Origin of the sequence: Hassallia byssoidea VB512170 (assembly GCF_000817785.2) — a bacterium.
In the GTDB taxonomy this organism is placed as follows: Bacteria; Cyanobacteriota; Cyanobacteriia; order Cyanobacteriales; family Nostocaceae; genus Hassallia; species Hassallia carrinoi.
Genome location: NZ_JTCM02000053.1, coordinates 1 through 44341 on the forward strand (window position 1 = coordinate 1; position 44341 = coordinate 44341).

The 44341-nt window shown below is 42.7% G+C and carries 43 protein-coding genes and 1 pseudogene; 22 read left to right on the forward strand and 22 right to left on the reverse strand.

The window, feature by feature from the left end:
- Nucleotides 1–217, reverse strand: a pseudogene (locus PI95_RS20650) (hypothetical protein); the annotation flags it as partial.
- A 44-nt stretch (nucleotides 218–261) separates the two neighbouring features.
- Here PI95_RS20650 and PI95_RS20655 point away from each other — a divergent pair.
- From PI95_RS20655 to PI95_RS20675, 5 genes are all read left to right on the forward strand, one after another.
- Nucleotides 262–1167, forward strand: a complete 906-nt coding sequence (locus tag PI95_RS20655; RefSeq protein WP_039737268.1) for a S1C family serine protease — start codon at nucleotides 262–264, stop codon at nucleotides 1165–1167.
- Between the two features lie 34 nt (nucleotides 1168–1201).
- Nucleotides 1202–2026, forward strand: a complete 825-nt coding sequence (locus PI95_RS20660) for a S1C family serine protease (protein ID WP_039737269.1) — start codon at nucleotides 1202–1204, stop codon at nucleotides 2024–2026.
- Nucleotides 2023–2661: a response regulator transcription factor gene (locus PI95_RS20665; RefSeq protein WP_039737270.1), complete on the forward strand. Its 639-nt coding sequence runs from the start codon at nucleotides 2023–2025 to the stop codon at nucleotides 2659–2661. Before PI95_RS20660 ends, PI95_RS20665 begins: the two co-directional genes overlap by 4 nt.
- Nucleotides 2662–2984: 323 nt before the next feature.
- Complete coding sequence (locus PI95_RS20670) at nucleotides 2985–3752, forward strand: PEP-CTERM sorting domain-containing protein (RefSeq protein WP_039737271.1); 768 nt, start codon at nucleotides 2985–2987, stop codon at nucleotides 3750–3752.
- A gap of 723 nt (nucleotides 3753–4475) precedes the next feature.
- Complete coding sequence (locus tag PI95_RS20675; protein WP_039737273.1) at nucleotides 4476–5264, forward strand: PEP-CTERM sorting domain-containing protein; 789 nt, start codon at nucleotides 4476–4478, stop codon at nucleotides 5262–5264.
- Nucleotides 5265–5409: 145 nt separating this feature from the next.
- Here PI95_RS20675 and fusA read toward each other — a convergent pair whose 3' ends face one another.
- Complete coding sequence (gene fusA / locus PI95_RS20680) at nucleotides 5410–7425, reverse strand: elongation factor G (protein WP_039737274.1); 2016 nt, start codon at nucleotides 7423–7425, stop codon at nucleotides 5410–5412.
- A 155-nt stretch (nucleotides 7426–7580) separates the two neighbouring features.
- On the opposite strand from fusA, the gene PI95_RS20685 reads away from it, so the two are divergent.
- On the forward strand, nucleotides 7581–8354 hold the full coding sequence (locus tag PI95_RS20685; protein WP_039737275.1) for a nucleoside phosphorylase: 774 nt from the start codon (nucleotides 7581–7583) through the stop codon (nucleotides 8352–8354).
- A gap of 267 nt (nucleotides 8355–8621) precedes the next feature.
- Here the strand turns inward: PI95_RS20685 and PI95_RS20690 are convergent, their stop codons facing one another.
- Both PI95_RS20690 and PI95_RS20695 read right to left on the reverse strand, forming a co-directional pair.
- The gene (locus tag PI95_RS20690; RefSeq protein ID WP_039737277.1) at nucleotides 8622–9491 is read right to left on the reverse strand and encodes a trypsin-like peptidase domain-containing protein; all 870 of its coding nucleotides are present in this window, start codon (nucleotides 9489–9491) and stop codon (nucleotides 8622–8624) included.
- 159 nt (nucleotides 9492–9650) lie between these two features.
- Entirely contained in the window at nucleotides 9651–10901 is a 1251-nt protein-coding gene (locus PI95_RS20695) for a M28 family peptidase (RefSeq protein WP_336507408.1), read from the reverse strand.
- Nucleotides 10902–11183: 282 nt separating this feature from the next.
- Between PI95_RS20695 and PI95_RS20700 the strand changes: the two genes are divergently transcribed.
- Nucleotides 11184–11381 carry a hypothetical protein gene (locus PI95_RS20700; protein WP_039737279.1) on the forward strand — a complete coding sequence of 66 codons (198 nt, stop codon included), beginning with the start codon at nucleotides 11184–11186 and terminating at the stop codon, nucleotides 11379–11381.
- Between the two features lie 71 nt (nucleotides 11382–11452).
- Here PI95_RS20700 and PI95_RS20705 read toward each other — a convergent pair whose 3' ends face one another.
- Together PI95_RS20705 and rppA are read right to left on the reverse strand one after the other, a co-directional pair.
- Nucleotides 11453–12706, reverse strand: coding sequence for a sensor histidine kinase (locus PI95_RS20705; RefSeq protein ID WP_039737280.1), 1254 nt, complete (start codon nucleotides 12704–12706; stop codon nucleotides 11453–11455).
- A 143-nt stretch (nucleotides 12707–12849) separates the two neighbouring features.
- The gene (gene rppA / locus PI95_RS20710) at nucleotides 12850–13539 is read right to left on the reverse strand and encodes a two-component system response regulator RppA (RefSeq protein WP_039737281.1); all 690 of its coding nucleotides are present in this window, start codon (nucleotides 13537–13539) and stop codon (nucleotides 12850–12852) included.
- 81 nt (nucleotides 13540–13620) lie between these two features.
- Between rppA and PI95_RS20715 the strand changes: the two genes are divergently transcribed.
- Nucleotides 13621–14019, forward strand: a complete 399-nt coding sequence (locus tag PI95_RS20715; RefSeq protein WP_039738209.1) for a hypothetical protein — start codon at nucleotides 13621–13623, stop codon at nucleotides 14017–14019.
- Between the two features lie 56 nt (nucleotides 14020–14075).
- Here the strand turns inward: PI95_RS20715 and PI95_RS20720 are convergent, their stop codons facing one another.
- From PI95_RS20720 to PI95_RS20760, 9 genes are all read right to left on the reverse strand, one after another.
- Nucleotides 14076–15191, reverse strand: a complete 1116-nt coding sequence (locus PI95_RS20720; RefSeq protein WP_039737282.1) for an XdhC family protein — start codon at nucleotides 15189–15191, stop codon at nucleotides 14076–14078.
- A 194-nt stretch (nucleotides 15192–15385) separates the two neighbouring features.
- Nucleotides 15386–15775: a hypothetical protein gene (locus PI95_RS20725; RefSeq protein ID WP_336507411.1), complete on the reverse strand. Its 390-nt coding sequence runs from the start codon at nucleotides 15773–15775 to the stop codon at nucleotides 15386–15388.
- A gap of 240 nt (nucleotides 15776–16015) precedes the next feature.
- Nucleotides 16016–16756 carry an alpha/beta fold hydrolase gene (locus PI95_RS20730; protein WP_039737284.1) on the reverse strand — a complete coding sequence of 247 codons (741 nt, stop codon included), beginning with the start codon at nucleotides 16754–16756 and terminating at the stop codon, nucleotides 16016–16018.
- Nucleotides 16757–16846: 90 nt separating this feature from the next.
- Nucleotides 16847–18625, reverse strand: coding sequence for an ABC transporter substrate-binding protein (locus tag PI95_RS20735; RefSeq protein WP_039737285.1), 1779 nt, complete (start codon nucleotides 18623–18625; stop codon nucleotides 16847–16849).
- A complete protein-coding gene (locus PI95_RS20740) occupies nucleotides 18622–19653 on the reverse strand; it encodes an NAD-dependent epimerase/dehydratase family protein (RefSeq protein WP_039737286.1) in 1032 nt (343 codons plus the stop codon). Before PI95_RS20740 ends, PI95_RS20735 begins: the two co-directional genes overlap by 4 nt.
- Before the next feature lie 130 nt (nucleotides 19654–19783).
- Nucleotides 19784–20377, reverse strand: coding sequence for an ATP-dependent Clp protease proteolytic subunit (locus tag PI95_RS20745; RefSeq protein WP_039737287.1), 594 nt, complete (start codon nucleotides 20375–20377; stop codon nucleotides 19784–19786).
- A gap of 27 nt (nucleotides 20378–20404) precedes the next feature.
- The gene (locus PI95_RS20750) at nucleotides 20405–20743 is read right to left on the reverse strand and encodes a cupin domain-containing protein (RefSeq protein ID WP_039737288.1); all 339 of its coding nucleotides are present in this window, start codon (nucleotides 20741–20743) and stop codon (nucleotides 20405–20407) included.
- 70 nt (nucleotides 20744–20813) lie between these two features.
- Nucleotides 20814–21374: an SRPBCC family protein gene (locus PI95_RS20755; RefSeq protein ID WP_163519052.1), complete on the reverse strand. Its 561-nt coding sequence runs from the start codon at nucleotides 21372–21374 to the stop codon at nucleotides 20814–20816.
- The gene (locus PI95_RS20760; RefSeq protein ID WP_039737291.1) at nucleotides 21371–21694 is read right to left on the reverse strand and encodes an ArsR/SmtB family transcription factor; all 324 of its coding nucleotides are present in this window, start codon (nucleotides 21692–21694) and stop codon (nucleotides 21371–21373) included. The genes PI95_RS20755 and PI95_RS20760 overlap by 4 nt, the downstream gene beginning before the upstream one ends.
- Before the next feature lie 294 nt (nucleotides 21695–21988).
- On the opposite strand from PI95_RS20760, the gene PI95_RS20765 reads away from it, so the two are divergent.
- The 3 genes from PI95_RS20765 (at nucleotide 21989) to PI95_RS20775 (ending at nucleotide 24239) form a co-directional block, all read left to right on the forward strand.
- Nucleotides 21989–22576: a nucleotidyltransferase family protein gene (locus PI95_RS20765; RefSeq protein WP_039737293.1), complete on the forward strand. Its 588-nt coding sequence runs from the start codon at nucleotides 21989–21991 to the stop codon at nucleotides 22574–22576.
- A 207-nt stretch (nucleotides 22577–22783) separates the two neighbouring features.
- Nucleotides 22784–23596 carry a class I SAM-dependent methyltransferase gene (locus PI95_RS20770; RefSeq protein ID WP_039737295.1) on the forward strand — a complete coding sequence of 271 codons (813 nt, stop codon included), beginning with the start codon at nucleotides 22784–22786 and terminating at the stop codon, nucleotides 23594–23596.
- A gap of 10 nt (nucleotides 23597–23606) precedes the next feature.
- On the forward strand, nucleotides 23607–24239 hold the full coding sequence (locus tag PI95_RS20775) for a nitroreductase family protein (RefSeq protein WP_039737296.1): 633 nt from the start codon (nucleotides 23607–23609) through the stop codon (nucleotides 24237–24239).
- A gap of 611 nt (nucleotides 24240–24850) precedes the next feature.
- Here the strand turns inward: PI95_RS20775 and PI95_RS20780 are convergent.
- Nucleotides 24851–26467, reverse strand: coding sequence for a serine hydrolase domain-containing protein (locus tag PI95_RS20780; protein ID WP_039737297.1), 1617 nt, complete (start codon nucleotides 26465–26467; stop codon nucleotides 24851–24853).
- A gap of 567 nt (nucleotides 26468–27034) precedes the next feature.
- Nucleotides 27035–28054: a M28 family peptidase gene (locus tag PI95_RS20785; RefSeq protein WP_039737298.1), complete on the reverse strand. Its 1020-nt coding sequence runs from the start codon at nucleotides 28052–28054 to the stop codon at nucleotides 27035–27037.
- Between the two features lie 348 nt (nucleotides 28055–28402).
- Here PI95_RS20785 and PI95_RS20790 point away from each other — a divergent pair, with 348 nt between their 5' ends.
- From PI95_RS20790 to PI95_RS20800, 3 genes are all read left to right on the forward strand, one after another.
- Nucleotides 28403–29623, forward strand: coding sequence for an urease accessory protein UreH domain-containing protein (locus tag PI95_RS20790; protein WP_052324630.1), 1221 nt, complete (start codon nucleotides 28403–28405; stop codon nucleotides 29621–29623).
- Nucleotides 29624–29772: 149 nt separating this feature from the next.
- Nucleotides 29773–30405: a hypothetical protein gene (locus PI95_RS20795; protein ID WP_336507418.1), complete on the forward strand. Its 633-nt coding sequence runs from the start codon at nucleotides 29773–29775 to the stop codon at nucleotides 30403–30405.
- Between the two features lie 10 nt (nucleotides 30406–30415).
- Nucleotides 30416–30580 (forward strand): hypothetical protein, encoded by a 165-nt coding sequence (locus tag PI95_RS20800; RefSeq protein ID WP_163519053.1) that lies wholly within the window; start codon nucleotides 30416–30418, stop codon nucleotides 30578–30580.
- Here PI95_RS20800 and galE read toward each other — a convergent pair.
- Nucleotides 30562–31560, reverse strand: a complete 999-nt coding sequence (galE, locus tag PI95_RS20805; RefSeq protein ID WP_039737299.1) for a UDP-glucose 4-epimerase GalE — start codon at nucleotides 31558–31560, stop codon at nucleotides 30562–30564. The two genes, PI95_RS20800 and galE, sit on opposite strands and share 19 nt — an antisense overlap.
- Before the next feature lie 531 nt (nucleotides 31561–32091).
- Here galE and fraI point away from each other — a divergent pair.
- The 5 genes from fraI to PI95_RS20830 all read left to right on the forward strand — a co-directional run bounded on the left by fraI (nucleotide 32092) and on the right by PI95_RS20830 (nucleotide 37811).
- Nucleotides 32092–32793, forward strand: coding sequence for a septal nanopore formation protein FraI (fraI, locus tag PI95_RS20810; RefSeq protein ID WP_039737300.1), 702 nt, complete (start codon nucleotides 32092–32094; stop codon nucleotides 32791–32793).
- 290 nt (nucleotides 32794–33083) lie between these two features.
- On the forward strand, nucleotides 33084–34835 hold the full coding sequence (locus PI95_RS20815; RefSeq protein WP_039737302.1) for an ABC transporter ATP-binding protein: 1752 nt from the start codon (nucleotides 33084–33086) through the stop codon (nucleotides 34833–34835).
- Nucleotides 34836–34947: 112 nt separating this feature from the next.
- On the forward strand, nucleotides 34948–36264 hold the full coding sequence (locus tag PI95_RS20820) for a sensor histidine kinase (RefSeq protein ID WP_039737305.1): 1317 nt from the start codon (nucleotides 34948–34950) through the stop codon (nucleotides 36262–36264).
- 69 nt (nucleotides 36265–36333) lie between these two features.
- Entirely contained in the window at nucleotides 36334–37020 is a 687-nt protein-coding gene (locus tag PI95_RS20825) for a Uma2 family endonuclease (protein WP_039737306.1), read from the forward strand.
- A gap of 137 nt (nucleotides 37021–37157) precedes the next feature.
- Nucleotides 37158–37811 carry a HupE/UreJ family protein gene (locus PI95_RS20830; protein WP_039737307.1) on the forward strand — a complete coding sequence of 218 codons (654 nt, stop codon included), beginning with the start codon at nucleotides 37158–37160 and terminating at the stop codon, nucleotides 37809–37811.
- A 90-nt stretch (nucleotides 37812–37901) separates the two neighbouring features.
- On the opposite strand, the gene PI95_RS20835 is transcribed toward PI95_RS20830, so the two are convergent.
- Nucleotides 37902–38579, reverse strand: a complete 678-nt coding sequence (locus tag PI95_RS20835; protein WP_039737308.1) for a sugar transferase — start codon at nucleotides 38577–38579, stop codon at nucleotides 37902–37904.
- A gap of 598 nt (nucleotides 38580–39177) precedes the next feature.
- Here PI95_RS20835 and PI95_RS20840 point away from each other — a divergent pair.
- On the forward strand, nucleotides 39178–39480 hold the full coding sequence (locus tag PI95_RS20840) for a hypothetical protein (RefSeq protein ID WP_039738213.1): 303 nt from the start codon (nucleotides 39178–39180) through the stop codon (nucleotides 39478–39480).
- Nucleotides 39481–39624: 144 nt separating this feature from the next.
- Here PI95_RS20840 and surE read toward each other — a convergent pair whose 3' ends face one another.
- On the reverse strand, nucleotides 39625–40305 hold the full coding sequence (gene surE / locus PI95_RS20845; RefSeq protein WP_039737309.1) for a 5'/3'-nucleotidase SurE: 681 nt from the start codon (nucleotides 40303–40305) through the stop codon (nucleotides 39625–39627).
- A 620-nt stretch (nucleotides 40306–40925) separates the two neighbouring features.
- Between surE and psb32 the strand changes: the two genes are divergently transcribed.
- Entirely contained in the window at nucleotides 40926–41669 is a 744-nt protein-coding gene (gene psb32 / locus PI95_RS20850; RefSeq protein ID WP_039737310.1) for a photosystem II repair protein Psb32, read from the forward strand.
- Nucleotides 41670–41836: 167 nt separating this feature from the next.
- Here psb32 and PI95_RS20855 read toward each other — a convergent pair whose 3' ends face one another.
- Nucleotides 41837–42220 (reverse strand): DUF4346 domain-containing protein, encoded by a 384-nt coding sequence (locus tag PI95_RS20855; RefSeq protein ID WP_039737311.1) that lies wholly within the window; start codon nucleotides 42218–42220, stop codon nucleotides 41837–41839.
- Nucleotides 42221–42323: 103 nt separating this feature from the next.
- On the opposite strand from PI95_RS20855, the gene PI95_RS20860 reads away from it, so the two are divergent.
- Nucleotides 42324–42806: a tetratricopeptide repeat protein gene (locus PI95_RS20860; protein ID WP_163519054.1), complete on the forward strand. Its 483-nt coding sequence runs from the start codon at nucleotides 42324–42326 to the stop codon at nucleotides 42804–42806.
- Nucleotides 42807–42939: 133 nt separating this feature from the next.
- Here PI95_RS20860 and PI95_RS20865 read toward each other — a convergent pair whose 3' ends face one another.
- Nucleotides 42940–44121 (reverse strand): GNAT family N-acetyltransferase, encoded by a 1182-nt coding sequence (locus tag PI95_RS20865; RefSeq protein ID WP_039737312.1) that lies wholly within the window; start codon nucleotides 44119–44121, stop codon nucleotides 42940–42942.
- Nucleotides 44122–44341: the final 220 nt, after the last annotated feature.

Sequence of the window (44341 nt, forward strand, 5' to 3'; positions counted from 1 at the left end):
CGCCAGATGCTTCAACGCGGGAAACCCGACGGCAGTCGCTCATGGGGGTAACGAACATGACCGCGCTGCCTCCGCAACGCACTGGCTCCCCTTGTCCCCTTGTCCCCTTGTCCCCTTGTCCCCTTGTCCCCTTGTCTCCCTGCCCCCCTGCCCCATTCCCTAGCCATTTTTCTAGGATGCATTCTCCCCATTTTTCCGATGTAACCTGTGAAAGCAAAACGGCAAGATATGAACATCACGAACGTTTAAAGGAGAAACTTTATGTCTTCATTACTGGCTCTGTCCAACAATTTAGCCGATATTGTAGAGCAGGTTGGGAGTGCTGTTGTTGCTGTCAACGCTGGCGGACGCATTTCTCCTAGCGGTATTCACTGGCGAGATGGTATCATCGTTACCTCTGACGAGTCGCTGCAACGCTATGAAGAAATTACTGTCACGACTACAGATAATCGCACAGTTGCAGCTAAAGTCTTAGGTCATGACTCCAGCACCGATGTAGCTGTCTTGCAGCTACAAAACAAAGAAATCCCAGTGGCGAAAATTGGCGACGCTACCACGCTCAAAGTTGGTCATTTAGTACTTGGGTTAGCAAGAAGCAGTGAGGGTGACTTAAAAGCGGCTATGGGTGCAGTGAGTGTTGTTAGTGGTGCTTGGCGAAGCATGAGCGGTGGTAATATTGACTCGTTCATCCGTCCAGACATCACTTTTTATCCTGGCTTTGCAGGTGGACCACTCGTAGATGCTGCTGGTTTCGTGGTAGGAATGAATACTTCCGGGCGACGCGGTACTGCTTTGACTATCCCCGCTTCTACAGTAAATCGTGTGGTTGACCAATTAATTGCCAAAGGACGCATTCCACGGGGCTATTTGGGTTTGGGGATGCAACCTGTACGTTTGCCTGCAAATCTGAAAAGCGCCTTAAATTTAACTTCTGCTGGTGGGGTGATTGTCGTCAATGTTGAGACAAACGGACCTGCTGACAAAGCTGGTGTGTTGCTTGGGGATGTGTTGGTAGCCTTTGATGGTAATTCTGTTAGCGATACCGGTGATGTGCTGGCATTGCTTAATAATAGCGATCGCGTTGGTAAAACGGTTTCTCTGCAAATTCTACGCGGTGGAGTTTTGCTAGAGAAAGCGATCGCGATCGGCGAAAAACCAATTCAGTAACAATTCCCACTTCAAAAATCACAACTTCCCCAATATGACTATCACAGCAATAACTGATGAATTAGCACTCCTAGCTGCTAAACTACGTAATATTACCGTCAAAGTGCGTAGCGGTTCTTTAGGAAGCGGTTCCGGTGTAATCTGGCAAAAAGACGGTTTAATCATCACTAACGCCCATGTCGCTACCAGCAACAAAACAACTGTCGAATTGTCAGATGGACGCACATTTGATGCCGTCCGGACACACTTCGATCCACAGCAAGATTTAGCAGCTTTGAAAATTGCCGCTACTGACTTAAATACCGCAACCATCGGCGATGCAGATGCGCTGCGTGTGGGTGAATTAGTCTTAGCAGTGGGTAATCCATTTGGTGACAGTGGTGCAGTCACAACCGGCATTATCCACACAAACGATCGGCGTTTGGTAATGGCAGATATTCAACTGTATCCTGGCAATTCTGGCGGTCCGCTTGCCGATTGTCTCGGTCGCGTTGTCGGAATTAATACCATGATTGCCAATGGGTTGGCTGTGGCAATATCAAGCTCAACTGTAAAGCGTTTTCTGAATGGAAATCGGCTTCATCTGGGGGTGACTTTACAACCTGTACTGGTAAAACGCAGCTTGGGCTTATTAATTTTGTCAGTGCATTCTCAAAGTGTTGCTGAAGCTGCTGGTTTGCAAGTTGGTGATGTGCTGATTGGGGTGTCGGGGCGATCGCTCTCTCAACCGAATGATTTAAGCAACTATCTCAATCAAAGCGATAGCAAATCACTACCATTACAAGTTCTGCGTGGTGGACAACAATACATTTTTTATGCTGTGTTCCAAGATGGGAAAACTGCTGTGGAGGTGACATGATTCGGGTGATGGTAGTTGCAGCTTCCCCCGTAGTGAGGGCAGGTTTGTCAGCTGTGCTGACAAGCAATCCTCAACTGACGGTAGTAGGTAGTGTATCTGACTTAGATGCACTTTTGGGGGAAGTGCAATTACAACCACAGGTGGTGCTGTTAGATTTGAGCGGTAATTTTCAACAATCAGTATGGGAAAAATTGCTTTCGATGCAAGAAAAGCAATACTCATCACCAATTATGATTATTGCTGACGTTGACAGCATCAACTTAGAAGTAGCGCTGCGTTCTGGTGTACGGGGCATTTTACCAGATACCAGCACCGAGTCAGAGATTATCGCGGCTGTCGAGGCGATCGCTTTTGGTTTAATTGTCTTACACCCGGATGCGGTTGAGTTGCTTCCTCTCAAAGAGTCGATGCGAGAAAAAGTGACGCTTACACCCATGCAAACATTGACACCAAGAGAGATAGAGGTTTTAGAAATGCTTGGTTCTGGGTTAGGAAATAAAGCGATCGCCAAGCGTTTGCATATCTCCGATCACACCGTTAAGTTTCATGTCTCATCCATATTTGGCAAGCTAGGGGTTTCGTCTCGCACTGAGGCTGTAACTGTTGGTGTCCGACTGGGTTTGATTATGCTTTAGTCTCTGGCAGATTTGCCCTTCCTGCCGGGAGTTGCACGCAAACAAATTCCCCTAGCTTCACCACTTCTTAAAAACGACGAAGGACAGACACACAACTTCTTTATCAATAATTCGTTTCTTCACAAATATTAGTTTGTTTACCTTGTTTATCTTTATGTATTTGCAAGTAAAACTACTGTTTTGGATTTTTTAACTGGTTAAAGTAATTACAAAATTTATCCTTGAATGGATAAATCTAAATTCAGTGAATGCATCCTGTTAGTTTGTAGTTAGTAAATCACATAATTGGCTCAAGACACGGAAAACGACAGGAGCCAAACATCATGTTTATCAAAAAATTTGCTTCAATTGCTGCTTTATCTCTAACTGCGATCGCTTCCATCTCTTATGCCGGCTCGGCTCACGCTCTCGGATTTAGCTACAGTGCTGGTGCTTACCGTGATAGTGCAGTTACAACTGAAGGTGCTTTTGCTAAGGATGTAAACGACAAAGATTATACAACATATGATTTCAACGATGGTAAAGTACCTGGCAGCAATAATGTAAAATACTCTTTTTCTAACGGTAGTTACTCTACTACGGCTTATTCTGGGCAAACTGGTATTTACTCAGATATGTGGGCACCTTCTGGTGCCAAGGCAGAAGTAAACACATCAAATTATTTAGCAGTTTTCCAGGGTAACAGTGTCATCATCGAAAACGCGAAAAATCAGGTTTTCAACTACTTTGCTTTTGATGCCGGAGCTTTGAGCGTAGGTAATACTTTACAATTCTTCAAAGGGACAAACCTCGTTAAAGGATTGACTTATGATATGATGAACGCGCTCGCACCTGTTTCAGCCTCGCAGCATGGTGGTCAAATGAATGGTGTCTTCGAGTTTTTCTCCGAAGGTATGAATGATAACTTTGATAAAATTGTGATTTCTCAGACCGCTGGCGGTGGCTTTGAATCTGACAACCACACATTCCGTACTGGTTCAGGCAAGTACTCTGCTAAAGTACCTGAGCCTGGTGTAGCTTTAGGATTGCTAGCTGTTTCTGGTGTCTTCCTTCGCAAGCGCAAAAATCAGAAGTCTCTCAACTTGGGATAAACTCGGTTAATCACAACTTTGTAGAGGTGCGTTTGTCCCCTCTACCGTATTTTTACATACAACAAATAATCAAATAGTAACATCAAAGGCAGACATATGAGTCTGCCTATTTTTATTTGTTGATTACTAATACAACGTGAATTCGACGGATCGTATGTCCATAATGTTCGCCTAATTAGCACAAATCAAACATACCTCTCCCTAGTTTTACGTAGTAAAACCGTCCCTCTCCGAATCGGAGAGGGACAGACTTGAACTTTAGTTCAAGGCAGGGAGAGGTTCGTCGAACTCACGTTAATACAATATGCCATCAGCGGGAAATCATCGAACTGTTATTTACGGCTCGTGTCATTGTAAAAAAGCGATGCCAAGTACGGCAGGTGCGGGAGCGATCGCCTTATTCACCCTCGTTACATTTTTTAGAGACACCCTATACAGAGAAAACATTCTCTCTACTTCATCGCTCCTTAAAAATAACACTCTTTCAAGTACACAACTTCTTTATTAATATCTGTTTCTTCACAAATATTAGTACCTTTAACTTGTTTATCTTCACGACTTTCTAAATATAATTACTACTTTTTGTTGAAATGTTAGTTAAATAAATTACAAATTATGTCTGCTCAAGGAAAAATATTATTTCAGTAAATCCATCCTGTTAATTTGTAACGAATCAGTCACATAATTGGCTCAAGACACGGAAAACGACACGAGCTTACAATCATGTTTATCAGGAAATTTGCTTCAATTGCTGCTTTATCTTTAGGAGCGATCGCTTCCTTCTCCTACGCTGATGCTGCTCACGCTATGACCTTTACCATGAGCACAGGTACTACAGGTCCTAACGGAGAAACCAATCAAGGTGCGTATACCAAAGACAAAAACGCAATCACGATTGACTTCAACGATACCAAGAACGAAAAAGGCAAAACAGTACAAGGTAAAGCACCAACTACTGGATTTGCTCAGTACTCATTTAGTAATGCAAATGGTCAGAAGCAAGTAGGAAGCAACTCTTGGGCACCAACTGGTCCAGATGGTGAGAAAAACACTTCCAAGTATCTGCAAGTTATGGCTGGTAACTCAGTCACAATTACCCTAGAGAGTTTGGCAAAATCTTTCGGTTTAGACTGGGGTGCTGCTCACCCTGGTAATACTCTCTCTTTCTTCAATGGAAGCACCTTAATCAAAACCTTTATAACTGCGGACATAGGTAAGTTTGCTCTCTACTCCAAATTCCATCCCGGACCCAAGGCAGATGGTGCGATAAAATTGGATGACGGAAAGTACTATCAAGGTAATGGTTACGTTGAGTTCTTTGCAGAGAACTCAAATGAATACTTCAACAAAATCGTGATTTCCCAACAAGCAAAATACGGTGGTGGATTTGAAAGCGATAACCACTCCTTCCGCACTGTACCTGAGCCTAGCCTTGCTTTAGGTATGCTGGCTATAGGTGGTGGTATGTTCCTCCGCAAACGCAAAAACCAAAAGTCTCTCAATTTGGGCTAAGTTCCTTTTTTGTCACCACTTTGTTGGGGTGTCTTCACCCCCTTCCCTACCCAGATTATGAAGGTTTGTATTTGCCCAGAAAGATAATAATCAAATGGAAACAAAAAAGGCAGACCATATAAGTCTGCCTTTTTTTATGTGTTGATTATGACTTCACTGCTAAAGCTTGCCGATAGCAAGCAAACTCCATTGAGAAAGTTGCCATACCAGAGGTAAGCGATCGCAAGTCTGTTGAATACCCAAACATCTTGGCTAATGGTACTTCAGCCCGAATCACTGTGTATGAAAGCATTGTTTCGGAACCCAATAGCAAACCCCGACGGGAGGATAAATCCCCCTGAACTCTTCCAAAAAACTCATTCGGAGTTTCCACTTCTACAAGCATAATTGGTTCTAAAATGCAAGGATTTGCTTTGATAAAAGCTTGTTCCAAAGCTTGATGCGCTGCTGACCGAAAAGCAATTTCACTTGAATCGATTGGGTGATATGAACCTCCTTCAAGAACGACTTTTACCCCAGTAACCGGATAGCCTTCTAGCTGTCCCGATTGCATCGCCTCTTGGAAACCTTTCTCACAAGCCAAGATGTACTCTTTGGGAATTGCACCCCCAACTACACGATTCTCAAATACAAACGGTTCGCTTGTCGGTGAAATCCACCCAGTAACGTGGGCAAATTGACCAGAACCACCTGTCTGTTTTTTGAGTCGGTAGTCGAAGGTAGCTTTTTGCAAGATGGTTTCTCGATATGCTACCGCCGGTTTACTGACGTAAACTTCGGCATTATATTCTCGCTGGATGCGCTCAATGTAGATTTCTAGATGGAGTTCGCCCATCCCAGAAATCAGAGTAGCGCTAGATTCGGGGTCGTGAGTAACGCGGAAAGTGGGGTCTTCTTTTTGAAAGCGGTTGAGTGCTTTGGATAAGCGATCGCCCGATTCCTGTTTTTTAGCCATAATCGATAGCGTAATCACTGGTTCCGGCACGAACATTCTTTCTAAAGATAGTAGTTTCCCTGAGCATAAGGTATCTCCGGATGCACAATCTACACTCAACAGAGCAATAATATCCCCTGCCACAGCGACTTGCATCTCTTCTCGCTTGTTGGCGTGCATTCTTACTAGGCGATTGATTTGCACTCGTTTCCCGGTACGCGAGTTGTATACAGTGTCACCCGGTTTCAGCGTTCCAGAGTAGATGCGGATGTATGTCAATTGCCCAAAGGATTCTACAGTTAGTTTGAATGCCAAAGCCACTAATGAATCATCAGGGTTAGGATAGATACTCACCGATTCTGCGGTTTTGACTAATTCCCTATCTATAGGTGATGGTAGATAAAGAGCGATCGCATCTAACAAGTTTTGCACACCCTTATTTTTGAATGCCGAACCCAGCAACACTGGAGTGAGTTCCAAGCTTAAAGTTGCTTTGCGGATAGTTTGCCAAATTAGTTCTTGAGAAACTTCCTCACCTTCTAGCAGCTGTTCGGTCATTGCTTCTGAAAACAGCGATAAAGCATCTAGCAGCTTTTCCCGTGCTTGTTGTGCTTCATCTACAAGCGCTGAGGGAATTGACTTTCTCACCCAATCTTCTCCGTTCTCACCTTGATAATAATGAGCCGTCATTTCCACAAGGTCAATCACCCCTTGAAAGTTATCTTCACTACCAATCGGATACTGTAGTAAGACAGCATTCAATTGCAACTTGTCTCGCATAGCTTGTACTACACGAAATGGGTCAGCACCAAGGCGATCCATCTTGTTGATGAATGCCAAACGCGGCACGCGATATCGCTTCATTTGCCGATCCACGGTGATGGATTGCGACTGCACACCCGCCACCGCACACAGCACCATTACAGAACCATCCAGCACCCGCAGAGAACGTTCTACTTCAATCGTGAAGTCTACGTGTCCTGGTGTGTCGATTAAGTTGATTTGGGTATCATGCCATTGGCAAGTTGTCGCCGCTGAGGTGATGGTGATACCATGTTCTTTTTCTAAGTCCATGAAGTCCATTGTTGCGCCCTTTCCGCCTCCGCGCACTTCCTCAATTGCGTGGATTCTGCCCGTGTAGAAGAGAATTCGCTCTGATAACGTAGTTTTACCAGAATCAATGTGAGCAGATATACCAATATTGCGGACGCGCGATCGGGGAATCATATAGACTTCCTTTTGATGAGTGATATGACAATCAGTCACCGCATGAGGGGTAACTATATCTATAATACTACATTATGTAATATAAAAATCGTAGTGGGCACTAAAGTGCCCAAATGAAGCGATAAATCGCTTACTACGAGCTATATAATTTACCTATGACAAGTAACCGTTTATATCACATTGGCTTTGGGCAAGATGATTTGGGTTCACAGCCTCCCAGTATCGCTTTATTATCTGGCGATCCGGAACGCGCTCGTTTAATTGCTGAAAGTTATTTGCAGGATGTGCGTTTGTTGTCGGAGAATCGCGGACTTAATAGTTATCTAGGATATTTGCCAAATAATCGCCCGATTTTATCTGCTACTAGTGGTATGGGTGCGCCTTCTTTGAGTATTGTGGTGAATGAGTTGGTGCAAGTAGGAATTCGGCAAATTATTCGCATTGGTACTTGCGGTTCAATTCAACCTTATATAACTGTCGGTAGTGTTGTAATTAGCAGTGCGGCGTTATGTCGGCAAGGTGCAGCGAATGATATTGCACCTGTGGAGTATCCCGCAGCAGCCGATCCGTTTCTCACGGTAGCGTTGGTTAATGCTGCACGCAAGTTAGAGATTTCGCATTACGTGGGGATTACGGCATCGGTGGATACTTTCTATGAAGGACAAGAACGCACTGATTCGGCGAATCCTTATTTAATGCGATCGCTTGATGGCATCACTGAAGAATATCGCCGTTTAAATGTCTTGAATTATGAAATGGAATGTGGTACGCTGTTCAAGATTGCGGGAGTATATCAATTTGCAGCTGCTGCTGTTTGTGGTGTAGTTGCCCAGCGTACCAAGAGTGAAAATGTGATTTTAGAACAGAAAGATACTGCCGTTAAGAATGCGATCGCTGTGGCAGTACATGCGGCAGAAACTTTTGTTTAGTAGGAATGAGCGCAAAATCATGAAAAAACGAACCGCCCTTCTCCCAAAGGGAGACGCTGCGCGAACGGGTTCGCCAGTCCCCCATCGTGACGGAAAACGGAGCCACTGCGGTGGACGGGTCTCCCGGCATAAAGCAAGTGGCGTCCAAGACGGGGGCTGGACTCACCAAGGGCACCAAGGACGCCAAGGAGTAAGAGTTTAAGAGAGTTTTTGCGTTCATTCCTGTTTAGGAAAATGCATCAGCCAGAAAATCAGGAAATTAGATAATTATTGAATAGGTGTTCTGGCAATCAATTGGTTGGCTATCTGTTGCGCTTGATTGATGGGAATAGCAAATCCTAATCCTTGAGCGCCTTGAATTATAGCAGTATTGATGCCGATGACTTGTCCTTGTTGGTTTAAGAGTGGTCCGCCGGAATTACCTGGGTTAATGGCAGCATCGGTCTGAATAAAGTTAACTCGCCTACCTGCTGCGGAAATTATACCACCGGAGCGACCTGTGCCGCTAATAATGCCGACTGTAACGGTGTTGTCTAAACCTAAGGGATTACCGATCGCGATCGCCCATTCTCCTGGTTTTAACTGATCGGAATTACCGATGCTGATAGCGGGTAAATTGTTAGCTTGGATTTTAACTACTGCGACGTCGGTTTGTCTATCTTGCCCCAAGACTCGACCGGTAAAGTTACGACCATCTTTTAAGGTAACTCTTACTGTGTCGGCTCCACCTAGAACGTGAGCGTTTGTCAGAATTAAACCGTTGGATCTAATGATGAAGCCGGAACCTGTTCCGCGTACCCGCCTTCCATAATTTGAATATCGACTTGCGATCGTTCTTGTTGAGTCTATCCGCACTACTGCTGAACCAGTTTTTTCGACAGCAGCGGCTATAAAGTTAGTATCTGTGTTGCTGATTGATGGCAATTGAGCGTAGACGCGGAGCGGTGAGGGGGTCGCAGTCTTGGCGGTTCCCGTCGATTGCGAACCCCCGAACCCGAAGGGCTTGTCGTCAGACATCGGCTGTTGAGATGGTACGGCGTTTGTGGGTACAATTTGTGCTGCGAATACTGCGGCTACTGCACCAAGAGAAACTAAAGACAAATTGCTGAGAGATTTTTTCAAAGATAAAGCAGACATTGCATTCCTAGTTTGAAGATGAATTTCAACACCAATAAAACTTACGCAAAAATTCTCTTAAACCCTTCTTTCTCTGTGAACTCTGCGTTCTCTGCGGTTCGTTGTTTTATAATTTTGCGCTCATTCCTGAAGACCTGCGTTTTTTTCCTCACTCACGAATCAGTTAGTTTTGAGCAATCGCTTGAGGATATCTAATCCTACTTGAGTGGTTTGATCGAGCAGTTTTGGATCTATTGTTTTATCGTTGGGTGTGTGGTAGTTTGGCTCTGAACCTCGATAGAAAAAGAGGACGGGTACATTTTTATCGGCAAAGGATGCATGATCGCTGCCTCTGATGGAGCCAAATGTTTTAATTTGGGGAAGGGAGGCTTGAGCTAATGCAGTTAATGATGATGTACCGCCAATACCAAGTTGGTTATTAACACCTACCATGTCGAAGTTCATCATGCCTTTTAAGTTTGAGAGAAATTGTGGTTGAGCGGCATTGACAAAAGCCCGCGAACCGTGTAAACCGTCTTCTTCACCATCGAAGGCAATGAACCAAATTTGACGCGCTTGAGGTGTGTTAGATAAATTACGAGCGATCGCCAACACAACCGCTGTCCCGGAAGCGTTATCATTTGCTCCTGGTGAACCTGCTACTGAGTCATAATGTCCGCCCAGTATCGCTTTCGGCTGAGTCACACCTGGTAGATGAGCGATGACGTTGCGTCCGGTAACAATTTGTCGTTTGGCATTGACATTTAGATTAACTTGTGTATTTGGGGTTCGGGCAATTAAGGGATTACCTTTTTCCGCTGAAAGCCCTAATACAGGAAGTTTTGCTTCACCACCGAGCGAACCACCATATAAATCACCCGGTTGATTGTTGACAATTATCAAACCAACTGCTCCGGCTGCGGCAGCATTTTCAGCTTTTTGAGAAAAGCGAATTTCACCGCGTTTGAGGATAGCGATCGCACCTTTAACATTGACTGCGGCAAAATCGGCGCTTCGTCCAACATTGGGAACTGCAACCAACGGTGCATTTAACTTGCCAGGAATTGAACCATTCAGCGCTTGCCCTTCAATTGTGACATTATCGACAATCAGGTTTGAACCTAAATCTACAAACTTTTGATATGTAAAAGTCTGAACTTCGGTGATGTAGCCGGCTTTGCGGTATTGATCGATTAGGTAGCTGCTAGCTTTCTCCATAACTGGTGTACCAGCAACTCGCGGTCCCAAATTGACCAAATTTTGCACATCTGCATAAGTGGAATTAGATTTAGCCTCAGAGGAAGTTGGAGCTTGAACAACTCCCTCAACGCGATTTGGTTGCATACAGGCTGTAGGCAGAGAAACCAAGACAGCCATTACCCCAGCCTGTAACCAAGAATTTGCTTGGTTTTTCTTCAATTGAGCAATCACTTTTTATACTTCAAGTTTGACGGGAGCGCTTTCTAAATTTTATTTGCCGCTTTTTGTTCTCACGGCTGCTATGTTGTATATTTTTTTTGTCAGCCTCGGCAGCGAGGAAAGTTGCTATAGTAGCCGCAGTCACCGCAGCGTGTACAAACCCATTTTTGAGCATTGCTGTTAGGAAGTTGCTAAGTTTTTACCCAATCAACCTAAGCTTTGTCTATATTGAGAAAATCACAGACTTCTCAGGTGTTCTTATTTCTTAGTGTGATGGCTAACTATGACAGAATAATGTCAAGGAATTGGGAATTGGGCATAGGTTTGGCTGTGCGTTGCGGTGAGACCAGCGCTGCGCTCCTGGTTTCCAAGAGTGCCGGCTCTGGCGAACCCGTTCGCGGAGCGTCTTTGAAGGAGAAGGGAGGTCACGAACGCTATCTGCACCTGCCGTCATTGGGCATTGGGAATTGGGCATTGGGCATTAAGCATTGAGTAAAACGTTATTTACATCCGGTAAGTATTTATGCATGATTGTGTGAGAGACTCTTTCCATGCCCATTGCCCTATGCCCGATGCCCTATGCCCCATTCCCCATTTGGTAATTCTATTTGAAATGTGGAACCTTGTCCAAACAAACTTTTTGCGGTGATTTGCCCTTTGTGCGCTTGTATAATTTGTTGAGCGATCGCTAATCCTAATCCAAAGCCACCAGTTTGACGCGCTCGTGCGGTATCCACACGGTAAAATCTTTCAAAGATATGCGGTAAATCTTCCTCCGGGATGCCGATTCCGCTGTCTTCTACTTGAATGATGGCTCGATGCGATTGTGTAAATAGCCGTATTTGAATACTACCAGATAAGGTATACTTAAAAGCGTTGGTGAGTAGATTGACGATCGCCTGTTTCAACAAGTCTGCATCAGCTTTCACGTTCACGGGTAATTCTGGTAGTTGAGCAGAGAAAGTCAGGTTTTGTGCAATTGCTTGTTCTTGGTAGTTATCTAAGAGCGATCGCACTAATTCAACCAAATCAATATTTTTTAACTTTGCAGCGTCTAGCGCTCCGTTATGACGAGAGAGAAACAGCAAATTACCAATCAGCACACTCATCGATTTGGCAATTTCCACAATATTTTCTAAGCGAAAACGCTGCTCCGCTTCATCAAATGGTGGCATTAATGCTACTTGAGCATTACTTAAAACCGCTGCCACAGGAGCGCGTAATTCATGGGATGCATCAGCCGTAAAACGTTGCAATTGCTCGTAAGCTCGACGGGTCGGTTGCATGGCAAGTCCCCCCAGAAACCAGCCTGTAATGCCAATTACACTTAAAGTTACTGGCACTCCCAGTGTCAAAAATAACCGCCATCGATTCAAACTCTTTTGCACAGAAGATACAGAAGTGGCAGTTTGCAAATAGCCAATTATCGCTTTATCTTGTATAACTGGCAACGTTAATTGCCGGAGCGATTCTTTTTTTGCAGTTGTTTGGATAGTTTGATAACCAGGAGCAACAGTTAATATTTTGTCGGCATTAGCATCAGTAAATTCTACTAATTGTTTGTTGGCATTGTACCACCGGATATATACAAGTTCGCTGTTGAGTGGCGATAGTTGATTGCTTAAAACAGAAATATACTTTTGTTTAACTTGTGCATTCTGTGCGATCGCTTTACTTTTGGCAAACAGCGCATCATCAAAAGCCTGAAGTTGCTCTTTAGCTGCTAGATAATAACCTACTCCAGCAAAAACGATGAGGATACTCCCCATTGAGAATGCGAACAAATTAGCCAGGTTACGACGACTGCGATTAAACATGGTCAAGAGTCAAGGGTCAAAAGTCAACAGTCAAAAGTTAAGAGTCAACAGTCAAGAGTCAACAGTCAAGAGTCAACGATCAATAGTTAAGAATTTTGGACTTTAGACTTTGGATTCTTGACTCTGGACTTTGGACTCCAAATTTATGACGCATCAGTTTTTTCCGGAACGTTCAAGCGGTATCCCATACCGTAAACTGTTTCTAACCAATCTTTTGCCCCAACTGTCTGCAAACGCTGTCGCAGTCTGCGTACTAATGTTGTTACAGCGTTGCTTTCAGGTTCTGTTCCCCATCCCCACAGTGATTGTTCAATTTGAGTGTGAGATAAAACTTGACGTGGGTGACGCATCATGTATTCCATAAGTTGAAATTCTCGACCAGAAAGTTGAGCAGTTACTTGATGGCGTTGTATAGTTAGGTTGGTTAGGTCAAGATGTAAAGACGCCAAACTAAGTGTATCTCCAATCCATTGTGGCGATCGCCTGCCTAATGCTCGCACTCTTGCTAAAAGTTCAATAATATCAATCGGTTTCACTAAATAATCGTCTGCACCAGCATCCAAACCAATAACTTTATCTGAAGTGGTATCTTTAGCAGTCAACATCAAAACTGGGGCAGTTTTTCCCATTCGTCGATATTCTTGACAAAGCTTAATTCCGCTGACTTGAGGCAGCATCCAATCTAAAATTAACAAATCATAATCTTTTTGAGATATCAACCACTGAGCGGTTTCTCCATCTTCAATTGCATCAACAATGTGTCCTGCTTTAATCAGCGCAGCACGCAATGGTTCTAATTGAGCTGGATCGTCTTCTACCAGTAAAATTAACATATTAAATACATGTATTATATTTTTCTTCCCCCCTTTTGTACAGACGCGATGTTCCTAGCGTCTCTACTCCCCACTTTCTTTATGCTACAAGCTAGATGGTTTCAAATATTGCGTGCTTTAGGATTGGAGTTTTGGCTTCTTTTACCTTTGTTGGGACTTGCTTTTTGGGCAGCAAGTGGATTTGTTACGGATAAATTGTTGAATCGTTCTTTGAGTACGGATAAATATTTGCGGGCTGATATTCAATTAGCAAAAAAAGCTCCGAAAACTACATTATCAATTAAGGCAGAAATTAACAAGCTTAAAGGTTTTTCTACGGTGACAGTTAAAACGGCAAACTCAAATTTAAAAGAGTTAAAATTTGAGTTTGCATTTACAGAGTTAAGTCAGGTAGAAATGGCAATCAGTCAAGAGTTAGGATTGTCTGGTGAGGATGTGAGAAGGTTGGTACGCTACGAAATTATTGAGAAAAAGATGTAGTAAGCACTTCAGTGCTTAAGATATATAAGCACTTCAGTGCTTACTACGAAAAAAATTCAATGAATTGGTTGATTGCGGTTTCTTAAAAAGCCTCCACTACGTTTTGCTAAAACTGTTTGAATTTCGGCGATGATTGATAAAGCTATTTCTTCGGGGGTATCTGCTCCTGTATCGATGCCAATTGGCGCGTATAATCTTTGTAGTTGGTCTTGGCTATAAGTTATTTTTTCGGCTGATAAATCTTGAAGTAGTTTTTCTGTGCGCTGTTTGGGTCCTAAAATACCGATATAACGTGCGGGTGATGGTAAAAGCGTTTTCAGAATTTCTAAATCGTCGAGATAATTGTGTGTCATGACTACAGCGATCGCGTTTTCATCTATAGCTATTTCTTTGTGGACTATTTCCCGACGGGTGAGAATCACTTTGTCTGCGATCGCTAATCGTTCTGTTGTTGCTGAATGCGATCGGCAATCAACTACTGTAACATCCCACCCCAATGCTTTGGCAAAGTTAACTACAGGCACAGCGTCACGTCCTGCACCATATATAATTAGTGGTGTTGCTGGTTGGATGACTTCGATTAACACTTCTATGCTGCCTGATAATTGGTACTTCTGGACTGTTGAAAGTTGATTGTCCAAAGCAGCTTGAGCGTCTTTAATAAGAAGTTTTGTTAAGTTTGCTTGTTCAATATCAGTTATTACACTACTATCATAATTAAGAATTAGGCGCGAGCCGACTTTGACATTCAGCGCATCCTCTACACTGAAGACGGTAGCGATAACGCCGCGCTGTTGATTATTTAAGCACTGAGCAATAAATGCGATCGCATTAACTTTCCTTTCCACGTCCAAGCGTTCGATAAGTACTTGCACAACGCCGTTGCAGCCCAGCCCAAATCCCCAGACGATATCTTCATCAGCAGTGTTATCGTAAGTGACTACAATCGGTTCACCTAAATTCATAGAAAGGCGAGTATGTTGAAAGACATCATTTTCTAGACAACCACCGCTAATTGCGCCAATTATTTTTCCGGTATTTGTCATCAACATTTTCGCACCCGGACGGCGATACGTTGAACCAAAGGTGTTGACTACAGTCGCCAAGTATGAAGTTTCACCGCTTTTTTGGCTGTCGTCGAAGGCTTTGAGAATTGCTTGTAACTCGTTCATACTGAGTTTTGCTCAAATATGTAATTTGTTTGTAGGGTTGTTGGCTATTAACGAAGCTTTAATACTCATTAATAACGAATTGTACTCATACTTTATAATGGAACCAGTTGTAACGTAAAAGTGCGATTGAAAAACGTATAAATAAGAGTTTGAGAGACTTTTTGCGTAAGTTTTAACAAATAAGCATTAAACAGTCAATTATTCACCTTAGCAGAATTATCTGCCGGATAAGTCAGACTCCAGTTATATTTATCATGAAGTTGGAAATACTTTCCTTGAAAAATTAATCGCAAAGCCAGCCGAGTTCTAATGTAATCTCTAATTAGATGCGTTCCCGGTTCTGCAAGGATGTCATCATAGTATTGACTATTGCCAAAAGGCTTTTCGCAGAAACTGCCAACATGTTTAACCGTTAAAATAAAGAATGGCGATTCCTTGTATTTATCTGGAACCATAAATATGGCGTATACGTGGTGTTCGCCAAGCCACGGTTCAACAATGACTTTGCTAGCATATACTTGGAATTTTTGCCTTTTTGATGTCAGAAAAGGTTCTGCATTACAAGCAGTATCATTTAGAGGCATCCACAGTGTAATAAACGAGAGCGAAAGTAGAAAAATTATAATATAAGTAACGAGGCGACGCATAAACAGCAAGAGAAAGTATTTGTGTTCACATTCAAAATAAAAGTTAGCGATCGCCTATATTCAACTTATATCATGGGAGCGCAAATCACACATATTGTAGAGACATTCCTCAGGAACGTCTCTAATAACGTTTTACTTCTCGGTGTTTTTATTACTCAATTACAAAAATCCTCTTTTCTATCCACACAATACCGAAGCAAGGTGGACAGGACGAGATAAATAAGGGCAATGTCCCCCAGGTAATTCTATCGCATCAACTCCCAAGCGCTTGCGTGCAGCATAACGCGACCATGCAGGGGAAATTGTCCGGTCATCGGTGCATACAATATACGCGCACTCCACATCAGGGAAAGCTTGTAGAGGATTGACCTCAAAAGCATGTGCCATTGATTTGTGCTGACGCATTTTCGAGACTGCCCAACGTGCTACCTCTGGTTGACAATCAGGAAAGAGGACTTCTATTGCTACTGCTTCGCTTTCTAAAGGATTTTTCCCAATCCAAGCTGGAACGAACATATCAGGTTCATCACGGAACTTTTCTAATTTACTCTCTTCTGGCTGATTGTAGCCTGCTGCCTTCAGCATATCAGGTACGTCTTCATAAAACTGGTCGAGCGTACTAGTACCTGGGTATGGAATCAGGGCAGCGAGAAACACAAGCTTACGCACAGGACGCTGAAGAGCGACAATGGGGATAACAGTACCAGCCATTGAATGACCAACTAAGATGATATCGTCTTCGTCTTTGGGAAGCGATCGCAGCACTGCATCAGCAAAGTCAGACAAACCAGCAGATGGATCTTCAATTGGCAAATCCATCGCGACTGCTTTGTGTCCCCGCGCTTCCAGTTCGGGAATTAGCATATCCCAACACCACGCACCTTGACAAGCGCCGTGAACTAAACAAAAAATACTCATAATGATTTTGGATTTTGGAGCTACTAGTATGGACGCGTTTCCCGACTTGTGCGATGTGGCATGATTTTGGAGCCACTCGCGTTATGAAAATTATTGTGTAACTTTAATTTCATAAATGTTCCAAAATTTGTGAGCAAGGGGAACGTATTTAGCGGAGTATTTGATGGGTTGAAAGCGATCGCGCACTGCTAACATTTCCAAGCGGTTAATCAAGTAAATACACGGTAAATATTCCTGAGCTAGCTGTTGAGTTTTAGCATAGATTGCTTTCCGCTTTGTATCATCAAATTCTAAGGCAGCTTGACGGTAGAGCCTGCCAATTTCTGCTTGCCAATCAGCCACCTGCCAACCTTGTACTAACTTTGGTCTGGCTTGAGGTTTAAAATTAAATAGACTGCTTTCGGGAGTCCACAAAGCTGCTAAATCGTTCGGTTCTAAACTGCTGAGTAAAGCTCCCAAAGAAGTTTCCCAATCTTGGGAGTTAAGAAGCTTGTCAGCTAAAGTATTATTTGCCATTGTGACAAAATCAACTTGAATACCGATTTTACGCAAGTCTTGTTTAATTTGCGCTCCCATTGACTCTAATGTTTTATTTTCCGCACTGGTGATTAACGTGAAGCGAACGTGGTTGCCCTTAGCATCAAGTAGCTGATTTTTATCGTTGTACTTAAATCCAGCTTTTAGCAGCAATTCCTTCGCTTTTTGTGGATTGTAATCGTAGACTTTTAACCCTTTGCTAGGTGAAAGATAATAGGAACTTTGCCTGAGAATTGGAGAATATTCTAGTTTGCCCAAACCCTGAAACGTGTTATTAAGCATTGTTTGACGATCAATAGCATAAGCTACAGCCTGTCGAAATTCCACGGTATTAAACCAACGTGACTTGATAGGATCGACCAGGGGTTTTCCGTCTCTTATCGCTTTGTTTAAATTAAAGGCAAAAAACTCTGGTCGAAAACTAGGCTCACTATAGATTTTGTAATTTCCTTGCTTTTCTTGTTGCTTCAGTAAAGAAAAGTATTGTGGTTCTACCTCTACAACATCCAACCCGCCAGAACGAAATTGCAGCAAGGAAGTATCGGTCGATCCGACAATTTGCCAAACAATACGTTCAATATAAGGCTGCTCATTGCCTTGTGCATCTTTGCGCCAGTAGTGGGGGTTGCGCCGAAATACCAAACGCTGCCCAATATCGTAACGCTCTAGTATATAAGGACCGTTGACAATCAGTTGAGTAGGAGAAGTATCGGTGCCCCACTTTGTCAGAAACATCGGCTTGCCCTGTTTGTCTTTAGTTTTCACTGATGCTTCTAAAGCATGGGCTGGCAAAACTTCAGCAGTTGTCAAACCCAAAAAAGGGACATAGGGTTCCGGTAAAATAAACTCAACTTGATGCTCATCTAATTTTCGGACCTTGGGCAATTCCCCACGTATCCCAATCTGAAAAACTGTAGCAATTAGGGAAATCTCGTTGTTAAAGTAAACATTGTTGTAGGTAAACACCACATCATCAGCTGTTAAAGGCTTGCCATCAGACCATTTCAAGCCAGAACGCAAGTAAAAAACAATCCGTAATTTGTCATCAGAAATTTTCCAGGATTCTGCTAGGGCTGGTTCGATACCAGTTACTGGATTTTCTCTGACTAACCCTTCATAAGTCAATCCAAAAATATTAACTCCAGTTTGATTAAGGGCAGCATTAAAAGTTTGGGGTTCACCAACTATACTAGTTATTAATTGATTGGTTGGAGTGGATGGTCTTTGCAAGTGAATTTGGTTGCAGGCGAAAACTATAAGTGCTGTTGTCACTAGAATTACTAGTAACCAAAAACGCCAAATTGCCGCAAAGATTGTAGAGAAAAGACTCATAGTAGCTTTGCCAAAATTGCATCTTCAGTCGCATAGTCTAGCAACCAAGGTGCGGCAAATTTGTCGGGTTCTTGGGGTGGATGACTGCGCTGCCAATCAATGGTTCGCTGTAGCGCTTCTTCTGGGGATATAATTTCGCTGTATCCCAACTCTTGGCGGATGCGTGTTGAGTCTATAAACCAGTCTTGCTTTGTGTTGACTGGCAATTTCCACTCTGGTGGTAATTTTTCTGGCGGTACAGTAACGACTTTGCCCTCCCATCTTACTACTTCGCCAACTTTGGTAATGCGTTCTGCTTCGGAAAGGACTTGTGTATCAGCAACGTGATATATGCGATCGCTTGCTCGTTCATTGGTGACTGCTAAGGCGATCGCATACCCCACATTCTCCACATATCCATAAGAACCACGCCACCCAGCAAGACTCTCCTCCAAGACAATCCCCTGGCGATTCTCATCCATCCGTTGCAAGTAGGGAAACAAACGATTTAGCGGGTCATTTTCACCATAGACCATTGGCAATCGTACAATTGTCCCAGGTAAATCGGGGTCTGACATCACCACTTTTTCCACCAGAATTTTTTCGTAATCATCATCTATGCCCTCAAGAGGCTTTTCAGATTTATTTCTATAAGGATAAAGTGAGGAGCGCAGAGGCGAATCTTCAGTAATTGGGAGGGGAATAACATCAGATTCTCTGCCTAAAATTACCCCATAGGCACGATACACATCCATGCTGCTGATAGCGACGATACGCTGAGTAATACCCTTAAACGTTTTCATCAGCATCAGCGCATCATTTTCAGTATAGGGAAACATATCCAACACTACTTGCGGCGAAATCTCTGCAAACTTGCTTTTGAAGTCAGTAATGTGAGTGCGATCGCCTAAAATTTCCTGCACATTTAGAGGTAATTCAACTGTAGTTTTTCCTCGATGAAATACAGTCACTTCATGACCCATTTTACTGAGTTGACGCACTACAGAAGGACCAATAAATTTAGTGCCACCAATCACTAATATTTTCATTTCTTACATCCTTTTTAGTAACCGCTACCCTGCGGGAAAGCTTCTCTTCTCCTTCGCTTCTCTGCGGGAGGCTCCGCCAACGCCAAGGGCGAACGAGACCAAGGCGAACGCTAACAGCGCTCATAACTACCTAAGTTTTATTAATAATCCTGTCAATTAAACCGTAACTTTTTGCTTCTTCCGCACTCATAAAAAAGTCACGTTCCGAATCACTATCAATTCGTTCTTTCGATTGACCAGTATTTGCCGCCAGTATCCGATTAATTGATTCTCTCAGATACACAATTTCTTTTGCTGCCGCCTCAATATCAGTCGCTTTTCCTTCACTGCTTCCTGATAATTGACGAATCGTAATTCTCGCATTTGGCAAAGCTAATCTTTTGCCCTTTGTTCCTGACGAAAGCAAGAATGCTCCCATTGCAGAAGCATTACCAATACAAACCGTACATACATCTGTACGAATTTGGCTCATCGTATCATAAACAGCCATTGCCGCCGTTATTGAACCTCCAGAACTGTTGATATATAAAGTGATATCTTTCTCTGGATCTTCATGGTCTAAAAACAACATTTGTGCGACTATTAGGTTAGCTGTTTCCTCTATAAGTTCGCCTTTAACAAAGATAATTCGCTCTGCCAGCAAACGCGAATAAATATCAAATCTGCTTTCTTTATCTTTTGTCGAAATTACAGTTGCTAAACCAATTTGATAAGGAAGATTCATGTTTACTAACTCCAAAAAATAGAAAATTTACAACTTCTCAAAAACTCCCATTTCACCAAGACGAATTGTGATGATTTCTACATCTGTAATTGCTCTGTGGGGACCATTCTTAGCATTAGCAGGTGTAAACCAGAATGTTCCTGTTTTACATTCACGTCCATCCGTCTCGATGGTTCCTTGAAGCACATAGACATATTCATCGCAGGGATGCTGGTGAACTGGAATGATAGTACCCGCACTCATGCGAAGCCGATGAATAGAACCTTGCGGAACTGGTTCAGCTAGTGGCAGAATTTGTGTCCCTGGAAATTGCTGCATATCAAGCCAATGTAAAGTTTCAGTGTCAAGAAAACTCTGTTGAGTCATGTTTAATTTTTTGATTTATTCAAAGTTGGTGGTAAGGGTTTAATGTGTGTTTTAAGCACTGAAGTGCTTACTACGATTTTTTTAATATTTCTGGTAGGATTTCGTTGAGTTTGTAATTCCAACCATTGTTAAAAAAGGAATTGAGAATTATGCTATTTAATACCTCATATCTCCCAACAGGTATTGACTGAGATAAGTGAGTGCGAACGCTAGGCGCTAATAGTGTCTGAGTTACAGTATTTGACTCGTACATAAATTGATGCCAAGTTTCCGCAGAATGCTGTGGCTGATCTAATTTGATAGCTTCATGCTGCAATACTTGATGTTTGAGTTGCAGTCGAGTTCCACCATCAACAGGTGTTAGCGTCCAAGTAACAATTGATGGCTGATGCATTAATTTGTCTTGCCAAGTATAAGAAAGTCGTTTTGGTTCATCAAGTTCAATTACTTCGCAATCAATGCTTCCGTCTATTCCTGGTAGTGTCGAATGCTGAAATTTAAATTTGTGTCCGATACGTGGCTGAAAGTCGTTTTCCATCAGCCATGCTGCTAGCGCTTGACTGTTAGTAATTACTTGCCAAACTCGTTGCGGGGGATAAGCGTAGAAAACTTCCATATTCAATCCAATCATGATTCCTCCTCCAGATAGGTGCCAAGGGCATTGAGTTTTTCCTGCCAAAATTGCTCGTAATGGGCAATCCAATCAGATACCTGTTTTAAAGGTTCCGGATTGAGTCGATACAAACGCTGTCGTCCTGCTTTCCGCATTTGGACTAAGCCAGCTTCACAAAGTATCTGCAAGTGCTGAGATATGGCTGGTAAACTCATGGCAAATGGTTCAGCCAACTGTTTGACAGGTTGCTCACCGCTACGCAATTGATCTAATAACGCTCGTCGTGTCGGATCGGCGATCGCCATAAATATATCCGCACTGGCAGCATGTCTACTCATACCGATTTGGAATTACCGTGTACCAAGCTTCCAGGTGTTTTCTTCCTTATTTAAGTATTCGCTTAAATATATATTAATTAAGCATTCGCTTAAATGTCAATCGCGCTAGGGAAAAATTTAACGTTTTCACAAGAGACGTGCCGGCGGTTCGTAGAGACGTTCCGCCGGTTCGTAGAGACGTTCCGCCGGTTCGTAGAGACGTTCCGCCGGTTCGTAGAGACGTTCCGCCGGTTCGTAGAGACGTTCCGCCGGAACGTCTCTACTAAAGTTATATTTAATCTTTTGCCATTCAAGATGACAAACCCCACTATTGGCATCATCATCCTTGCAGCGGGTGCATCAACGCGCATGGGCAAACCAAAACAATTGTTACCGTATCAGGGTCGCAGCTTGCTTCGTCATATAACAGAAGTAGCGATCGCCTCCAAAAACCAACCGGTCATCGTCGTACTTGGGGCAAATGCCGAAATCATAAAACCGGAGATTTGTCAACTACCCGTGCAGATTGTAGAAAATCTTCAATGGGCTTCGGGGATGGGTTCTTCAATTCAAGCTGGTGTAAATGCTTTGGGGCAAAATGTAGAAGCAGTAGCGATCGCACTTTGCGATCAGCCTTTTGTTTCCGTGCAAGTTATCAATCAACTAGTAGAAGCATATCGTTTGACGAATAAAGCGATCGTTGCTTGCGAGTATGCAGGTACATTAGGCGTACCAGCTTTATTTCACCATACTTTTTTCTCAAAACTGACGAACCTTAAACAAGGGGAAGGCGCCAAGCAGATAATAAAGAAATATATTAACGAAGTTACTTCTATTCCTTTCTTGCAAGGGCGTATTGATATTGATACGCCCGATGATTACGAGCAATTACAAATAATGTAGGACTTACGCATCTTACTAAACCCAAAGTTGGGGAAACTACGCATCTATCTGTGGCATCATCTTCACGACTAACAGTCTGCCAAGCATCCGGGAGCATCTCATACAAAAAAGATACTAGACTATATTGGAGAATGCAGTTTATTTCTCGTTCCCACTCCTGGAGTCAACGGAACGCCAGCAACGAGTGTAAGTAGGAGATGTTCATTTATGCCGAGAAAGACCGCACAGGACAAACAAGCGTATCGAACCGAGGTGATTCGACGTATTAACGCAGCGATGCCCTCAGTAATGCAGGAATATGCCTCAATTAATTGGGCAGAGGAACTCAAAGGCTACCGTACCGACCATGAATATTACCCTGACTACATCCACGCTCCCATTCATGGGGTAACTGATGGCTACACTAACCCTCAGTCGTGTTTAGCCTGGGATGCTGCTATGGATGTTATTATTCCCCTCAGCCACAATGTTAGTTGCCTTTCTTTGCGCGAGAAAATGGCTGAACTAATTCCTCAAGACACTCAAATTGATACGGTGCTAGAGCTTGGTGCAGGTACGGCTGAAGGAGCGCTGGCTCTGGCACGGCGGTTTCCACAGGCTACTTTTCGCATTACTGATGTTTCGCCTTACATGCTGGCGATCGCTCAACACAAGTTTAACAAGGCTGGATTTGGTGAGCGGGCTAAGTTCGAGCAGGTGGACGCCCGTCACACTGGCTACCCTGACAACTCCTTCGATCTTGTCACGTCATCACTACTCTTTCACGAGACGCCTAAAGAGTGGACACCTAAGATTCTTAAGGAGATGTACCGGATTACCAAACCCGGAGGTTGGGTACTATACGCTGACACCTTTCGTGGTGAATACGCCCTGAGCGCTTATATTGAAGAACCGTGGTTGGATGACTTTATCCATTTCAACTTCGAGTACGAGTTTGCGAAAGCAGGTTTTACAGAACTCAGTTACATTCCCTATGCTGCGGGTTTGTGGTATATGGTTGGTCGCAAGCTAGAAACGTGAGGACAAAACAATGACAACACTTGATAATCTTGGAGTCAACAAATCATCTGATACTCAATATCCGATTGATGATTTGTTATCAGCACGCTGGAGTCCTCTAGCTTTCTCAGAAAAATCGGTTGAACCAGAAAAATTACGCAGTGTGTTAGAAGCAGCACGATGGGCGGCTTCTTCTTACAACGAGCAACCGTGGAGTTTTATCGTTGCAACTAAAGACAACCCGGCTGAATTTGACCGTTTACTGAGCTGTTTAGCAGAAGGTAATCAAGAGTGGGCAAAGACTGCCCCAGTATTAATGCTATCAGTGGCGAAGCTACAGTTTGAGCGCAACGGCGTGGAAAATCGACACGCTTTTCATGATGTTGGGGCAGCAGCAGCTCAACTAGCGATGCAAGCAACGGCATTGGGGTTATTTATTCACCAAATGGCGGGATTTGATGTTCCTTTATCGCGCTCAGTGTACAGCATTCCTGAGGGTTATGAGCCAGTGGCAGCGATCGCACTGGGTTATATAGGAGATCCGCAAATACTATCTGAAAAGCTGTTGCAACGAACCTTAGCCCCGCGCACCCGTAAGCCGTTAGAAAATTTTGTTTTCTCCGGAAGATGGAACGAGACTTCAGCAGTGGTTACTCCTCAATGAATTGGAGACGGGCAAATATAAGGTAGGGACACAGCGAAGTTTAGGGCGTTGCTGATTTTAAATATGAGAACAGTTCTTCTCATAACTCGTTTGGCATTTGGTGAGAAGCATTGCGATCGTAACGTCCATTACACGAAATGGCTCAAACGTGTAACTTGATACGGTCGGTGTGCAACGGGATTGTTCTGCCGCTGTCATTACTGAGTAACTTTACATCGCATTGCAACTCAACGAAGAAAACTGATTGTTCCGCTGCAACACGGTTGTTAGGGTATGTCTCGGAATTGACTACACAATAATTTAATCCCCTAAGTATTGCAGTATAAGCGATTGCTTCATTGTTATTGTCGAGGGTAAACCACACAACTGTATAAATTTCTTCAGTAGACTCTTTACTGCTCTTGATTACAAAGAAAGGCAGGAGGCAGAGGGCAGCTATGCTGGAGGTTAGAAATATTAATTAAAACTTACTTTGTGAGTCTAAAGCTCAGTTTAAAGAAAGAATTATACCACCCTTGTAGGCGCTCTTGTATAAAGCGTCCAAGATCAATCTCACGTTTTTAAACGTGGGTTCCTCCTGCCTTCGACCTCAAGCCGGACTGCCTCCTGAATTATTGTTTGCTAAAGTAGAGTTTTCGCACCCTGTCATTACAACGATATAGACCGACAACTCGACCTTCTTGATCTCGCACAAATTCAAACTTATCTGCATATGTGTCCGCATATATAGGATATATAACAAAGAGGTTTTGCCCAGCAACTCTGAGATGGGACGGTGAACAACCTTTGCTCTTAAAATACAATCTATTGCTTGCTAAAGTTATTTGAAATTCCGACTCTAATTCAGCAGAATAATAAGTACCAAGATAATCTGTTAATAGCTCTTTTGGAGAATCTAACATTTTTTCAAGAGTAGATATTTTAATATTATTGCCGATATCTACTTTGACTATTATTTGATTCAAATATTCAGAAAACTCAATGTCATAATTTATCTCATTATCGACAGATTGAAAATGATTGGTGTCAATCGGAACAAGTTGAAAACGCATCCATGCTAATTTAGCCATTAATTTTTCATCTTTTATCTCTAATTCCCATATGCTTCCAGTTGTGGAGTTATAATAAAGTCCGGTTTTGTTCTGTAGTTCCACTACGGGTAAATTAATAGAGCTTATAGAACGCGAAATAGGTTTAACAATATCTTCAATATAATCATTCTCTAAATAGATATCAGCAATTTGAAAAGCTAATTTAGTTGGGTTAATCGTATTTAGATTAGCCAAACAGATAACAGAAAATTGACGGTCAGGAAATCGAATAAAGTCACTCCGATAACCGGTCCAAGCGCCTCCGTGCCTAATTGTTTTCAAGCCGCCGCGACTGCCAATATATAAGCCAAATGAACCTGACAAAACTTTGCTATTGTTGAGTGTGCATGGAGTAGTGACCTCTTCAATTAAATCTTGTTCGTAGCCACCTAAGATATTGTGGTAGAAGTTCCGATCCCAAAGTAGTAAATCTTCGATTGTTGTGTAAAGCTGTCCGTCTCCACAAAAATCGTGAAAAGACATATCGATCTGGAAACCACCTCCATCTTTTGGAGCGTATCCAATGGCTCTATTTTTCACGATTTCTTTGAAGTTGTCGTGAAAATGCGTGTTTTTCATTCCTAGTGGGACAAAAATCTGTTCTTGAGCGAATACACGTAAAGATTTGCCAGAGACACGCCTCACAATTTCTGCTAATAAGATGTAGCCAGAATTGCAATATAGTTGCTCGGTTCCAGGATCGAAATTTAAGCTTTGCTGTCGAGCAATTAAAGCAATAATTTCTTCATTTAAATACTTGTTTTCAAACATCATTCCAGCAAAGAACATTAGCATCGAATAGTCGCGCAAACCACTGGTATGAGCGATCAAATTACGAATAGTAATAGGCTGACTATATTGAGGAATTTCTGGAATATATTTTTGCAGATCATCATCTAAGTCAAGAAACTTTTGTCTGGCTAGTAAAACGATACACATCGCTGTAAATTGCTTGGAGTTAGAAGCGATATCAAAGACAGAATTAACAGATATAGGAATGTTATATTCCAAATTAGCCATACCATAACCGCGATGGTAGATTATCTCCTCATTCTGAATAACAGCAATAGCACATCCAGGGGAATCAGGTTTATCCCACTGGATGAATAATTCATCAACTTTGGCAATGATTGACATTATTTCTTTACTTGTGACATATTTCCATCTGCCCAGTTTAGCGAATTCTCAACGTGGACATATAACCCTTAAACTACTGCTAAAACCTGTAGCCCGATCAGTCCCTACGTGGGATTGAAACAAGGACACCGTATTTCCTCGCGCAGCGCCTCTCGAAATACATTTTCTTCCTTAGTAGGCTTTATACCCACAAGTGCATTTTTAACCCTGTTTTGTCACTCTGGGAAAATAAAAATAAGAGCAAAATTTTCAACTGTAGATAGAACGGGCATTTGAGCGTTTATTTTCTAACACAATGGCTGAAATCAAGGTTTTTGATAAAAGTCTTATGCTGTAAGCATTCCAGATTATTCTCCCCCGAAAGTGATAAAAGAGGGTTAATTGATACTTATTACCTTCTGCCTTCTGCCCACCTACGGAAGCCGCTGTGCGTCTACGACCCTCTACCTTTGTTTGTAAATTTTATAGTTGGCTTATCGTTTTGGCTCGTGATTCATGCAGCATTCTACGTTAGGGCATTAAGGTGGAATATTTGAAGCTTCTAAATTTCAGAGAATTTAAGGAATGTCAAAACGTGCGATCGCCTAACAACACAGTAGTAGCATTCACCACAATTTGCGCCGAACCTGTGAAAAACGATCGCTCGATTGTTTTCGGTGTATCGCTAGCTTGGTGGTAATGCGGAGTACGTAAATTTGCGGTATCTGTCACCAACACTGCACCCACTCCCTGAAACCAAAATGGTGCATGATCGCTGCGTAGCGTGTCCGGTGTCAGCAAACCTTTCAGGGGAATCGCCAGCTTTAGCAATGGTGGCATTTCTACATCCCCCTTTTTTATAGGAGTTGGTGGTAACTGTGAGTTTTGAAAAGCATTAAGTAAAGGCAAATGTTCTGCATCGCCGATCGCTGCCAAAAAATCGCCTTTGTCGCTGGGTGGGGTGACAGGTAAAGTCGGTGGATACTGCTGACATCCAACTGTGTAGCAAGCATAACCCACCATATCCATAACGATCGCACCCCGCAGATTTGCCAAGTGTGTCACGTTTGTGACAAAAGCCTTACTACCCAAAAGTCCCTCTTCTTCCTTATCAAACAATGCTAGCTGCAATGTTTTGGGAGTGGGACGAGAACCGAGAAGTCGGGCAACTTCCAGCACTACAGCCACACCACTAGCGTTGTCATCAGCACCAGGAGAGATGGCAACGGTATCGTAATGTGCTGCGACGATAATTGCTCCTGCTGTTTTGTCAGTTCCTTGACGTTCAGCAAAGATATTCACACCTGAAGAGAATTTTTCTAAGGTTGGTTTCCAGCCTAACTTTTTCAATTCCGATGTAATGTAAGTGCGAGAGCGCGATCGCTCTACATCTGTGAAGCGCTTAAAATTTAACTTTTGAACGTGAGCAAATAACAAAGAAGCAGATACTTGGGGAGCGATCGTCACCTGCTTTGATGGCTTTTGGGATGTTTCCACTTGCGTGGTTGCAACAACAGGTGTCTCTTCCCTAGGATGAAAAAACACACCAATACTCATGACTACAACTGCCACCAGCACCACCAACATCAGCCAAATCCATTTTTTCATAAAATCTCTTCCTTATCCCCTTGTCTTTTGACATAGGATAGCGTAGCGGTAATTCATGAATTACCGCTACTTACGACAATTGCGCTCATTCCCAAGCAAGTTTGACGCCTCGTCTTTTGACAAGCGATTAAGTATTGTTAAAGGTTAATTCTTAATTGCCTCACTAACAACGCTCCTACTATCAACGCTCCCACCAACCACTATCAACCAACCACTATCAACCAACCACTATCAACCAACCACTATCAACTAACAACTATCAACCAACTACTAACCACCAACCACCATCAACCAACCACTATCAACTAACAACTATCAACCAACTACTAACCACCAACCACCATCAAAATGCTAGATTTGCTGCTCATTGTCGTTTTAGGATTCCTGGGGAGTTTTGGTCATTGCGTCGGGATGTGCGGTCCTTTATCGGTGGCATTTTCCCTATCTAATAAACAAGAAACTCTCAATTGGCGACAGCAATTAAAATTTCATACATTGCTTAACTTGGGGCGGATGTTGAGTTATGCCTTAGTTGGTGCGGGCATTGGGGCGTTGGGTTCGGTGTTGCTCGCTAGTGGAAAATTTGCAGGAGTGGGTAGCGATTTACGCCGATGGATGGCGATTATCACGGGTTTGATGCTGATATGGTTTGGGTTAAGACAAATAAAACCCGACTTATTGCCGCGTATACCGATGTTACATCCTTTGTTGCAAGGGAAATTACGCGATCGCCTAAATAAAGCAATGGTCAAACTTTCTTTAAAATCAACATGGTGGACACCAGCACTTTTAGGCATGACATGGGGTTTGATGCCTTGTGGTTTTTTGTATGCTGCCCAAATTAAAGCTGCGGAAACTGGTAATTTGTGGATGGGGGCAGCAACTATGCTGGCTTTTGGTTTGGGAACTTTACCCATGATGTTAGGTGTAGGTGTGTCTGCATCTTTGGTAAGTCAAGACAAACGCAGTCAGCTATTTCGCTTAGGTGGTTGGGTTACTCTCTTTATTGGTGCTATTACTCTGTTGCGGACTGGCAACACAATGGTAGACTACACCGGACACGCTGCCTTGATATGCTTGATAATGGCATTAATTGCCCGTCCGATTAGCAGCTTCTGGGCTTCCCCCATGCGTTACCGTCGTGCTTTGGGAGTGGGGGCTTTTGTTCTGTCTTTTGCTCACACTGTCCACATGATAGAACACACACTCCAATGGAATTTTTATTCTTTCTTATTTTTGCCACCTGATTTTCAGTGGGGTATAGCTATAGGTGCTGTAGCACTGATATTGATGACTCCCGCAGCTTTGACAAGTTTTGATTCTTTGCAAAAGTCCTTAGGCAAGCGTTGGCGACAAATTCATTTATTAAGCTTACCAGCTTTGCTTTTTAGTGGCATTCATACTGTGCTAATTGGTTCCCATTACCTCGGCTCTTTACAATTAACTTGGGCAAATAAATTAGCAACAGTGCTTGTAGGAATTGTCACTTTCGGTGTATTGCTGTTGCGTTTTAGAAACCCACCATCAAAAATTCAAAATTCCAATTCCAAATTGAAAATTCGCTCATGATGCCTACGACACCCCAACCAAGGCGTGGTAAATCATATCCTTTCCCAGGTTTAGCCTTGCTCTTGTTGCTCTTGTTCCCAGGTTCAACCTCGCTCTTGTTCCCAGGTTCAACCTGGGAACAGTTTACAAGAGGCTCTGCCTCCCAAAACGTGAGGCAGAGCCTCATTAAAGGCATTCCCTGGCAGAGCCAGGGAACGAGTAAGTGTGTAATATTACTGATTGGCTTAGTATTATCACTTACGAATATTTCTGTAGCCTCTGCCCATAACGTCAAAACAGCGGCAGATGTTGGCGGTACGCTCCACATTCAACCAAACGATAATCCCCGTGCTGGAGAACCTTCCCAAGTTTGGATTGCTCTCACTCGTAAAGGTGGAAAAGTTATCCCCCTGAAAGAGTGTAATTGCCAGTTGGCTGTTTACGCTGAACCTCATTCAGCAAAAGAGCCAGCACTGCTTGAGCCACCCTTGCAAGCCATTAGCGCCGAGCGTTATAAAGGCATTCCCGGTTCAGAAATTACATTCCCCAAGCCCGGAGCTTATCTGCTACAACTAAGCGGCAAACCTGCATCTGGCGAGAGTTTCCGACCGTTTAAGTTAAACTTTGAAGTCACTGTCGCCGCCGGTTCAGCATCAGCCACTGAAACACAAAAGGTCCAAAATGTCAATGATGCCGTAGAAGATAGAAAAAGCGGGTTTATACCAATAGCGATCGCTTTATCAGCCCTTGCAGCAGGAGGCATCGTGTTTGTCGTACAGCAACGGAGGAGGAATGGGGAGTAGGGAGTGGGGAGTGGGGAGTGGGGGAGTGGAGGAGTGGGAGACAAGGGGGACAAGGGGGACAAGGAGACAAGGAGGTGGGGAGATAATTTCTTTCTATTACCTATTACCCATTCCCCATTCCCCATTCCCCATTCCCCATTGCCCATTCCCCATTCCCTATTTATGCCTCTGCTGATGCCACTGCCAGGAGTGAACGAGAATATCTTTCAAGGATGAATATTGAGGTTGCCAGTTTAGGATTTTTCTGGCTTTGTCACCGCTACCGATGAGTGATGGTGGATCTCCAGGACGGCGATCGCATTCTTTGACAGAAATCTCACGTCCTGTGACAAGCTTTGCCGTTTCAATAACTTCTTTGACAGAGAAGCCGTTACCATTGCCTAAATTGAAAACTTCGCTATCCCCCCCGTCTAAGAGATATTTCAATCCCAAAACATGAGCGTCTGCTAAATCGTTAACGTGAATATAATCGCGAATACAAGTACCATCAGGCGTGGGATAATCAGTGCCAAAAATTGAGATAAATTCGCGTTTGCCTAAAGCTGTCTGTAGCACCAAAGGAATTAAATGAGTTTCTGGGTTGTGATCTTCACCCAAGCGACCCTGAGGATCGGCACCAGCGGCGTTAAAGTAGCGGAAACGTACTGATTTCAAATCGTAGGCGTTATCAAAGTCAGAAAGAATCCGCTCTACCATCAGCTTAGTAGCACCGTAGGGATTGATCGGATTTTGGGGATGGTCTTCGGGAATTGGCACAACTTCCGGTACACCATAAGTGGCACAAGTGGAAGAAAAGACAAATTTCTTAATAGAAGCTGCCAGCATTGCTTCTAACAGCGTTAAAGTACCGACAACATTATTGCGGTAGTATTTTGCCGGGTCAGTAACCGATTCTCCCACATAGGCGTAGGCAGAAAAGTGCATGACAGCGGCAATATTGCGGGTAGAGAATAAGTTATCTAACAAAGGGCGATCGCCTGTATCTCCTTCTATCAGTTCTACCTTTAGAACGTTTTCTACCAAGTCACGATGCCCATATACGAGATTATCCAGTATTATCACCTCATATCCCGCCTGCAATAAAGCAAGCACCGTATGAGAGCCAATATATCCAGCTCCCCCAGTTACCAAAATACAGGGCTTTTCCGACGACATAGTTTTCATGTTTAATTTCACAACCACTTAATCAATTTAAATTACTAATGGCAGATGACTGTTGTCAGAAAGCATGAATGATGAACTTTTTTATCCTTCATAGCTGCTTGCTTACCTCCAGACTTATTTGTGGAGAAAAAAATAAAGCAAAGCATCTGACTTCAAATCCTCCACAACTTCGGTGGAGTCTTAACTTTATCCTTCTCAATCGCAAAAATTTTAAGCGAACATACTTAATTTGACTGAAAAATTATAAATACTGCGTCCATTATCACAAAATTGCTCTAAAATCACTACGACGGTAGTCTTTGTGTGAGGGGAGTCACCCCCATTCTTGGGGAGTGACGTTGTGATGTATTTGTAGTCAGGTAACAATGTGCTTACAATTTGACAATAAAATCAATCAACTGCCCAAAACCTCTAGGCTGACCCTTAGGGGTTCGCGCCTACTAACCTGCGTCAGGTTTTCCTCCGCAGTGGTGGACTCACCAAACTAGCGCTCATCGCACTAGAAGATTTGAGAGTAAATGTATGTTTCTACTATTAAGCCGGGTACTCCTCTGGCTGCTTGTTGGCACAATCGTCTATTCTTTGTTCCAGAGATTTTATCCCTCAGGAAATTTTGGCGGACGATTGGTCGTAGTTATTTTGTTGCTCGTTTTAGCGCTGTCATTTATTAACCCTAATGAACCGGCGGTGGCTTCGTTGTGGAGAGTGGTGTCATTTCCGCTCAAGCCTTTGGGAGCATCAATGTTGATGATGATGTTTGCAGCTCAAAGAATCAAGGGTGGAGCAATAGACAAACCAGGCGGATACTTGCTTGGCTGGGCGTTAACGATTTTAATATTGGCAAGTACACCAGCTGTTGCCTATTTCTTAGTTAGATCGCCTGTGGCAATGGTAGGTTCACCCTCAATCGCCAGTCAAATCGAAAATTACCGCCTCGCGTCAACATCTGGGACACTAGTAGCATTGGGGCGATCGCCTGATGCAATTATTTCTGATGTCGTGGCGAAGCGCATTCTACCTGCTGTGGATACAAGTGTGGCAACCATAGCATTAAACAACCTGGAGATTAAAGTTCCACCCTACCTGTTGCAAAATCCTGCGGATATCACCAGACGAGGATTGCGGCTAGAAGACTTTGTACCCAATGCAGAAACACTGTCACTAACAACGCGAGTTTGGGAAAGTTATCTCAACCAGACTTACTTCTTCTTGCGTGGCAGGTAACGGCGCTTCAGTCTAAGGCAAAAGGGAAAAGGTAAAATTAAAAGGATGCAAGCCCCTCAATTTATGGGGCAATTCTTTTAATTTTTTACTTATTTCTTTCATGAGTCGCGCCTAGAATTCCCTCAGCTTAGAGTCGAGTCCAGGAAGAATAAGCATCCTGAAAAAACTTTCTTTAGAATAGAGGTTCCATTACCCATTACCTATTCCCCATTCCCCATTACCCATTCCCTATAACCCATTCCCCATTACCCATTCCCTATTACCCATTCCCCATTCCCCATTCCCCTTAAATGGCACAATCACGACGACTTGCTAAACTCGGTGCTTACATGCGTCCCCATTGGCGGGAGGCAACATTAGGTATTATTGCTTTGTTGATTGTCAACGGTTTGGGGGTTTATATCCCCTTATTAATTCGTTCGGCAGTTGACAAACTCTCAGCCAGCTTTAGCTTGAGCCAAATACTAAATTCTGTAGTACCAATCTTCTTTCTGAGTACGGCAATGTGGTTAATGCGTATGGCTTCGCGCATTTGGCTGTTTGGGGTGGGGCGTCAGGTAGAATTTGACTTGAAACAACAGATTTTTGAACACTTACTGAAATTAGAACCGGCTTATTTTGCTACGAATACTGCTGGTGATTTGATTAGTAGAGCGACTAGTGATGTAGATAATATCCGCAGGTTGTTGGGTTTTGCTGTATTAAGTTTGGCAAATACTGTGTTTGCCTACGCTTTGACGCTGCCGGTGATGCTGTCTTTGAGTGTGGATTTGACATTAGCTTCTCTGGCAGTTTATCCATTGATGTTTTTGTTGGTGCATGTGTTTAGCGATCGCTTACGCAACCAACAAGCAGCAGTACAAGAGAAAATTTCCGACATCAGCGATCTCATCCAAGAGGATATATCAGGTATTGCCCTAATTAAAATCTACGCCCAAGAAGAAAACGAGCGTCGCGCTTTCTTGGAAAAAAATAAGAATTTATTTGAGGCTAACCTGCAATTAGCGAACACCCGAAATCGATTATTCCCCCTAATTGGCGGACTCGCTAGTCTCAGTTCGCTAGTTATTATCTGGTTGGGGGCAACGCGAATCGCTTCGGGGAACCTCGGCGTGGGCGATTTTGTCGCACTGTTGCTTTATGTAGAGCGTCTGGTTTTCCCCACCGCTTTGTTAGGATTTACAATTACTGCTTATCAACGCGGTGAAGTTAGTATCGATCGCATTCAGGCGATTCTTTCTGTCACACCACAAATTGAAGATACAAGCGCCGCTATACATCTACCTTTAGACACAATTAAAGGGGAATTGTCTGCGAAAAATCTCAGTTTCACTTATCCGGGTGCTGCCACCGCAGCTTTAGATAAAGTTAACTTTACCATTACTCCTGGGGAAACTGTGTCAATTGTCGGTGCGATCGGTTCGGGTAAATCAACTTTGGCGAATGCTTTGCCACGTTTGTTAGATATTGAATCAGGGCAGTTATTTTTGGATGGTAAAGACATCACCCAAATAGAGTTGGCAGATTTAAGAAATGCGATCGCCTACGTTCCTCAAGATAGCTTTCTATTTAGTACCACCATCAAAAATAATATCCGCTACGGCGATCCTTTCAGCGAACAACAAGATGTAGAATCAGCTGCCCATCTCGCACAAATTCACCCAGAAATTATTAATTTTCCGCAACAATATGAAACTTTGGTAGGAGAACGTGGTATTACTCTTTCTGGCGGTCAGCGACAACGCACTGCTTTAGCTAGAGCAATGTTAGTTGATGCCCCAGTGTTAGTTTTGGATGATGCCCTCTCCAGCGTTGATAATCAAACAGCTACACAAATCTTAAAAAATCTCTCTGGTGGTACGCAACGTAAAACTGTTGTTTTTATCACTCATCAATTATCTGCCGCTGCTGTTGCCGATCGCATTATTGTGATGGATAAAGGTAGAATTGTCCAGACAGGCAATCACTTAGAACTTGTACAGCAACCGGGGCTTTACAGAAATTTATGGAGTCAGCATCAAGTAGAAGAATTATTGCATTAAGTTTTTATAATATTGCTACTGTCAATAATTTCCACTAGGGATAATTATCATTGCAGCGCGTATAATTTATCAGCGGAATATTTCCAAGAAATTATACTCAGTATTTTCTCAGATGCTGCAATTTTTGCAAAGCTTTTTTAGTGATGGCTCATTCATTCCACATGGACATTGTTACCTCTGGAAACCTTGGTTAGTGTGGATACATATCGCATCAGATTCTTTGATTGCCCTAGTCTATTACTCTATCCCGGTTATCCTTGTCTACTTTGTCAAAAAGCGAGAGGATTTACCCTTCAAATGGATAATTCTATTATTTGGAGCTTTTATCGTCTCTTGTGGTACAACACACATAATGGACGTGTGGACGCTTTGGCATCCGACTTACTGGCTATCCGCTTTTTTGAAAGTTATTACTGCCTTGGTTTCTTTGTCTACAGCTATTGCACTGCTACCAGTAATTCCCAAGGCAATAGCTTTGCCAAGTCCAGCACAACTAGAAACTGCAAACTGCCAATTGAAACTTGCTCTTGGTGAACTGGCAAATACACAAGCTCAACTAATTCAAACTGAAAAAATGTCTTCTTTAGGACAGTTAGTTGCAGGAATTGCCCACGAAATTAACAATCCTGCTAACTTTATTTATGGCAATATTGCCCCTGCCCATGAGTATGTGCAAGATTTATTCAGTTTGATTTCACTTTATGAAAAATATTATCCCTGTACAACACCAGAGATTCATGCTTATGCAGAAGAAATAGACCTTGATTTTATTAAAGCAGACTTCCCCAAAATTTTATCTTCTATAAAAATGGGAAGCGATCGCATCCGCCAAATAGTTTTATCGTTGCGAAATTTCTCCCGATTAGGTGAAGCGGAAATAAAGAAAGTTGATCTACACGAAGGTATTGATAGTACTCTTGTGATTTTGCAAAATCGTTTAAAAGCTAAAACAAATTCTCCAGCTATCGAAGTTATTAAAGAATATGGCGATTTGCCTAAAGTCGAATGCTATGCCGGACAGATTAATCAAGTGTTTATGCATATCCTAACTAATGCCATTGATACTTTAGAGGAATCAATGGTCAGTTGTCAGGGAATGATTTCAGTTAGGACACCTGGAGTTACTGGCAAAACAACTGATAATGGACAGAACGATAAACCCCAAATTCGCATTTCCACTCAAGTTGTAGACAATAATCAAGTGATGATTCGGTTTTATGACAATGGTTGTGGGATGACAGAAGAAGTAAAGCAAAAAATGTTTGACCCGTTCTTTACGACAAAATCTGTCGGTTCAGGTACAGGTTTAGGGATGTCGATTAGCTACCAAATTATTGACAAACATGGTGGTCAGTTGAAGTGTATTTCCGCACCGCTTCAAGGTACAGAGTTTATCATCCAGATTCCGATTCATGTAAAACATAATTAATTCTTTTTAGCGCCATTCACTGCACATTACTGCTACATTCAAGTTAATCCTAGTTTTGAGGGATTATCAATGACAGTCTCTATAGAGTATATCCCCGTTACCCCAATTGAATATCCGGATGAGGACGGTAAGCCAATGGCTGAAAGTGACCAAGCGCGTTTTTATCTACGTTATGGAACAGAGGTGCTGGAGGTTTACTTTCAAAACCTTCCTAATGTGTATGTTTCCGGAAATTTATTTATTTACTACGAAGAAGGTAATCCAGAAGCAGTTGTTGCCCCAGATGTCTTTGTAGTTTTTGGAGTCGAAAATCGCCAACGTCGTTCTTACAAAACTTGGGAAGAAAACAATAAAAGTCCTGATTTTGTTTTAGAAATTACCTCAAAAGCAACCCGCAGTAAAGACCAAGGTGCAAAGAAAGGAATCTACGCTTTTTTAGGAGTGCGTGAATATTTCCAATATGACCCTACAGGTGATTATCTTACTCCTCAACTTCAGGGTTTACGCTTAGTTGAGGGCAATTATTTCCCGATTGCTAGTAATACCTTAGAAGATGGTACTGTGTCTCTAACCAGTGAAGTTTTAGGGTTAGAGTTACGAGTTAAGTCTGGGGATATGCGCTTTTACGATGCAGCAACGGGCAAAACACTGCTAACTTATGAAGAAGAAGCTGCCGCACGACAAGCAGCAGAAGAGAAAGCGCAAAAATTAGCCGCTAAACTCAGAGAGTTGAATATCGATCCAGATGCACTTTAGCACAAGATCCCACAAGATCCCCGACTTCTGGCGAGAAGTCGGGGATCTCAAGGGGATCTAAAAGATGAAAACATGCGTTAGTTTTTTTGAGATTTGGGCACTATAAATAACCTCAAAAAAACTATTTGGCATAAACGATGTTTCACACTGAGTTATCAAATCGTGTTTCTGGCGAGTTTCCTGGATCTAGATTACTGTATCGCCATGTTTACGCGATCGCTTCTCTACTTGTAATTAGCCTGCTGAGTTCATTTACGCTGACCCAACACCTAGCCATTTGTAACTGGTTTGATGGCTTTCTGGGGGGGTTAGCACATCCTGTACTCGGCTTGCATCATATGGTTAGTGTGGTTGCTATTGGCTTAATTTCTGGTGTAGTTGTGCGTGGCACTTTCATACCCGCAGGCTTTGTGTTCGCAACGCTGTTAGGAACTATCAATCATCTACTATATCTGGATTTACCAGGCGCAGAAACAGCGATCGCCTTTTTCACAATCGTTTTTGCGGTTATGCTAGCAATTCCCAGTCAACCAAATCTAATGGTAGTGGTGCTGCTGACGGCTACAGCTGGTTTATTTCACGGTTATACTTATGGTCAAGCGATTTTAGAGACACCAATCAGTTCACAAATTGCTTATATGCTGGGTTTGACCTTGACTCAATTTGTTGTTGCCATGAGTGCCAGAGAAATTGGCAATATAATCAGCGTGGGAAAACTTCAGAATATTCGCAATGCTGGCTTCGCTTTTTGGGCGATCGGCATCGTTTTTCTTAGTTACTCGATAATATAAACTACTTTAATTTACAGTAAATAAATCATGGTAATTGCTAAACAGCATGAGCCAATATCTATTAGCAATTACCCCTAAACAACTAAGTTCCTAGAAAGCTCCTACTTTTGCAAATATGACGTAGATTGTTTTCAAAATCAACTGCAAGTCATATAGCGGATGCCAATTTGCTTGATAACGCAAGTCTAAATCGACCACTTGCTCAAAATTTTTCACGCTTGAACGACCGTTAACTTGCCATTCACCAGTCATCCCTGGTTTAACATTTAAACGTTGCCAGTGACGCTGATTGTAGTAAGCTACTTCATCAGCGGTAGGGGGACGGGTTCCTACTAAACTCATTTCGCCTACTAGCACATTCCAAAACTGGGGAAGTTCATCCAAGCTGGTACTTCTTAAAAAGCGCCCCACTTTTGTTACACGGAAGTCATTTTTATTTTTAAACAAAAGTCCATTAGCTTCGTTATCCACTAACGATTTTAATTTTTCGGCATCAACAACCATTGATCGGAATTTACGCATACGAAATGAACGTCCTTGTAGCCCATAACGTTCTTGAGCGAAGAAAATTGGACCGGAACTATCGATTTTAATTGCTAGTGCTATCGGCACAAAGGCGATCGCTAAAATCAAAAGTCCTATCAAGCTTCCGAAAATATCTAAACAACGTTTAAGTTTAGACTGCACTGATGGGTGAGGGGTAAGTGCTAATTCCCAAACTTGTGAAGTTGCACCCTGGAAAACGGTTTTTAATGGTGTTTGGTACATTGCCGAGCCGAATATTAAGCGAAGAACGTAAAATCACGGAGCTTTAATTCGACTATAGACTTAGCTTCAGGAAAAGAAAATCCATGTCCCCAGTAGTTTCACTGAATCTTCATCAATCAGATTGAGATCATCATATTTGATAAACTTAATGTGAAGTTAATTAAATATTACTTATGGTGGATGAAAAATCTTTTTAAATGTGAAGTTAAGATGTATTCATGTTAGAATTTGCTACCAAATGAGTGCATATACTGGAGAAAATTTCCCACTTCACTCGTTCTGCCGTTAGTCAAGTGCAAAAAGGTCGGCTGATAAATTCCAAAATATCTGACACAGATGTAAAACCCATCCTTCAAGGTAGATTTTACTAGGTAATGTGCCGGATGGCGCTGTTTGCAAAATGAAAATGTGAGTTAATGCGAAAGCAATCATCACAACTAAAGAGCAAGACCTTTATATATTCAGCAAAAGCACCGAGGAATAAAATCGCAAATAATATCACAATAGCAGCGAATGCATTGTGCTGCCTGTATTAACTTATTCAAACATTAGTAGCGAGATTACTTTTATGCTCTCTCAAAGTTGGGGTGTTACAGACATGGTATCAGCAGGGGTCGAAGTTAAAATAAATCGCCTAGAATCGATTGTTGAACAAATCGGGGAAGCAGTACTTGCTACCACGGAAACTATTGAACGTTTTGCTGAAAGAGTAGATACTATCAGCGTGCAAGTAGAAGAACAGGGAAAGCAGGTACAGCAACAGGGTTATCAAATTTTGGCATTATGTGATGCAGTGCAGACCCTTGCTGAATCTCAGGATGATACACTGCAAAGGCTAAATCATCTGACACATACCTTAGACCGCTTGATGACATTGATTCAAGGTACATCTGAAGGATGAAGCTATAACGTTCGCATCTAACGAGGATATCCGAAGTATAAAGTAGGAAGTGAACAATCTTCGGTCAAGACCACTAGATAATATTTAATTTTTCTTTGGGACTTGCTTTTCCCCGTTAGATGAGTGCGACTTACAGCCAAAAAGTTAAACTTTTAACTGAGTGACAGCAATTTTACCGGAAAAACATACATCGACATCGCTGCCTGGAGTGCGATCGCGTTTGCTATATTCTCCTGCATAATAAAAATCATCGCCGTCAACTCGGTAATTAATCGGTAACGGTTTGGTACAAGGTTGGCAAAATACAACTTCTGGATCTGGTTCTCCCGGCACTAAATGTGGTAAATTAACATTCCAAAAACTTCCAGGCTCTAAAGGGCGCTGAAGTAAGTCAGCTAAAACGCCTTCTGTCCATCTTGCCGCTACATCCCAATCTACATTCAGCTTGCCTTTACGATAGTGAGAAACCGCGATTCCGGGAATACCGTGCATCGCAGCTTCCCTGACAGCAGCCACAGTTCCGGAAATATACGCATCAACTCCTAAATTACCGCCAGCATTGATCCCCGATAAAACACACTTGACATTTTGGCTAATTTGTGATAATGCGATTCTGATACAATCGGCGGGAGTGCCGGCGATCGCATATTCGCGCTCAGAACGTCGCTGTAAGTGAATGGGACGAGTTGTGGTGACTTGATGTCCGCAACCCGATTGATGGTGTTTGGGAGCGGCGATAATTATATCTTGACCGTTGACAGCTTTGAGCAGCGATTTAATTCCGGGAGCGTCGATTCCGTCGTCATTGGTGAGGATGAGAGTCATATATTTTTTGCTTCAAAATTCCGAATCTTGCGCTCAAATTTACAACGAAAGTGCTTTCATGTGTGTTTCCCTGCTAGCACGTTGCAACCCATCAAGCAACTTGCTGAGAAATTTCTCCATAGGATATAATTAACACATCGTTTACAGAGTCCGCTCCCAAGCACTTGGGTTAATCCCAAAACCCAAGGCTGGGACGGTTTTTCTTCAATCAAGCTGTAACAGAAATTTGCCTAAGTTTGAAGTTAGATTCAGCGCAGCATAAGCACAATATCCCACCTGGTCGAATGTTCGATTTGGCTGGATGACCTTTCCCCTACGCTAAAACGCCGACATTACGGGACAGCCAAGTTTAATAGATCCAAGGACACAAGAGCGACTATCAAAGGATGAAGGAACCGTCTCCGTTTTGTCTGATTTTTTGTCACCCCAAACTTAACTGCTGAAAATTAAAACACTCATAAGCGTTAAAACGCTTACTACGAAAGAATGAGGGGTTTTAAGTTTTTCTACTGCCTACACCCTATCCTTAAACGGAAAAGTGGAGAAAAGCAGTTAAAGATGTGATTTTTTATAGTAGTTGTGTAGTATTTTGTCGAAAGAAGGTATGAAGGATTCATTTTATGAAACAGCTCCTCAATCAAGTATTTAACATGACAAAACACCTAGTACGGCTAATTCTGCCGCTGGTGATGATAATTTTGGCTTCGTCGCTGCTTGCTACACCCGCTTTGGCGACAGGTGTATATGATATGCCGAATCTTACACCGGGCAGCACCTGGGTTGTGGATAAAGGTGAAGTTATTAGCCTCTTTAATGAAGGTAAAATTAGCAGTGCCTTGGAAGATTTGGCAAAGCAAACTGGGAATGAAGTGAGAATAGTGACAGTTCGCCGTCTAGACTACGGAGAAACACCGGAAAGCTTTACCAAAAGCCTTTTTGAAAAATGGTTTCCCACAAAAGAGCAAAGAGCAAATCAAAGCATACTGATGATTGACACCGTTACCAACGGTACGGCTATTATTAGTGGCGACAAAGTCAAGTCTTTGATGCCAGAAGCGATCGCTAATAGTATCGCATCTGAAACCTTGGCAGAACCATTAAGAAACGGTAACAAATACAATCAAGCATTTATCGATGCAAGCGATCGCCTTGTTGCCGTCCTCTCCGGTCAACCCGACCCCGGACCACCCCAAATCGCCGAAACTGTCCAAGTAGAAGGCACATTTAAGAAAGCAGAAGAAACCGAAAATATCAAAGGTAACGCTACTGCTTGGGTAGTAGGACTTTTAATCGCCGCAACCGTCATCCCAATGGCAACTTACTACATCTATCTAGTAATTCAACCATCTTCTGACGGGCAATAAAGATTGTTAGGGGTTAGTTGATAGTGGATAGTGGGAGCGTGGAAGCGTGGGAGCGTTGATAACTGTTGACTCTTGACTGTTGACTGTTAACCAAGAACTATCAACCATCAACTATCAACTATCAACCATCCACTATCAACCATCCACTAACAACCATCCACTAACAACTAATCTTGAACATACTCTTGCCCTGTCACCAAAGCAACCTCAGCGCGGACAAATTCGCGACCCAAATAAGCTGCGTGGTCAAAAAGACTTACCGGACAGGGCTGAGTTTCTTCAAAAATCTTTACACAAAGTTCCTTAGCTGTCCTCCCTGTAAATACTGTTGTGTGAGTTCTTTGCACCTTACCCCGTGCTGGAATCACTTTTCCCGTTTCTGGATCGACAGCTAAACCATGCTCATCAATCACATTTGTGAAATGCTTGGCAGAAATTAAACCCGCTTCCCGATCTAGATAAATAATAAAATATCCAGCTGGGTCAAGGTCAATATGACGCCCAGAAAGCTTGTCATCAATTGCCGCCAAATTTTCAGCTGTCAAATCCATAGTCGTTCTAAAAATCAAATTTAATCTAGGTTTTTACACTTCTTCTTCAGTGTAATTCTTTCCTTCCCTGAAATGTAACTATTAAAATCAAGAGCAATATAAAATGAAATCAAAAAGAAAAAAGCGCCTTTACTTTATATTGAGCTTATGTTCTGTAGCTATCGTCTGCCCTACAATTATTGACTCTAAAGCGAAAGCTCAACAACAGTCAGCTTGCTACATAGTTGTATCAGGACAGGTTAGGGATTCAAAAGATTTGTGTAGTCCAAACACTGGGAAAAAAAAGTTGATATCTATGGTGAGTGCTGAAGAATTCTTCAACAATGGGCGTGAGTTTGATATAAAAGGTCAACATCAAGAGGCGATTATTGAGTATACGCAAGCAATCCAGCTCGATCCTAACTATGTTGAAGCTTATTTTTACCGGGGTAATGCTCTGGCTTTAGAAGGACAACCGCAAGAGGGAATTGAGGATTTACAAAAAGCAGCATCTATCTGCGAATCTAGAGGACAATCAGAATGGGCAGCAGTAATGCGACAACATGAAGAAATTATTCGGGAAGGCATTGAAGACGGTGAATTTTGATTTGTTGCGAACGAGAGCATTTTCATCTCAAAATTTCAATAATCACGGTAGCTAAAATCGAGTAGCAGCATTGAATGCCGAACTAATGAGACATTATTCGGCATCCGCTACCACATTCATCACCTCATTAAAATTAAGAATTTTTTTGACTAAACGGCAACTGCTGATTAATCGCATCCATTTCTTGCTGTTCTAGTTCATTCACCTCACGAATATAAGGGCGTAAAATCTGTTCTAAACGACTATTATAAAAGCGGTGCAAACTGTGATTGGGCATAGCCGGAAAACCGCGACGTTTTTTATGACGACCCCCAGCACCAGGGTCAAAACTTTGAATTCCGTTAGCGATCGCCCATTCAATTGGTGAATAATAGCAAGCATCAAAATGCAAGTTGTCTATTTCTTGAAAACTCCCCCAATAACGACCATAAAGGCGATCGCCTTTATATAAACAAAAAGACATTCCCAAAGGTTGACGATTATCTTGCTCGCTGTATGCAGCAACAAACAATACCCGATGGCGATAATTAGCGTGTAACTGCTCAAAAAATTGTTTCGTTAAATACTTACTACCCCACCAGCCAAATTTATCACAAGTATCGGCGTAGAATTCGTACATCAAAGGAAACAGCGATTGGGGAATTTCATCACCTGTCAGTTTTTCCAATCGTAAACCGATTTTCTCCACCGCTTTGCGTTCGCGTTTGATATTGCGACGTTGATTGGCATTAAACACACCCAAATAATCATCAAAAGTGTTAAAATCGAGATTTTCCCAGATGTAGCTGTGGTGCAGCCAAGTTGTAAAACCAAGGCGTTCTAAAACAAGTCGCCATTCGGGATCTACGTAGAGAAAATGACAGCCAGAAATACGATTTTTGGTGCAGAAAGCGTCAATTTCATGCACCATGAGCGAGGTTATTTCATCTTCATCTTCTCCGGGTGCAATTAAAAATCGATAGCCTTCAGCCGGGGTAAACGGTGTCATTCCCAGCAGTTTCGGGTAATAGCGCACACCAATGCGATCGGCTAACTCTGCCCACTGGTGATCGAAGACAAATTCACCATAACTATGTCCTTTCAGGTAAAGTGGGGCAGCAGCAATCAGCGTTCTGTCTCGCCACACTGTCAAGTGATTTGGCAACCAACCAGTTTTTCTAGTTGCGCTGCCGGAAGTTTCTAGATTATTCAGCCATTCCCACTCTAAAAACGGGGTTTTGAGTGGCATTGCCAAAGCATCCCACGCCTCGTGGGGAATTTCAGCAATTTTGTTAATCCAGGCGGCAGAATAGCGAGGCTTGAGTTGTTCGACCATTGGAGGTGGAGATACAAAACTTTGCAAAAGCTTTTTTTAGGTTAACTTACTCTTCGTGCCCTCAGGCTTCCAGCCTGGGGCTTTCCTAAATATCGATTTTCTTCCTTCCCCCTGCAAGAAAGCCCCCTGCAACAACCCATCGCCTTATGTGGACAGCCTTGTTTTGTAGATCCTCGATCCCCCACGACATTTTTGATTGAAGGCTGTCCACATTTGTCTA

Bases quoted from the DNA above. Each gene is read 5' to 3' on its own strand.
- PI95_RS20780 (WP_039737297.1), bottom strand. From the start codon at position 26,467: ATGTCAATCATTGCCAAAGTTGATGAATTATTCATCCAGTGGGATAAA.
- PI95_RS20720 (WP_039737282.1), bottom strand. From the start codon at position 15,191: ATGAACGAGTTACAAGCAATTCTCAAAGCCTTCGACGACAGCCAAAAA.
- PI95_RS20815 (WP_039737302.1), top strand. From the start codon at position 33,084: ATGGCACAATCACGACGACTTGCTAAACTCGGTGCTTACATGCGTCCC.
- PI95_RS20665 (WP_039737270.1), top strand. From the start codon at position 2,023: ATGATTCGGGTGATGGTAGTTGCAGCTTCCCCCGTAGTGAGGGCAGGT.
- psb32 (WP_039737310.1), top strand. From the start codon at position 40,926: ATGAAACAGCTCCTCAATCAAGTATTTAACATGACAAAACACCTAGTA.
- PI95_RS20725 (WP_336507411.1), bottom strand. From the start codon at position 15,775: ATGCCTCTAAATGATACTGCTTGTAATGCAGAACCTTTTCTGACATCA.
- PI95_RS20670 (WP_039737271.1), top strand. From the start codon at position 2,985: ATGTTTATCAAAAAATTTGCTTCAATTGCTGCTTTATCTCTAACTGCG.
- PI95_RS20830 (WP_039737307.1), top strand. From the start codon at position 37,158: ATGTTTCACACTGAGTTATCAAATCGTGTTTCTGGCGAGTTTCCTGGA.
- PI95_RS20855 (WP_039737311.1), bottom strand. From the start codon at position 42,220: ATGGATTTGACAGCTGAAAATTTGGCGGCAATTGATGACAAGCTTTCT.
- PI95_RS20730 (WP_039737284.1), bottom strand. From the start codon at position 16,756: ATGAGTATTTTTTGTTTAGTTCACGGCGCTTGTCAAGGTGCGTGGTGT.
- PI95_RS20715 (WP_039738209.1), top strand. From the start codon at position 13,621: ATGCTACAAGCTAGATGGTTTCAAATATTGCGTGCTTTAGGATTGGAG.
- PI95_RS20735 (WP_039737285.1), bottom strand. From the start codon at position 18,625: ATGAGTCTTTTCTCTACAATCTTTGCGGCAATTTGGCGTTTTTGGTTA.
- PI95_RS20660 (WP_039737269.1), top strand. From the start codon at position 1,202: ATGACTATCACAGCAATAACTGATGAATTAGCACTCCTAGCTGCTAAA.
- PI95_RS20655 (WP_039737268.1), top strand. From the start codon at position 262: ATGTCTTCATTACTGGCTCTGTCCAACAATTTAGCCGATATTGTAGAG.
- surE (WP_039737309.1), bottom strand. From the start codon at position 40,305: ATGACTCTCATCCTCACCAATGACGACGGAATCGACGCTCCCGGAATT.
- fusA (WP_039737274.1), bottom strand. From the start codon at position 7,425: ATGATTCCCCGATCGCGCGTCCGCAATATTGGTATATCTGCTCACATT.
- PI95_RS20700 (WP_039737279.1), top strand. From the start codon at position 11,184: ATGTCAAGGAATTGGGAATTGGGCATAGGTTTGGCTGTGCGTTGCGGT.
- PI95_RS20765 (WP_039737293.1), top strand. From the start codon at position 21,989: ATGACAAACCCCACTATTGGCATCATCATCCTTGCAGCGGGTGCATCA.
- PI95_RS20705 (WP_039737280.1), bottom strand. From the start codon at position 12,706: ATGTTTAATCGCAGTCGTCGTAACCTGGCTAATTTGTTCGCATTCTCA.
- fraI (WP_039737300.1), top strand. From the start codon at position 32,092: ATGTTTCTACTATTAAGCCGGGTACTCCTCTGGCTGCTTGTTGGCACA.
- PI95_RS20790 (WP_052324630.1), top strand. From the start codon at position 28,403: ATGCTAGATTTGCTGCTCATTGTCGTTTTAGGATTCCTGGGGAGTTTT.
- PI95_RS20690 (WP_039737277.1), bottom strand. From the start codon at position 9,491: ATGTCTGCTTTATCTTTGAAAAAATCTCTCAGCAATTTGTCTTTAGTT.
- PI95_RS20785 (WP_039737298.1), bottom strand. From the start codon at position 28,054: ATGAAAAAATGGATTTGGCTGATGTTGGTGGTGCTGGTGGCAGTTGTA.
- PI95_RS20750 (WP_039737288.1), bottom strand. From the start codon at position 20,743: ATGACTCAACAGAGTTTTCTTGACACTGAAACTTTACATTGGCTTGAT.
- PI95_RS20740 (WP_039737286.1), bottom strand. From the start codon at position 19,653: ATGAAAATATTAGTGATTGGTGGCACTAAATTTATTGGTCCTTCTGTA.
- galE (WP_039737299.1), bottom strand. From the start codon at position 31,560: ATGTCGTCGGAAAAGCCCTGTATTTTGGTAACTGGGGGAGCTGGATAT.
- PI95_RS20745 (WP_039737287.1), bottom strand. From the start codon at position 20,377: ATGAATCTTCCTTATCAAATTGGTTTAGCAACTGTAATTTCGACAAAA.
- PI95_RS20820 (WP_039737305.1), top strand. From the start codon at position 34,948: ATGCTGCAATTTTTGCAAAGCTTTTTTAGTGATGGCTCATTCATTCCA.
- PI95_RS20825 (WP_039737306.1), top strand. From the start codon at position 36,334: ATGACAGTCTCTATAGAGTATATCCCCGTTACCCCAATTGAATATCCG.
- PI95_RS20770 (WP_039737295.1), top strand. From the start codon at position 22,784: ATGCCGAGAAAGACCGCACAGGACAAACAAGCGTATCGAACCGAGGTG.
- PI95_RS20685 (WP_039737275.1), top strand. From the start codon at position 7,581: ATGACAAGTAACCGTTTATATCACATTGGCTTTGGGCAAGATGATTTG.
- PI95_RS20865 (WP_039737312.1), bottom strand. From the start codon at position 44,121: ATGGTCGAACAACTCAAGCCTCGCTATTCTGCCGCCTGGATTAACAAA.
- rppA (WP_039737281.1), bottom strand. From the start codon at position 13,539: ATGTTAATTTTACTGGTAGAAGACGATCCAGCTCAATTAGAACCATTG.
- PI95_RS20860 (WP_163519054.1), top strand. From the start codon at position 42,324: ATGAAATCAAAAAGAAAAAAGCGCCTTTACTTTATATTGAGCTTATGT.
- PI95_RS20835 (WP_039737308.1), bottom strand. From the start codon at position 38,579: ATGTACCAAACACCATTAAAAACCGTTTTCCAGGGTGCAACTTCACAA.
- PI95_RS20760 (WP_039737291.1), bottom strand. From the start codon at position 21,694: ATGAGTAGACATGCTGCCAGTGCGGATATATTTATGGCGATCGCCGAT.
- PI95_RS20755 (WP_163519052.1), bottom strand. From the start codon at position 21,374: ATGATTGGATTGAATATGGAAGTTTTCTACGCTTATCCCCCGCAACGA.
- PI95_RS20840 (WP_039738213.1), top strand. From the start codon at position 39,178: ATGGTATCAGCAGGGGTCGAAGTTAAAATAAATCGCCTAGAATCGATT.
- PI95_RS20775 (WP_039737296.1), top strand. From the start codon at position 23,607: ATGACAACACTTGATAATCTTGGAGTCAACAAATCATCTGATACTCAA.
- PI95_RS20675 (WP_039737273.1), top strand. From the start codon at position 4,476: ATGTTTATCAGGAAATTTGCTTCAATTGCTGCTTTATCTTTAGGAGCG.